We start from the raw sequence: 56198 nt of genomic DNA, 5'->3' as shown, positions 1-56198 counted from the left end.
TACCTCGCCACCGGCGATGTCATGGATGCCCGCTACGCCGGGAGTCTGAGCGCCGTCTTCCGCCAGGGCAGGTTGGCGACATTGCACGACTTCACTTCACCGCTGCCGTCGGACAAGTCGGTGGTGTTCGTGGCCAATCACGACACCGTGCACAACGGTTCCACTCTCAGCTATGCCGATCCCCGCCGCTACACGCTGGCGCACGCATTCATGCTGGCCTGGCCCTACGGCCGGCCGAAGGTGCTCAGCGACTACGCGTTCACCGGCTACGACGAGCCGCCACCCAGCGATGCGCTGGGCCGGACCGAGGATTCCATCTGCGGTTCCGGGCCCTGGCAGTGCGAACACTCCTGGCCGGGCATCGCCGGCATGGTCGGATTCCATGCTGCCGTGCACGACCTGCCCGTAGCGGATTGGTTCGACGACGGCGACAACCTGATCGCCTTCGGCCGCGGCCGCACGGGATACCTCATCATCAACGGTGCCCGGACCGCGGTCACCGATCACGCCTTCCACACCTCGCTGCCGCCGGGCAACTACTGCAATGTGCTGAACGGCCCGCCCCGCGACGGCATCTGCGCCGGACCGACCTATCAGGTCGACAACGCCGGCTGGCTACACGCCGCCCTCGACCCCCTCTCGGGCATCGCACTCCACCTCGGCGCGACCACCCGCTGAGCGCCGGCTGCCGAGCACAATCGGGCCGGATCGTATTCGACGATCCGGCCCGGATTGTCTTCTCGATCCGCTCGTCAGGACGCGGGCGGCGCATCCGGCGCGTTGAGGCGGTTGAACAGGCCGATGCCGACCGCGATCGCGGCAGGCCCACCGGCCAGCACCAGACCCGCGGCAGCACCGATCGGGATACCGATGCCGGCGCCCATCAGACAGCCGCCGATCCAACCGGGCAGCAGTACCGGGGTGCCCAGCACGGCGCCGATCGCACAGCCGCCGACGCCGCCGACCAGCGTGCCGATCAGGGTGCCGACCGAGCTGGCCAGACCGAGCTGGTTGACCGCGTTGCCGAAGGCCGCATCCTGGTCGGCCTGGCTGGCGACGTAGTGCAGCGCGGGCGCCGGGGTGGCCACCGCCGGGTCCATATTCGGGGTCAGGGTGGCGGTATTGCCGTCGATCTGGGCGTCGACCGGATGGGACATACCGTCCATCACGAAATTCAGCGGGAACGCGGTGACGAGCGCGCCCTGGCTGTCGCGCACCTGGAACTGGTCGCCGTCGGTGGTGAGCGACCCGAGATCGGTATTCACCAGGACCGAATTGCCCTCGATCTTGTCATTCCAGTGAATCGCCTGGTCACCGGCCGGAGCCGGGGCATCGGCATAGGCCGTGCCGGTGGCGATGCCGAGCGCTGCAATGGCCAGGGCCGAGGTCGCGGCGAACTTCTTGAACTGCATATGAATCCGTACTTTCTTCCGCAGGCGCAACCCTCATTTGGGATAGAGGACCTCATCTAGCACTCGTCAACAAGAATCGCCAGCAAATGTAGCCGGGACGTTGCTTGCTTGCGCCGAGACCGAATCGTAAGACCCGTTTTGCAGCGGATACAACGTTTTCCGAACATATATATAGTTCTTCCGCAAATCTCTGGATACGCAGCGTACTCACAAAAACGGCACATGAACGCAGCAAATCCGTTTATTGCGAACTGTCGGCTACCAATTACTGTGAGGAACGCAGAATGTCCTGCACAACAACATGATTCGTCGTTCGAGGTTAGGGTTACGCCATGTCTGGTCGCACCACACCCTCCGAGGACAACCGCCGACAGCTCGCACTGACCCCGGTCCAGGAAACCCTGGTGATCCCGCTGCACGGCCGGGCGGTGGAGTCACGCAAACCGCGGGGCCTGCTGCACGACGAACAAGCCGTGCGCATCGTCGACAGCATCGACTACGACTTCACCAAGTTCGACGGTGGGGCGAGCATTCTCATAACCGCCTTGCGCGCCTGCGTATTCGACGCCTGGACTCGCGAATTCCTGTCCGCGCACCCCGGCGGCACCGTGGTCGAACTGGGTGCGGGATTGAGCAGCCGGTTCGACCGTCTCGACAATGGCACGTGCCGCTGGTTCGATCTGGATCTCCCCGAGGTGATCGAGCTACGCGGGCGGTTCTTCGCCGATACCGAGCGGCGGCGGATGATCACCGCGTCCATCCTCGATTCCGGATGGCTCGACGAAGTGGCGGAGGCGCCGGGGCCGTATCTGTTCATCGCCGAGGGCGTGCTGCCCTACTTCGACGAGAGCGAGGCCCGGAAAGTACTAACCACCATGGTCGAACGCTTCCCCGGCAGCCTGATCGCCTTCGACACCTGCGGCCGCAAGGCGGTCGCGGCCCAGGATCGGCTGGATGCGATCAGCTCCATGCGGGCCCGAATGCGTTGGGCCTGCGACACTCCCCGCGCGCTCGCGGATATCGGGCTCACCCTCCGCGAGTCCCGCAATCTCGCCCGGACGCAGCCGTCCATCCGCAGGACACTCCCCCGCAAGCAGCAACTGGCGCTGCGGTTCACCGCGCTGCTCAATGTCAACGATTTCGCCAACTACCGCATGAATCTGTTCGCGGCAGGCTTGCAACGTTGACACATATCGGTCGCGCTGATACCCCGGAGGATATGACCACACCGAGTGAGTTCACATTCGAAAGCACTTACAAGGGTGAGGGCGGACCCCTGCAGCCGGGGACGAAACCACCGTGGAGTATCGGCGCACCGCAGCCGGAATTGCAGTCACTCATCGATCAGGGCAAGTTTCACGGCGACGTTCTCGATGTCGGATGCGGGGAAGGTGCGATCTCGCTGTATCTGGCCGAAAACGGCCACACCACAGTGGGTTTGGACAGCGCGCCGACCGCTATCGGACTAGCGAAGGCCGAGGCGGCGCGGCGTGGGCTGATCAAGGCCTCGTTCGAGGTCGCGGACATTTCGGCGTTCACCGGCTATGACGGACGCTTCGGCACCATCGTGGACAGCACGTTGTTCCACTCGATTCCGGTGGAACTGCGGGAGGGGTACCAGGAGTCCATCGTGCGGGCCGCCGCACCGGGCGCCTCGTATTTCGTGCTCGTATTCGACCGCACCGCGCTGCCGGAGAATCTCGATTTCGGCCCCAACCCCGTGACCTCGGACGAGCTGCGCGAGATCGTGTCCAAACACTGGGTGGTCGACGACATCTCGCCCGCCCGTATCCATGGCAACAACCTGCCCCGAGAATCCCAGGGGCCCATTCGATTCAACGATGTTCGCGACGAGCCCAGCGGCCTGACTTCGGTACCCGCCTGGCTGCTGCAGGCGCACCTGGGCTGATCGTCGAGGCTCAGCCGGCGGGCCGCTCACCCAAGTCCTGAGCGGCCTTGCGCAATGCCGTCGTGGCGCGGGCGAAGTAGTCGAACAGCACCTCGAGCTGGTCCGGGGTGTAGTCGACGAATACTTCCGCCATGCGGGTGCGATGCGGCTCCAGCACTGCCTGGACTCGACCCGAGGGGTCCGGCGCCTCCTCGACGACCACCTTGCGCCGGTCGGCCGGATCGGTGGTGCGACGAACGAACCCGGAGCGCTCGAGCCGGTCGATCAGGCGGGTCGCAGCGCCGGTGGTCAGGCCGGTTCGGGTGGCCAGCTCGCCCGCGGTCATGGGCCCGGCCAGTGCGATCAGGTTCAGCCCGAAGAAGTCGGTGCCGCCCAGACCGAGCGCCTGGGCGGCCGCGTGGGCGGTCACGGATTGCGCGGTGAGGTACTCGCGGTACGCGGCGCTGCCCTGCGCGAGCTGGGCCCACTTCTCGGGCGTCACATCCATTGACGCGGGGGCGGGCTCGGGCTTAGATTTATCTGCATTCATGCAGATACTTCCTCCATGCAGAGTCTTGATTCATGCAAGAAAGCATAAACCAGTGGAGGGAAACCCCTCTCGAGGAGAACCGACAATGAGCAACCGGGCCGCGGGCACCTCGGTGGTGCCGATGATGATCGCCGCCGTCGAAACCCTGCAACCACCCGAAACACGCTTGCTCACAGACGATCTGGCACTCGGGGTACTCCCCCGCGCACTCCGGCCGTTCGTCCGGTGGCCCGCCGCGCAACGCTGGGTACAAGGCATGTCGGACAAGCGGTCGCCCGGTATGTGGAACAGCCTCGCCTGCCGCAAGCGCTACCTCGATGACCTCACCACCACCGCGATCGGCACGGGCCTCGACGCGGTGGTCGTCCTGGGCGCCGGATTGGACACCCGGGCCTGCCGCCTGGCCGCGACGGCCGGTATTCCGGCCTTCGAAGTCGATCTGCCGGTCAATATCACCCGCAAACAACACCGAATCACCCTGCCCGAGAGCATTACCGCCGTCCCCATCGACTTCGAAACCGAGGATCTCACCGCCACGCTGATTGCCCACGGCTACGACCCGAAGGCGAAAACGCTGTTCCTCTGGGAGGGCGTAACCCAATACCTGACCGAGAAAGCCGTCCGCACCACCCTCGCCGCCCTCGCCGGCGCAGTGACGGGTAGCACCCTCGGATTCACCTACGTCCAGCAGGACTTCCTCGACGGCACGAACTACTACGGCACCCCATCCACCTACAAGCAGTTCGTCGACGGGGGCCTGTGGCGCTTCGGCCTGCGACCCGCCGACGTCCCCGATCTGCTCGCCGAATACGGCTGGCGCGAGGTAGAACAAGTCGGCGCACACGAATACACGACCCGGTACCTGCAACCCGCCGGCCGCACCGACATCACCGACCTCGAACGCTGCGTACACGCGCAGAAGAGCTGACCCGGCGCGGATTCCGCCGGTAAGGGGGTAAACCGCGTTGACTGACAACCCGAACAGCCAGGCTCCGGACGACGCCGGTCCCGCGGACGAACCCGCCCGAGCCTGGTCGAAGGGCCTCTCCCTGACCGGCGCCGCACTGCTGTTCATGGTGCTGCGACTATTGGCCGTCTCCAATTACGACTGGCGGCGCGCCTCATCGATAGCCGGCACCATCGGACTCGACGACGCCTCCCGCATAGTCCTGGGCACGCTACTGGCCGACCCCACGGTCACCGGAATAATGCTGGCGGTTCTCGTCCCGATCAGCCTCAGCCACCAATACCGCCTCGGCAAACCCTCCGCCGACAATGCCGGCAACCTCGCCATGCTGATAGTCGTATCCCTTTTCGCCGCAGTACTTCTCATCACCTACCACATGTGGTGGATGCTGATAATCGCCGCCGCCTTGGGTGCGGCGCTCCTGGCCCTGCAGATCAAAGGCCACCGAGACGCCCAAGGCCGCCGCTTCGCCCTCTTCGTAGCCCACCGCACCGGCTTACTCATGATCCTCGCGGCCCTCATTGTCGCCGCGATAGTCCACGTCCCATGGATGCCGTTGGAACGCATCGAAACCCGCACCGGCACGGTAATCGGCTACGTAATGGAAAACCCGCCCGGCTTCCTCAAAGTCCTCACCGACAAGGACCGGGAAATCCTCATCATCAATGTCGACGACGTCCGCTCCCGCGAAGAACTCCCGGTAACCCGCTGATCAAACCTGTACGGCGACGGCCGTCTCCGTCGTGGCGAGGTCGGCCGGTGCGAGGCAGGGAATCCCGCTGGGACAGGGCACGAGGTGGACCGATGCGGGTGAGACGCTGACCTCGCGTCGTCTGCCGACCAGGAGTCCGGCGATCGTCACGATGATCAGCACCGCAACACCGGTGGCGTAGGCAAGGCCGGTGACACGAAGTCCGATGTGCCCGGCCGCAATTCCGGCGGCCAGCGCCGGAATACCGAGTCCGAGATACAACGCGACATAGATCACGGCCAGCATGCCGGCCCGCGTGTGCGGCTCGGCCAGCCCGATCAGCGATCCGAACACACCGACAAACGACGGTCCAAGGCCCAGGCCCACCACCGCGGACCCGACAAGAAACAACACCCCACTGGTAGCCGCGATGCCCCACGCGCTCAACCCGACGCCGACAAGCATCACCGGACAGCCCAGCAGCATCATCGTGGCGGGTGCGATGCGGCGCAGCCCGATCGACGGCCCGATACTGAGCCCGGTAACGAGGAAAATCACCACCCCACCCCATAACCGGTTGTGCGAGTTCAGCAATTGCACGATCAACGACGGGGCCAGCGACAAGTACAGACCACTCAACGCCGACAACGCCACCAGACACGGCAACAGCCCCACGAAGGTCCTCCGCGCGCCCGCGGGCACCGTCACCGCCGGCCGCAACGACGCCAGTGCGCCGGGTCGGCGAGCACCCGGCTCGGGCATCATCAGAATCCCGATCGCGGCAACTCCGAACGCCGCCAGCAACACCCAGTAGACCGTGTGGGTCGGCGCAGGCCCGTACTCGACCAGCACGCCCGCACCGAGTCCCCCGATCGCCTGACCCCCGGATTGCGCGGCCGTATTGGTCAGCGGCGCCAACCCCGCCTTACCTGCAGGCTGGGTCTCGATCAATCCCGCCGACAACGCACCACTGACCAGCCCGACCGCAACTCCCTGCAATGCCCTGGCCGCAAACAGCAACCCGACCCCGCCCGCAGCCAGAAACAGCACGGCAGCAACAGCATTGACCGCCAGCGCAGCGGCGATCACCGGTCGACGACCGACATAATCCGACAGTGACCCGGCAATCAGCAACGTAATGAGCAGCGTCGCCGCGTAAACGGCGAAAACCGCAGTCAGCGTAGACGCCGAAAAGTTCCACCGACTCTGATACACCACGTACAGCGGAGACGGAGCACTGGAACTGAAAAGGAACAACGTCACCAGTGCAGCCAGCAACCAGAACGACGCCGTCCTCGACATACCCATCCTCATCCGTGAACCAACCCCATCACCTGATCCCGACCACGATCGGCACCGGCCGCAGCACTGATCGATGGTGCCAATAGCATTGGGCCGCATCAACAGCGATCTTCCCGATAATCGATAACCACCGGTTATCGATCGCCGCAGTCATCTCGTTGGAATCAGTCCGAAATGCGGTGTTGGTGTCCTCGAGGGCAATCGGCATCGACACCCATATGGGATAGGTATCGGTGCTCGTCGAAGCGGTCGAATACGTCCTCGACGTTGCGCCACTCGTCAATGCAGTAGACGACGCGGCAGCCATAGCAATAGAACGGCACCAGGCTGCGACTGATGTTCCACAATTGGTGCGGGTCCGGACCATCCGAGTCGAGCAGACCGCAGACCTGCTCGAACCTCCGCCCATCGCCGATATGACTGCTGGTCCGGAACTCCCGTGCCACAGAATCGGATTGGTGAAACCTTCCGCGAAACATATAGGAGCGATGCCTGCCTGAGTGATGCCGCACCGACGCACTCGTGGTTCCCGCCGGCCGGCCGCACGTGAAGCACCGAAACTCGGCCTGAGACTTGACCTCGATCCGATCCTGCCGAATCGGTGCACGCGGCCGTGACCGGCCGACCTTGCGCCGTTGAGGGCCGATCACATCGCTGACGAACAGATAGCACAGCACCACCGCGGCCAAGCCGAACACGAGCGCAAAACCGAACCGGCCATACCAAGCGACAACAGTCCCACCCGGAGATGAGCCGAATCCGATGAGCAAGAACCCCATCACATCGAGAGCGACAACACCCCAACCCGCCCATAAGTCGAAATCCCGGTAGCCATACCGCCCTCGAAGGAGGAGAACCGGACCAGCAGCGAACCCCAAACTCCCCACAACGATTCCGACCACGAGAATCCGCAGCACAATCCTCCCACACAGCGGCACGCCATCGAAGTACATGACAAGCCCCTCCCGCCGGCCCGGCATTCGATCCCCGTGCCTGTGCACCCATCCTATTCAGCCGGCCGACAGGATCAATCCCGATGATGCCCAGTGTCGGTAGGCCAGCTCAGTTTTCGGTTCGCTGCGGAGGTGGATGAGGGGCATCAGCCGAAGCAACGGACCGGGCTTCGAGTGCTCGGCGAATTAACCGCCGGGCAGCCTCACCGGTCGTCGACTGACCGGCAAGGATATCGAACGTCCGGTGATACAGCTTGATTTCGCGTGGCTGGGTGATCGTCAGCTCTGCGGAGATCGCCTCGACCGTCACACGACGCTCATCGAACATCACGAAGTTCGTCAACTGCATCGGCAGTTCAGCGGTCATCGGCACGATGCCAAACGTGACGCGAGGCAACCCCATCGCAGCGAGCAAACGATCCAGCTGCCCGGCCATCACCGAGTCCCCGCCGACGTTGTTGTAAAGGGCTTGCTCACCCATCAGAATATGAAACCTGCGGTCACCGCGGTACAGGACCTGTTGCCGCTCAATGCGCTTGGCAACACCCGCATCCAAGTCATCCGGAATGCCGTGGAACTTTATCGACCTCCCCAGGATCGCTGTGGCGTACTCGGCGGTTTGGAGCAGTCCGGGTACCAATGAGGGTTGATACACCCGCATCACCGCGGATTGCTGCATCAGGCGCAGGATCTCGTGTTGCTTCTTTTTCGTCCCGCCGTCGAGAGTTCGCCGCCACTCACGGTATGCGACGTCGATGTTTCGGAGCGATGCAACCAAGTCTGGAATCTCGCGCTCAGCGCCGGTGAGCTTGCACCAGACCTGGATGTCGGCAACAGACGGATTGGTCTTGCCATACTCGATCTTGGGTACACGGGTCTGATGCCAGCCCGCCCTACGGGCAAGCTCACTACCGCTGAGACCGGCAGACTGGCGAAGCCCCCGGAGACGTTCCCCGAGAGCTTCGCGTTGTTGCTGTACCGAGTCAGTCACTGGTCACGCTTCACCGGTGTATTCGTCGAACGGGACGGCCGATTGCCAGAGCTTCTCTTTCACACCCCGGCAGTATGCGGCGATCCCAGGATCGGTGGTGATTGCCGCCCCAGCGGGCTTGCCGTCGTTGTCTACCAGGTTGAAACCCACGGTCGAATCATCGAACAGCCACCAGTCATCCGGAGGTACCTCCCCGGCCAGATGCCGGGGAACATACCGAATATCCTCCCCCGCAGCGACATTGCTGCCGGTGATGGAAAGTAGCCAACGCTGATAGTCGCTATGCGGCACCGTCACCACACGGACCCGAATCACCTTCACCCCACGATCGACGGTCTCCCGGACAAGTTCGGTCCAAGGTCGATTGCCGTACGCCGGTACCGGCGGGTCACCGTTCAGGAACCGGCGCAACGGTTCCGACTCGGCAGGCACCGAGTAGGTGTCTCGTACCTCGAGATGGAACGCCTCTCGCTCGGCCGCCCGGAATAGTTCAGACCAAGGGCTAGGCTGCCGCAGTAACACCGTAGAAGGTCCTCTCCGCCTTCGGCACTTCGACGGCGCTCTCGTGGGGTTCCATGCGCATCTCGTCCACCGTCTCAGGATCGGTGATCGGCCGGCCGGACACCAGGAAAGTTCCGCGGCCGGTGTCGCTCATGGCGGCACCGATGAACGTGTCCGGCTCAGCGAATCCGAGTAACAGGTGAGGTATCTCGATCGTTCCGGAGGTCTGCGTCTTCCAGCCCACCACAACGTAGGTATCCGCGTCCGTCGCGTACAGCGTCGGGCACTCGCCGTCGCCTGAACCACCCTTGCCAAGGAATTTCAACAACATGATGAGAGCTCCTCTCTGAACTACGCGCAACTATGCTTATGCATCACAAGCATCCCTCTCACGAGTGTTGTCCGACCTCGTAATTGGCTAATCTGAGCATAGTTCGGCATAGGTATGGCTTGGAGAGCTGGCCGTTTCCTAGCGTCGGCATATGGCGTTCGAAGTTGTAGGGGCAGTATCGCGGACACGGCTGGTCCAGTTCCCCGGCGGCGTGCTGGAACTTCAGAGCACCGGAGACGACTCAGAGGACTACGCAGCGTTCTATCTGGAGATTCAGGGACACATCGCAATCGACGGACACCGAAACCAAGGGGCTGTAATGCGTTGGAAACCAACGTGTTTGGGGTATTTCCGCACCGACGTATCCGGCATGGCGCAGCTGTGGGACCAGAGCCAAATCCGAAAGCTCGCAACACGTCTCGGCTACGACTTCACGGAGATGGTGATCCATGACCCCCGGTTCGGACGACCACCGCTGGCCCGTCTCAGGGCACAAGCAACGCGGTTGGACGCGGAAGCCGTCATAGTCCCGAGCCCCGGGCACTTCGAGGGCGGAGAGGTACCAGGGACGCTGGTGCAGCAACTCGACGTGATCACCGTGAACCCTGAAGAGACCTACGCCCGTAGAGCCATGCCTCCGCTGCCAGACTTACCGCCAGCCGAGGCGGACGATGCCTAGGCCATTTCGGCGCTTTCGATCAGCAGGACGGTTGGAAGGGGAAGCACGGCTGTGGTGGGGAAGTCGGCTGTGCGGGTGCGGCGGTCGAGGGCACTACGACGGTGTTGGAGGGTTTGTCGGTGGATCCCAGGTGGGTGAGGGTGAGCACGATCAGGAGCAGGACCACGCCACCGACGATCACCCCGAGTGCCCACAGGATCGGGGTGGGCGAGGCACTGCGGTAGCCGTGGACGTACATGGACGTGTAGCGCCCGCGCCGGGGTGCGGGGCGGTCGGTGAAGCGGACGTAGCCGCTCACGTAACTACCGCCTATCTTTCCCCGCCGGGAATGTCGCCGTACAGCTTCATACCCCATGAGCGCCAGTATGAACCGAGGGACCGACACGATCGGGCGTTCGGCGAGATGTTCATGTCAGGTCGTCGTCAGCTCGCTGTCAGCCGGTCCAGCGACAGTAGTCACATGAACACGGGCAACGAAGCTCGGTGGGTGACGAGAAATCGACGTAGACAATCCAACCCACTCGTTCATCGGGACTGAAGTCCGTACATCGCATCCTGCGCGTGGGCGGGTCGGGGTGAGACGCCGTACGTCGTGTGACGTAGTCACGTCGTCGATTCCAGGCCGACGTGTCGAGTCCGGTCGCGGGCGCACGCTGAGGGGATGAACTCCGCTGTTCCCGATTCCCATCATGATCGGATTGCCAAGGCCGACATCACGATTGCGGCGGTCATCGCCGCTGAAAGGACGCGCGTACTCGCCGTCGGCGGGCTGGTCGGGCCCGTGGTCTTCGCGCTGACCAGCCTTGTCGGAGGCCTGATCCGGCCGGGCTATTCCCCGGTGCGTCAGGCCATCAGTGATCTGGGTGTGGGTCCGCACGATTGGATGCTCGACGGGTCGCTGATCTTGCTCGCTCCGCTGCTTTTCAGCTGCTGCCTGGCTCTGCGGCGGACGATCGGTGCGCAAGCGGTCGGGTGGGTGGCCCTCATCCTGATCATGTTGCCGGGCTTCGGTTTTGCTTGGGCTGGCCTGTTCACCGAAGCACCGTCGACAGTCACTCTGCATTGGGTGGTCGGCATGCCGTCGATTGCTGTCGGGGCCATTCTCGGGTTTCCATTGATCGGGATACGGCTGCGCCGGATTCCGGGATGGCGTGGCTTCGGCAACTATTCGCTCGCGACGGGAGCCGCCGCGCTGGCGGTCATGTTCGTGATGTTCGGTACCTGGACCATGCATGTCGGCGGCCTGACCGAACGCCTGTTCTTCATTGTCATCCTCGCCTGGTATTGCGTTGCCGCTCTGAGGGTTATGCGGTCACGGGATTGAGGGATCGGGGTTGAGGGCGGCGGTGCGGAGGGCCGCGGCCAGGCGGGCGGCCGGGGGCGGGAGCCGGCCCGGGAGGTGGGCCAGAAGCATGCGGCGTGATTCGGTGGCGCCGCCTCGGATGGGGAGAGCTCGGACTGCCGAGGGAAGGGAAGGAACCAAGAGGGCGGGGATGGTGGTGATGCCGAAACCGGCGGCCACCAACTGGAGTTTGGCCAGCCAATCGCGGGCGGTGTGTGCGATTTCGGGGCGTTCGTCTATGCCGGGCCAGACACCCATGGTGGTGTCACCGGTGGAGCCGGCTATCCAGCGTTGACCGTGCAGGTCGGCCACGTCTATGTAATCGCCTCGGGCCAGAGGGTGGTCGGCGGGGACGGCTACCAGGAGGGTGCGTTCGGTGAGGATATGGAGTTGGAGGGCCGGGGATTCGGTGTCGGGTGGCCGGTAGGGCGGGACGGAGGAGAGCAGGGCCAGGTCGATCGTTCCGGCTCGCAGGGCGCGAACCAGCGCAGGGGTGCTGCCCTCCCTGGTGAGGACGGTGATGCCGGGGTGGGTGCGGCGCAGGTCGGACAGGGCGTGCGGCAGGAGAGAAGCGCCGGCGCTGGCGAACCACCCCAGGCGGACGGTGGCTCGCTCCTCCGGTATGCCTGCTAATTCCTTTGCGGTGGCGTCTATTTGATCGATCACAGTAGCGGCGCGGCGGGCTACCACCTGACCCGCCGGGGTGAGCCGCACGCCGTCATGGCGCCGCTGCAGCAACGGCGTGCCCGCGGCCCGTTCCAATGCCGCGATCTGCCGGGATACCGCCGACTGGGTATAGCCCAGCGCGGTCGCGGCCGCGGTCAGTGTGCCGCGGTCGGCCACCTCCCGGAATACTCGCAATGCAGTCAGCGACACATCACCGAATGACATGAGCTTTACGCATACCACATCTGACAAACTCTCGCTGGCAGCATGGCTTGGCGCTCCAGAGTAGAGACGTTATCGCGGGTATGGACCCGGCTATCCCGGGCAATTCCCTCGCAATGGCACCATCGTGCGGTGGTGACCGTCCGAATTGCAGCGCATCTGAACCGAAACGACTCTCCCCCACTCCTCGGTGGCGTTAACTCGATGAGCAGTACAGCCGAGGACGGGGGTGGCGTTCGCCGTGTTGGTCGGTCGTGAGGTCGAGCGTGACCTGATTACGGCGTTCGTACTCGGGCAGGCAGGCACCCCGGTGCTGGTTTTACGTGGCGAGCCGGGCGTGGGCAAGACCGCGGTATTGGATATGGCCGCCGATCTCGCTGCGGTCCAAGGCATTCGGGTGCTGCGCGCGGCGGCACTCGAATACGAGGCGGATCTGAAGTTCGGTGCGCTCAACCAGCTGCTGCACCCGCTCTCGGACGGCATCGACGAGCTGGGCCCCGCGCATCGGGAAGCCTTGAACGTGATCATGGGACTGGAACCGGGCGCCATGCCCTCCCAGTTGATCGCGGGCGCGGCCACACTGGCGTTGCTGCAAGCCGCCGCGACAGAAGACGCGCTGCTGCTCATCGTCGACGATGTGCAATGGCTCGACCTGCCCAGCGCCATGGCGCTCAGTTACGCGGCCCGCCGCTGGACCGGTACCAATCTCCGCCTCCTTGTAGCGGTACGCGCGGATTCGGATGACGGCTTCACCCGCAGCGGTTTCCGCGTGCGGGACCTGCCGCCGTTGGACGACGGAGACTCCGACGCGCTGCTGCGCGCCGCCTATCCGGCCCTCACTGCGAATGTGCGCCGCCGGCTGCGCGCCGACGCTCGCGGCAACCCGCTGGCACTGCTCGAATTGCCGGTCGCGTTCGAAAAAGGCAGTCCCCCAGCCACTCTGCCCACCGTCCTGCCGCTGACCGACCGGCTGCAGCGCCTGTTCGCGGACCGGCTGGCGAGCCTGCCCGAGGGCACCCGGCGCATGCTGTTGTTCGTCGTCCTCGCCGGCGCCGAGAACAGCGTGACCTTCGACGATTGCGCCCCGACCTCGCAGGGTCTGGACGATCTGCCGCCCGCCGAACGCGCCGGCATCGTCCACGTGAACCCGCGCACGGGCAGAGTGGAATTCCGCCATCCGCTCATCCGCTCGGCGGTCATCGAACTGTCGACCAGCGAGGAGCGCCGTCAGGTGCATCGCATTCTCGCCGAGGCCTTCGCCATGGACCCGCAACGCCGGGCCTGGCATCTCGGGCAGGCCGCGGTCGGCCCGGACGAGGAGATCGCCGCCTCGCTGGAAGCCTTGTCGCTGCAGATGATCCGGCACGGCGACAGCAGGCGCGCGACGGCCGCCATGTTGCGTGCCGCGGAGCTGAGCACGACCGACTCCGATCGCGCCCGGCGCACGGCCCGCGCCGCCTATCTGGGCGCGGCGATCACGGGCGATCTCGCCGAGACCTCCCGCCTGTTGCAACAGGCTCATCGCGCGGAGGCCCGTGAAACCCCTTCTCTGGACGCGGCGGTCGCGGCGGCCAATCAGTTGCTCAATGATGAAGGCGATGCCACGACGGCGGGCAGACTCCTGCTCGCCACCATCCGCGTCCACGATCGGGATATCGGCTCCGGCGCGGAAACCATGAACGAGGCGCTGCACACCCTGCTGTATGTCGGCTTCTTCAGCGGCCGCCCGGAACTCTGGGAGGACATCGGCACGGTCCTCGATCGCGCCGAGGCCAAGCCGGCGGACACATTGTGGTTGCTGCACAACATCTTCGTCGATCCGGCGGGCGCTACCCAGGAAGCCCTGCAACACCTCGGTGAGGCGCTCGACGGATTGCGTTTCTCCGCCGATCCGCTGCGCATCGTCCGCGTCGTGACGGCGGCCGCGTACGTCGACCGCATCGGCGAGGCCCGGGAAGCCTTGTGGCGGGTGATCATCGACGGCCGCCGCGGCGGTGCGCTGGCCAAGGCCATCGAAGCCCTCTTCCTGATCGCGCAGCTCGATTTCTGGGAAGGCAACTGGGACGAGCTGATCGAGCTCGCCGCCGAGGGTCTGCAATGGTGCGCCGATCTCGGCTACTCCATGCTCGCGGGCCCCGGCCGCTTGTTGCGCGCCCTCGTCGACGCGGCCCAGGGCCGGACGCAGGCCGCCGATCTCGCCGCCGAAGAACTGCTGCTGTGGGCGGCGCCACGGCGTCTCGCGACGTATGCCACGTACTCCTCGCATATCCGATGCCTGTCCGCGCTGGGCCGATCGAGTTTCGACGAGGCCTACCGGCATGCGGCTTCGATCAACGCGCCGGGCGGTTTTCCGCGCTACGCACCCCATGCGGTGTGGCTGGTCCTCGATCTCACCGAAGCGGCCGTCCGCAGCGGCCGACTCGCCGAAGCGCGGGCGCACGCCGAAGCGGCCGTCGCGGCGGGCCTGCCCGAGGTGTCGTCGCGGCTGCGACTCCTCACCACCGCTGCGCTCGCCCTCACCGATCCGCACGATTGGCGAAAACTGTTCGAGGAAGCCCTGTCCGCCCCCGGTAGCGATCGGTGGATATTCGAATACGCCCGCACCGCACTGCTTTACGGCGAGCGCCTGCGCCGGGAACGCGAACCTGCCGTGGCCCGAACGCATTTGACCGCCGCCGTGCATACCTTCGAACGGCTGCAAGCCATTCCCTGGCTGGAACGAACCCGCGCGGAGCTGCGCGCCGCCGGTGAGCCCGTGTCCGCCGAGATCCGCGGCTCGGTGCTCACACCGCAGGAGCAAGCGGTCGCGGAGCTGGCGGCCGCGGGGCTGACCAACAAGGAGATCGCCGAACGTCTGGTCCTCTCCGCGCGTACGGTTTCCACCCACCTGCATCGCGTGTTCCCCAAGCTCGGCATCACCACCCGCAGCGCCCTGCGCGATGCAATGAGCAAGCCGCCCGCCTGATGTACGTCATTTGACGGATTCCCCAGCCCCGCCGCGAACCTAGATTCGGTTGTGCCGATCGGCAATTCAGTGCAGAGGAGATCCGCAATGAGCACCCAGAGCAAGACCATCGTCCTGGTTCACGGAGGTTTCGTGGACGGATCCGGTTGGCGCGGAGTCTACGACGAGCTCACCCGGGACGGATTCGACGTCCGCGTCGTCCAGAACGCCACGAAGTCCCTCACCGACGACGCCGCGGCCACCCGCCAGATCCTCGACGGCATCGAGGGCGAGGCCGTCCTGGTAGGCCACTCCTACGGCGGCGCGGTAATCAGCGAGGCAGGCACCCACGACAAGGTCAGCGCCCTCGTCTACATCACCGCCTTCGCCCCCGACAAGGGCGAATCGGTGAACGCCCTGATCGCAGGCTTCCCCCAGGACGGCCCCCAGCCCCCGATCCTCGCCCCGCAACAGGGCTACCTCTTCCTCGACCGCTCCAAGTTCCACGAATCCTTCGCCGGAGACCTCTCCGACGCAGACGCCGCCTTCCTGTCCGACTCCCAGGTCCCGTGGGGCCTGGAAGCCCTCGGCGGCATCATCAGCGAGGCCGCCTGGCGCCTCAAGCCGAGCTGGTACCTGCACGTCACCGACGACAAGATGATCCCGCCCTCCGCCCAGGCCTCCATGGCCGAACGCATCGGCGCAACCGTCGTCGACACCCCCGGCAGCCACGCCATCTACGTCTCCCGCCCCGCAGTCGTCGCAGACATCATCCGCTCCGCCGCCGGCGTCGCCTAGCGGTCTACGCCGATCGGCCACCGTTCCGGTCGACCTTGCCGACCGGAACGGCGGCGGGCGCACGTTCTGCCGCAGCCTGTCTTATCTGCGGGATCTTCGCTACCGGTTGCGGCCGTTCAATGATTTGACCGAGGTCGCCGAGTTCCGTCAGCAGGTTCTCGAACTCACTCGGCGAGGCTGAGCGCCCGATAGATCGCGACTACCGTTGCCGCGCCGACGATCTCGCCTCGATCGATCATGGCGGCCGCCTCGGCCAGCGGGATCCAGCGCACATCCTCGGCCTCGTTGATGTCGGGTGCGGTATCGGTCAGTTCCGCACCCCGCGCGAGATAGATCTCCTGAGGCTGGTCAAGGGTGCCGATCGACGGCTGATACGTCACGAGATGCTCCATCGCGCGCGGACGCCACCCGGTTTCCTCTTCCACCTCGCGTGCCGCCGCCACCGCGACATCCTCGGCGTGGTCGACGTAGCCACCCGGCAGTTCCCACACCCATTGATCGATGATGAACCGATGCCGGTACATCAACAGCGCCTCACGATTCTCGTTGAGTACCAACGTCATCGCGCACCGTGGCATCCGCGCCACATATTGGGTGAACCGGACCCCGTCGGGCAGCTCAACATCGACCGTCGAGAGCCGAATATGCCGATTCTCGTCGACCACACGCTCCCCGAGGATCTTCCACTGCGTCGCACGCTCCACGCTCCAGACCTTACGCGGTCAGCACCTGACCGCAGGTGATCGACGAGGCTACGGACCCCGAGCCACTCTTCTCTCTGCGGTTATCCTGCGCAGTGTCCAAGCCGATCATTTCAGAGCAGTACGTGTATGCCCCTCCTGCCAGCGTGCGGGTAGGTGCGCAGCGAGAGATCGCGGGCACTCGGCCCGGTCGGTATTCTCTGTTCGGTTGGCCAGGAGGGGAAGATGCGGCACCGTACTCCACAAGAGAAGAAGGCGCTCAGCTATGCCCGTGATCGCCGAAATGATTACGGCGAAAACGACAAAAGCTCGCGCAGGAACATTCCGCGTACCAAACGGATGCTGAACCGTAGCGACCGGCGCCGTGGGCAGGCGACCATCGCCGCAGCAACCGGCCCGATCCGATCCGAGGTCGCCGAGAGAGCCGAGTCCGACCTATCGGCACACCGGTCGAAGTGGTGGACCACAAGCTGGCGCAAGCAGCCCGGTGCCCGGCTCGGTGAGATAGTGGCTCGAAAACTGCAGCGGCGCTATCCCGGATAGAACCCAGGATCATCTTGTGACCGGAGGACTACAAACACTCCGAACAGATACTCGCCGAATATCTCTCGCATGTCGGCCGCTCCGAGATGGTGGTGTCCAACCACTCGGTGAGCGTGGCAAAGTCGCTGTGTCGCAGTCCTGTCCGCGGGTCCACCCGATAGAGGAGAGCCCGGCTTCCATAGTTGGTTGCTACCCATTCGCGGTCTCGATCGCTGATCTCGTCGTCGATCCAGATGAAGGGTCGCCCGGCGGCCCATTCGACCAATGTGCGGGTCTTCCAGTGCAGCCCGAACCATTCGTCAACTCGATCGTCGGGTTCGTCAGGCCACACCACGACGGCGAGCGCGGGCAAGCCCAGCAGCGGGCTGATGGACTGATTGGCCTCGTGCGCCCAGGTGGTGGCCCACACCAGCTCACAAGCAAGGGCCGACAACAACGGTCCGACACTGGGATCGAGTCGCGCTGCAAGCGGGTTCCACTGACCGGCACCGTCAGAGGGTGGTGAAGGGAACTCGCTGCCTGTTGGTGCGCCGAACGGTAGCAGTGGTCCGTCGACATCCAGGAATAGCAACGGACGGTGCGGGGTCTTCATCACGTTCAAGGTAGCCCGAGCAGCTGTACCGATGCCTTCGTCGAACGCACGGATGCGGAGGTCACCGTCCAGGGGATTTGGACAAACCGAGTGCTTCCGGTCAAGATCATGACGATTTGTTGGGGAGCAAGATCTTCGGAGGGGATTCTCGATGTCGTTGTTGTGGAAATCTGCTGTGTTCGCCACGGCGGCAGTCACTCTCGCTGTTGCGGGCGGGCCGGTCGCGGCAGCTGAACGTGGGCCCGACGGCAAGTACTACGGGTCGATCGCGTACTCGTACCGGGTGGAAGACCTCGGTGGGTGGGGTGTGGCTTGGAACTATCCGAGCCAGGGCAGCGCCGACGCCGACGCGGTCGGGAAGTGCGGTGGACCGAGCGACTGCAAGGTGGTCGTCTCGTGGACCGACGGATGTGCCTCGCTCGCACAGGCCAACGACACCCATCTCATGACCGGGGTCGGGGTCGGCGCTACCGCCGCGGACGCGGAGCAGGCCGCCCTCGATGAGCTTCACACGCAGACGATCCTTCCTCCCGCCGGAAGCTCGCAGGGATTGCACGATGAAGGCCATATCGTGGCCACCCAGTGCAACGGCTGATCACTCGACGCGACTTTCCGTGAGAGCCTCTCCGGTGCAACGCATTTCCGTTGCACCGGAGTATTCCGGTAGCCGTGTACAACCATGAACCGCACGACTACGACTGCCCGTTCTGCCTTCTTCTCGCCGGCGGCGAGACCCCGCTCGCCAGTCCGCGTGACATAGTGCTGCGTACCGAGTTGGCCACCGCGTTCACCGCATCACGGTGGTGGCCGAACAACCCCGGAAACGTACTCGTCGTGCCGAACGCACACCACGAGAATCTGTACGGCCTACCGCCGGAGTACGGACACGCCGTACATGACGTTGTCCGCGACGTCGCCGTTGCGATGCGTGCAACTTACGGCTGCGCCGGGGTGTCCACACGCCAGCACAACGAACCTGCCGGCAATCAGGAGGTGTGGCACTACCACGTCCACGTCTTCCCGCGGCACCACGGAGACGACCTGTACGGATCTCGTCCCTTACCGGGTGTGGTGGCAGCCGAGAAACGGTGGATCTACACCGATTTGCTCCGCCACTACTTCGAAATCAGATCACGGCGCGCAGACTGGCACCATGCAGATTGGAGGCCAGGGGGTTCGAAGCGAGGACATGACCGCCGACCACCGTAGGTCTATTGACCTTGTACTGCTGCGGACGCACAAGGTGCGTCGCACCCGCCCGTGGCCGTCGTTCGATTCCGGCGATCCCGGGTTCGCCACGAACAGCGAGGACCTGCTGGACGAGGCATACGGCGAGTGAGCTTCTTCATCGCCGACACATCGGCCATAATCACCGCCTTCCTCGGTGAGTCAGGACTGGCTGAACGAATGCCGTTCCACCGCGGCCGGTTCGGTGACATCGAGTTCGGGTTGGTCGACATCGAGCAGCGGAAGCAGCATGAGAGCCTTTGCGAGAACGGCAGATCCTATAGCGAGTAAGAAATCCATGTCCGGCGTCCTCCGGCCGATGCACCCGGCTACGGGGTTGACAAAGTGTTCACAAATCCTGGCGAGGGATGTATGGAGCTTGGCGAGATGCTGCGCGCTGCGCGCAAAGCCGCCGGAATCGGTCTGCGCGAGATGGCAGAGCGCGTCAACTCGACGCCTGCGTATCTCAGCATGATCGAGGAAGGGAAGCGTCCGGCGCTACCGGAGATCGTCGCCGCCTATGAACGGGAACTCGGAGCCGCGGTCATGGTTTCGGGTCGTACCGATGGCGAACTGGCGGCGCTGGAATGGGCGAACCGAGTAAGTGCCTCGGACATCGGCGGCGACAGTCTCGACCGGCTGGAGGCGGCTGTCGACGATCTCGCGTCGGCGTACACCACGCAGCGGCCCGATGAGCTGCTCGCCGAGGTGCAACGGCACCTCACCTACGCGAAACTCATGCTGGACGGCAAAACGACGCTCACCCAGCACCGCCGCCTCGTCGTTGCCGTGGGCTGGTTGTCGCTACTCGCTGGGACGTGTCACGTCGACCTCGGTGAGCTCGAGGCCGCTCGGGTCCGAATCACGGTCGCCGACAGCATTTCAGAGGAGGCCGCGCACCCCGTCATCTCGGCCTGGTGCCTCGAGACCCGCGCTTGGCAGCGACTGATCAGCGGCAATTTCACGGGCGCTGCGGAGGGCGGGCCTATAGTGCTTACCCCGGGGTTGGGCTCCGGTGTGAACTACCGGCCGGTATATGGAACGGACTCGAACGTATGCAGCGTGACGCACTTGCGGTGGTGCCTGAGGCCGCCCCGACGGCCCATCCGGCCGAGAAACTCCGGCGGAGTGGGTTTCGGGCTTTGCGGTCGAAGCCGTTTCGCTGGTATTTCGTGGGGCAGATCGCTTCGGCCAGTGGCAGTTTTGTGCAGCAGACTGCGATCGGCTGGCTGGTACTGCAGACGACCGGGTCGCCAGCGTCGTTGGGGCTGGTGCTGGCGGCGGGTGGGTTGCCGCCGCTGATTGCTGGGCCGTGGGGTGGGGTGATAGCTGATCGGTTCGAGTTGCGGAAGTTGTTGATCGGGACGCAGGTTGCGTCCGGAGTGCTTGCGGGGGTGTTGTTTCTGGCGGCTGTGTCGGGGCATGCGAGTGTGCCGGTCGTCATTGCGATCACGGTGGCGGCCGGGGTGGTGGGGATCGTGGATTCTCCTGCGCGGCAGGCCTTCGTGCCGCAATTGGTGAAATCGGAGGATCTCGGGAGCGCTGCCAGTGTCAATGGGGTGATCGCGAACAGTGCCCGGGTGGTCGGGCCCGCGATGGCCGGGGTGTTGATCACCACCGTCGGCACCACGCCGTGCTTCGCGGTGAATGCTGTTTCCTACCTTGCGGTCATCGCTGTTCTGCTGGTTATCCGCCCGCTCGCCGCGACCCCGCAGCGCAGTGCCGGCGGGGGTCTGCGCGAGGGCCTGCGGTATGCGCGCAGCCGTCAGCAGCTGTGGCTGCCGTTGACCATGATGGCGTTGGTCGGGCTGCTTGCCTTCAATTTCGCGGTGGTGCTTCCGGTGTTCGCTTCCCGGACCTTCCATGGCACCGGCGGCACGTACAGCCTGCTGTCGACGTTCCTGTCCATCGGGTCCGTGATCGGTTCGCTCGCAGTCGGTCTCGTTCCGCATCCGCGTCGCGTGTATCTGGTCGCGGCGGCACTGGCCTTCGCGGTGACGATGACGGCGACCGCGCTGTCGCCGAATCTCGTCACCGCGTGCGTGGCGCTCACCGTCACCGGTATTGCGGCGTTCTGTTTCGTGACCATGGCGTCCACTACCCTGCAGCTGCATGCCGATCCGCAGTATCGGGGCCGGATCATGGCGCTGTGGGTGTTCGTCTATCTCGGCACCACCCCGATCGGCAGCATTCTGTCCGGCTGGTTGTGCGACGCGCACGGCCCGCGTACGGCGCTGATGGTCGGCGCCGCATCGTGTCTGGTCGCCGCCGCGGTGGCCGCGGCCGTCCACACACCTCCACGCATCGACGAACTGCAGCGGGCCGGTGAGCCTACGAGGTGATCACCCTTGTTTGGCGTAGCTGCCGTATTCGAGTTCCTCCAGCAGACTGGGTCCGTGCGGCGCCCACCCGAGGACCGAGCGGGCCTTGGAGGCGGTCGCCTGCTGGTCCAGCAGCAGGGCGTCGGCCAGTGCGCCGAGCCGGGCTCGGGCGGCCTCGTCGGTCTCGCTGACGACGCCCGGCGCTCCGGCCGCATGGGCGGCGGCCTCGGTTGCTTCCCACACGGTCGGATTGTTGCCGCTCGCGGCGATGAAACGGCCGCTGGCCGTGGGGCTTTCGATCACGCGCCGGAAGACATCGGCCAGATCCACGGCGTGGATGCCGGTCCAATGCTGTTCTCCGGAACCGATGGTGGTGAGTCGGCCCGCACTGTCGCGTGGCGCCCCGACGAGCAGATTGGCGAGCCCGCCGCCATCGCCGTACACGGCAGCAGAGTTGATCACCGTGACCCGGGCGCCCGGAATGGCAAGCGCCTGTACGCACACCGCAGGCCGCCAGGCGACCAGCGGGGGCGAGTCGAAGGGCTGATCCTCGACAATGTCGGGGCTCGAACCGTATTCCCACAGTCCGGCGGTGTGCACGTACGGCTTTCCGGTGTCGCGGTAGGCCTGGTCGACCGCACGCACCATGGCGGTGTCGAAGTCGGCGGCCGATCCGGCGCCCGGGGTCGCGGCGTGGATCGCGCCGTCCGCCCGGCGCAAGGCCTCGACGACGAAGGCCTCGTCGGTGACCGCGCCGATGATCGGATTCACCTTGTCGGACTTGACCTTCGCCGCGGACTCCTCGCTGCGGACCAGTGCGGTGACGGTGTGCCCCGCCGTGGTCAACGCGGTCAGGATGTGCGAGCCGACATACCCGGTCGCACCGGTGAGCAGGATTTCCATGAGTTCAGCCTTTCCGCTGGACGATCAATGTTCCAGGGCGCCTTGCAGATTGCCGAGCACGCCGAGCTGCGTGAGGATCACGGTGCCCGACGGGTAGCAGTCGAAGCGCTTGATCTTGCCGTCCGCCAGTTCGAAGACATCGCAGCAGGGCGCGTCCATCCGGTTCCCGGTCGGTGCGAGCGTGCCGTCACCCATGTCGAGTGGGCCCTTGTGGGTGCCCTGCAGCGCCAATTGCACGACCACGATGTCGCCGGTGACGTATACCTGATACAGCTCGCGATGCATGTCGGGGAAGGCTGCCGCGTAGTTCTCCACGGGCCAGCCGCGATCCTTGCCGAGGTAGGTGACGTTGATGGACTTGTCGGTGAAGGTGCCGTCCTCGGTGAAGGCGGCGATCCAGCCCTCGATGTCCTTGTCCTCGGCAATCCGGTACGCGTTCCGGACGATCTGCTCGTTGTTCATTGTCGATCTTCTTTCAGGCGGAGGCTGCCGGCTCGCAGCGACTTCGAGAGTCGCAGGCGAGCAGGTGAGCGGTCGTCACCTGATTCCGGTGAACTCCCGTGGCGGCGCCTCCGGACGCCGAGGTCCTCCCTTTTTACGGTGTGCTGGAACGAGTTTCGGTCCAATCGACCATGAGGCGGCGCTCGGCGAAGAACCATTCGCCATCGAGCTTGACGAACTCGTCGATGTAGCGGATCGACGCGATCATCAGCGTGCGCTGCCCCGCGTCGTCGAAGGACAGGTGATGGGCGAGGCAGTAGCTCTCCCCGGTGCCTCGCCCCTCACCGTCCAGCGCGATGGTGCTCTGACCGTTGAAGTGCGTGGTGGTGGCGTAGGTGTTCAGGTTGTCGAAGACCGGCACGAGGGCGTCGCGGCCGTGCAGATCCTGCGTCGGCACCGAGGAGGTGGCGTCCATGTACACCACGAAGTGCGTGTCGGGGGTGAAGAGCGCGAGTTGCCCCTTGGCATCCCTGCGGTCGGCGCAATGGGCGTAGGCATTGATCAACTCACGAATCGCGAGGTGATCGGCGGCTTCGGCGGGCGAGATCGTCGAACGGGAGCTCATCGGTGTCCCTTTCGTGCCTGATCGAGCACTGTTTGACGGATAGTCAAAAGTAACCCGCAATGCGGCAGAACTGAACGATCGGGTCAGGAGGGGCGTACATGACCGGGATATCCGGACCGGGCCGGAGCGGGCTGATCGAGCGCCGCGAACTGGTATCCGCGCTGGACCGAGCCTCGCGGCAGCGGATCACCATCATTTCGGCGCCGGCCGGCAGCGGTAAAACCTCGTTGTTACAGGCCTGGATAGCGGGGCCGGGACGCTCACGCCGGATCGTGTTCGTCACGGTACGTCCGGGTCGGCACGATGCGCAGCCCTTCTGGCTCGCGGTACTCGGCGCGGTCCGCGCCACCGCGGGCCTGGGCGCCGGGACACTGTCCGCCACACCCGATTTCGATGGTCCCGCCATGGTGGACCGGGTACGGGCCGAGCTCGCCGCCCTCGGCGGGCCGGTGACACTCGTCATCGACGACCTGCACGAGATCGGCGCACCGGACGCCTTCGAGCAGCTCACCGCCCTGCTCACGGACCTGCCCGACGACGTGCACGCGGTCCTGGCCACCCGCCGCGACCCGCCCCTGCGCCTGCATCAGCTGCGTCTGACCGGGGAGCTCACCGAGATCCGCGCGGCGCAACTGCGTTTCACCGAACCCGAGACGCGCGACTTCCTCACGGCCTCGGGTATCGCACTGCCCGAGCACGCCGCCGCACTGCTGTATCAGCGCACCGAGGGCTGGGCGGCCGGGTTGCGGCTGGCGGCGCTCTCGCTGGCCGAGCACCCCGATCCGGAGCATTTCGTGGCCGAGTTCTCCGGCACCGACCGCACGGTCGCGGAATACCTCATCGCCGAGATGCTCGAGCGGCAGCCTCCCGAGGTGCAGCGCCTGCTGCTGCGCACCGCGCTGCTGGACCGGGTCAATGGCGAGCTGGCGGATCTGCTCACCGAATCCTCGGGCTCGGAACGGATGCTGCTGGAGCTCGAGGACGCGAATGCCTTCGTGGTCTCGCTCGATCCGGGCCGTACCTGGTTCCGCTACCACCACTTGTTCCGTGGGCTGCTGCGGCTGGAACTGCGCCGGACCCTGCCCGGCGAGATTCCGGCACTCCATGCGCGTGCCGCCGACTGGTCAGCCGCCCACGGGCAGGTCGCCGATGCGATCCGGCATCGGCAGGGCGCGGGCGAGTGGGATGCGGCCGCCCAGCTGCTCACCGACCACGCGCTGAGCCTGACCCTCGACGGCGAGTCCGGCACCCTGCGGGCGTTGTTGCGCGCCTTCCCGTCCGGGCCGTGCGAGGACTCCCCCGAACTCGCGCTGGTGTACACGGTCGCCGATCTGGACCAGATGCGGCTGGCCGAGGCGGCCGCGCATCTGCGGATCGCGCGGACCTATGCCGCGACCTCGCCGCCGGAGCGGCGGCATCGCCTGCAACTGGCCCTGACCTCCCTCGAATTGCTGCTGGCCCGGTTGCACGGCCACTTCGACGGGGTCTTCGAACAGGTGGGTGCGCTGCCGCCGGTGAGCACCGAACGTTCCAACGCGGATATCGCGCTCGCCAGTGATCTGCGCGCTGTCGCCTTGCTGAATCTCGGTGTGACGGAGGCGTGGTCGCTGCGGATGGCCGACAGCGCACGGCATCTGCTGGAGGGCGCCGAGCTGGCACGCGAAATCGGCCGCCCCTATCTGGAGGTCGCCTGCCGTGCTCAGCTCGCGTTCGCGTCGACCGTCCCCTCGTTCGCGGCGGCGCGGGAACGAGGCAGGGCGGCCGTCGATTCGGCCGCACGGCACGGCTGGGCGGAACAGCCGGTGATCGCGCCCGCGCTGGCGACCTTGGCGGGCATATCGATCTGGACCGGCGAATTCGATGAAGGCGAGCGCTGGCTCGAGCGCGCCCTGCACGCCACCCGGGCCGAGGGCGAGCCGGGAATTCGGTTACTGCTGCACCTGATTGCCGGCATGTTCCAGGCGGCCCGCGGACGGCAGCACCGGGCCCTGGCCGAATTCGAAGCCGCCGAACAGGTCGAGGCCGGCATGCTCGGCGAACATGCACTGGGTGCACGGGTTACAGCGTGCACGATCGCCACGCAGGCCCGCCTCGGGCTGCCCGGTAAAGCGCGTGCCGCGCTCGGCCTGCTCACCGAAAGACGCTCGAAGACGGCCGAAATCCGCAATGCGGTGGCGGTGGTCAGCCTCGCCGAGAACGATCCGGCCGGCGCGCGCCGCGAGCTGCGGGACGTGCTGGCCGGCACCGCGCCCGTCACTCACGACTTCATCCGGGTCGAGGCGCACCTGCTCGACGCGCTCGCCTGCCGCGCCCTCGGCGATGAGCGCGCCGCGCGGGCCGCGGTCGAATACGCGCTGGAGCTGGCCGAACCCGAACGTCTCATCCTGCCCTTCGTTCTGACCGGCGCCCGCGATCTCGTGAAAGCCGTTCCCGCGCACAGCACTTCACACGCCGCGCTGATCGCCGACATCCTCGACGCCGCCGGCGGTAGCGCCGCGCCCGCCACGACCGCAGCGCCGGCCGAGGAACTCAGCCCCACCGAACTGCGCCTGCTGCGCTACCTCCCGACGAACCTGACCCGCCCCGAGATCGCCGGGGAGCTCTCGGTCTCGGTGAACACGGTCAACACCCACATCCGCAATATCTACGCCAAACTCGGTGTCACCGACCGTTCCACGGCCGTGCAGCGCGGCCGCGAACTGCGCCTGTTATCCGCCGGTCGCGGCTGACGATCGCGGTCACCGGATTCCGGTGATGCCGGTTCACCTGCCGCCCACGGACAATTACGCCATGGCCGACGACCCCCTCCACATCCTGATCCGGGTCAACGGCCACCTCGGGCCCACGGCATTGGCCGCCTTCCCCGCCATGCACTGCGCACACGAAGGCCCCGACAGCGTCCTCACCGGTCTGCTCCCCGACCGCTCGGCGCTCTACGGTGTGCTCGCCGAAATCGAGACCCTCGGCCTGGATCTGCTGGAGATGCGCAAGCTGTGCCCCGGGCTCGGGCCGATACCCGGCCCGAGTCCCGAGCCGTCGCCGTGAATCCCCCGTCACTCACCCGTGCACGGAACTACCGTGGAAGCGTGACGATTGCGCGGCATGACGACGACGTCACGGTAGGCCGCTACGTGGCAGCGATCGCCACCCGATTGAATGCGCGGGTGACGGAGGTGAGTGCGGCCATTCGCCTGGCGCTCGAGGAGGATATCGCCGATCTGCGCGGTGATCCCCGCACCGCGGATCTGCTCGGCGCGAGCGTCGAGGCCAATGTCGACACCCTGCTGCACGCACTGCGCCACGATATCCCCGTCGACGGCATCCAGGCCCCGAGCGCCGCCGTCGAGTACGCCAGACGCCTTGCCCAGCAAGGGGTTCCGTCCAATGCGCTGGTGCGCGCCTATCGTCTGGGGCAGCGCCGCATGACCGAGATGGTGTTCGCCGAACTGCACGAGATGGCCATCCCGGCGCAGGACCGGGTCACCGCCATCGAACGGATCAGCGCGATCCTGTTCGACTACATCGACCGCATCACCGAGCAGATCGTCGTCATCTACGACGATGAGCGCGAACGCTGGGTGGAGAACCGGAACAGCCTGCGCACGTTACGCATCCGCGAACTGCTGACCACCCGTAAGCCGGTCGACGCCGATGCGGCCTCCACCGCGATCCGGTATCCGCTGCGCTGGCATCATGTGGCGCTGGTGCTGTGGTACCCGGCGGCCGAGGACGACGAGATCCCGCGCTTGCAGCAGTTCGTCCGCGAACTCGCCCAGGCGCTCGGCACCGAGGCGCCCGCACTGTTCGTCGCCACCGAACCGGCCTGCTGCTGGGCCTGGCTGCCGTACCGCACGGATCCGGCCGATCCGGCGCGGCGCATCCGGGCTTTCGCGGCGGCGAGGTCCGGATCACCCGGTATCGCGATCGGCCCGGCCGGGCCCGGTATCGACGGTTTCCGGACCTCGCATCGGCATGCCGAGCGCGCCCAGGGCGTCGCGCTGGTGCGCGGCCTGCCCGAGCCGATCGTCGCCGCCTCGGATGCGGGCCTGTCCACCGCGGCGCTGCTGGGCGGAGATCTCGCGGAGACCCGCGACTGGGTGCGCGAGGTGCTCGGAAATCTGGCCTCCGACACCGAGAACGACGAGCGCCTGCGCGAGACGCTACGCGTGTTCCTGCGCACCGGATCGAGCTTCAAAGCGGCCGCCGGTGAACTGGATCTGCACTTCAACTCGGTGAAATATCGCGTCGGCCGGGCCATCGCGCGCCGTGGCCGGCCGATCACCGAGGACCGCCTGGATGTCGAACTCGCACTCCTCGTCTGCCATTGGTACGGCCGCGCGGTGCTGCCGGACGGGCCCTGACCATGCACCGGTCCGGCGGCGAACCCCGCCGCCCCGACGCCGTCGGAGACGACGGTCACGGTCCCGCGAACAATGACCGGCCCGTTCTTCGTTCCCGCGAGACAATGGCCGGTGACCGCTTCGGGCCTACCTTTCCGGCCATGAACAACGGCGGAACACGACGCGAGATCGCCACTGTGGTGCGGGCACTGGCGGGCCGCGCCGATCAGCTGGCCGAGGAGCTGACGCGGGCGATCACCAAAGAGGTTGTGCTCTACGGCACTTCGGCGCCGGTGCCGTTGCCTGTCGTGGAGACCGCCGTCGCGCAGCACCTGCGGGCGATCCTCGCCGCCCTGACCGCGAGCGAAGATTTCGACACCGCCCCCGCTACCGCGGTCGGCATCGAGCGGGCCCGCGAGGATGTGCCGCTGGCCGCCGTGATGGAGGCGTACCGGGTCGGTTTCCATCGGCTCTGGGAGGCCGTGCTGGGTGCGGCCTCGTCCGCATCGGCGGAGGCGCAGCAGGAGCTCACCGCGAAAGTCCTTGCCGCCCAGGGTCTCTACACCGACACCATGGCGGCCGGTTACCGCGACGAGCAGACCCGGCGGCTGCAGTCCGAGACCGCCGCCCGCGCCGCCCTCATCGACGCCCTGCTGCACGGGCGGTTGTTCGATCAGTGGAGTGTCTGGGAGGCGGCCGATTACCTGCGGTTGCCCACCGCCGGCCCGTTCGTGGTGATCGCCGCACAAGCCCCCGCGCTCGGGACCGAGGCGCTCCCGGAGATCGAGCCCAAACTCCGCAGCCTCGATGTCTTCTCGGCCTGGTGGCAGTTGCCCGAATTGAGCATCGGCATCGTGAGCTTCCGCACCGAGACCCAATTGACCAATGTGCTCGGTCTGCTCTCGCGCACCGCGACCACCCGCGTCGGAGTCAGCTCCCGATTCGACGATCTGCGCGATACCGCGCAGGCCTTGCGCTATGCCCGCATCGCCCTGCGCGGCCGCGCCGAACCCGACGCCCTGGTCACGGTATTCGACAGCTCGATCCTCGGCACCGCCGCCGCGAGCGCCCCCGAGGTGACCACCAAACTCGTTGCCCCCCTCTTCGATTCCTTCGCCGAGCTCGCCGAGGAGGAACAACAGGTCCTGTTCGAGACCTTCCGCGTCTGGGTGGAGACCGACGGCTCCTTACGCGCCACCGGCGAACTCCTGTTCTGCCACCCCAATACCGTCCGCTACCGCCTGCATCGCATCGAGGAACGCACCGGCAGATCCCTGTCCCGGCCCCGTGATCTGGCCGAGCTCTGCTTCGCCTTCGAGGTCCACCGCCGCCTGTTGTGAGATCAGAGCATGGCTTGCTGGGGTTGGGTGGGAACCACGATGACGGTGGCGGTCCCGGCGGACCGGGCCGCCTCGAACTCGCGTTCGAAATCCTCCACCCTCTTGACATCGACTGCGCGGCAGCCGAATCCGCGGGCCAGGGCGGCGATGGTCGGATTCGCGGTGTGCGCGCGTACACCGTCGGGGCGCCGGGATTGTCCACCGCTACATCGACTTCGATCTTGCGCGGCCGAACCATGGGGAGACCGGCGAAATGCAGTCGAAAGGGGCTCTCCCGTGCCGAATCTCGCCCTCAACCTCACTGCCGGAGCGCAGCGGTGGCCCGATCATGTGGCCACGCTGGTCGACCGGAGCACCCTCACCTATGCCGAATTGGACGCTGCCGCAGCGCGATCGGCGACCTTCCTGACCGAGGCGGGCATCGGGCCCGGCGATCGGGTCGGATTGATGCTGCCGAATACCGCCGCGGTTCCGGTGCTCTACTACGGGATTCTGCGGATGGGCGCGATCGTGGTGCCCATGAACCCGCTCATGCATGCCCGGGAGGTGGAGTTCTATCTGGCCAACAGCGGCGCGCACGCGCTGTTCGGCACTCCGGCCTTCGCCGAGGCGGCCACCACGGCGGCGGAAGCGGCCGGGACGCACTGCTGGATCGTCGACGATGCCGAATTGGCGGCACTCACCGCGGATTCGACGCCGTTCGGCCCGCCGGTCGAGCGCGCGGACACCGATACCGCGGTCATCCTGCACACCTCCGGCACCACCGGACGGCCCAAGGGCGCCGAACTCACGCACGGCAGCCTGAGCAGTAATCAGGAGATCACCGCGCGCACCCTGCTGCATCTGACGCCCGAGGATGTGGTGCTCGGCTGCCTGCCCATGTTCCATGTCTTCGGCATGACCTGCGGTATGAACGCCACGCTCGGCAAGGGCGCGACGCTGGTTCTGCCTCCCCGTTTCGATGCGGCCACCGCGGTCGAGATCATCCGCCGCGACAAGGTCACCGTGTTCGAGGGTGTGCCGACCATGTATTCGGCGCTGCTCGCCGTGGCCGATCGCTTCCCGCCGGAGGCCACCGCCACCCTGCGCACCTGTGTCTCGGGTGGTTCGGCCCTGCCGGTGCAGGTGCTGCACGATTTCGAGAAGGCGTTCGAGGCCGAGATCCTGGAGGGCTACGGCCTGTCCGAGACCTCTCCGGTGGTCTCGTTCAATCACCCCGGCACTCAACGCAAACCGGGATCCATCGGCACCCCGATCGAGGGCGTGCGCATGCGCCTGGTGGGCGAGAACGGGCAGGAGACCCCGCCCGGCGAGTCCGGCGAAGTCCAGGTGCAGGGCCCGAATGTGATGAAGGGCTATTGGAATCTGCCCGAGGCCACCGCGGCCGCGATCAGCGACGGCTGGTTCGCCACCGGCGATATCGCCCGCCGCGATGAGGACGGCTACTACTACATCGTCGACCGCAAGAAGGAACTGATCATTCGCGGCGGTTACAACGTGTATCCGCGCGAAGTGGAAGAGGTGCTGTACCAGCATCCCGCCGTGGCGGGGGCCGCCGTGGTCGGTATTCCGCACGCCGCACTCGGCGAGGAGATCGGCGCGGCCGTGGTCCTCGAGCCGGGCGCGCAGGCGGAGCCGAACGAGTTGCGGCAGTACGTGAAGGAACGCATCGCCGCCTACAAATACCCGCGCCGCGTCTGGTTCGTGGACGCCCTGCCCATGGGACCGACCGGCAAGATCATGCGCCGCGCGGTCGAGGTACCCGATTTCCCCGAGTTCCAGGAGAAGTGAGCACATGGTGACCAATACCGGCCACGACGACACCGAACACGCCGACGAACTGGCCGCCCCGCTGGATCTGCTGCTGACCAGTTCGGCCATCGGCATCGGGCGCCGCATGCTGCCCAATACCTCGTGGAACCGGCTGGCCGTGGAGCTGGCCCGCCGCCCGCGGCTGGTCGGCGAGCGCGTGTCGGCCCTCGGATCGGAACTGGTGGATATCGCGCGCGGCCGCTCGGACCGCGCTCCGGCCAAGGCGGACAAGCGTTTCGCCGATCCCGCCTGGCAGGGCAACCCGCTGCTGAAACGCAGCATGCAGACGTATCTGGCCGCCGGCGATACCGTCGAGACGCTGCTCACCGACGCCCAGCTGGATTGGCGGGACGACGAATGGATGCGCTTCGTCGTCGACAATCTCCTGGAAGGCCTGTCGCCGAGCAATAATCCGCTGCTCAACCCGCTGGGCTGGAAGGCGCTCATCGACACCGGCGGGCGCAGCGCGGTCCGCGGGCTGCGGCATTTCGTGACCGATATGGCCACGGCGCCACGGATTCCCGCCATGGTGGAGACGGATGCGTTCACCCTCGGCGAGAATGTCGCCGCCACACCGGGATCGGTGGTGCTGCGCACCGAGGTGTTCGAACTCATCCAGTACCGGCCGCAGACCGCGCAGGTGCATGCGGTGCCGCTGCTCATGGTGCCGCCCGTGATCAACAAGTACTACGTCATGGATATCGCGCCCGGCCGCAGCATGATCGAATACTTCCTGCAGCAAGGCCAGCAGGTATTCGCGATCTCCTGGCGCAATCCCACGGCCGCACAGCGGGATTGGGGTTTCGACACCTACGGGCAGGCCATTCTCGACGCGCTGAGCGCCGTCGAACGTATCACGGGCAGCGAGCACACCCATCTGCAGGCATCGTGTTCCGGCGGGATTCTCGCGGCCATGACCGCCGCGCATCTCACCGAGATCGGGCAGGATCACCGGCTGGCCGGGCTCACGCTGATGGTGACCGTGCTGGATCAGAGCCATGCCGGATTCGCCGCGGCCGCCATCGACGAGGAGACCGCCAAGATGGCGATCGCCTTGTCCGCGCGCAAGGGCTATCTGGACGGTCGTGCGCTCGCCGAGGTGTTCGCGTGGCTGCGGCCCACCGATCTGGTGTGGCGGTACTGGGTCAACAACTATCTGCAGGGCCGCGCGCCGGCGGCGTTCGACGTGCTGTTCTGGAATGCCGACACCACCCGCATGGCGGCGGCGCTGCACCGGGACATGGTCATGCTGGGCGTGCACAATTCGCTGACCGTGCCGAATTCGGTGAGCATGCTCGGCACTCCCGTCGATCTGTCCCGGCTGACCGTGGACAGTTATGTGGTCGCCGGGCTCACCGACCACATCTCGCCGTGGCAGGCGTGCTATCGCAGCGCCCGGCTGCTGGGCAGTAAGGATCTGCGGTTCGTACTCTCCACCAGCGGGCATATCGCCGCGCTGGTGAACCCGCCGGGAAATCCCAAGGCCGCCTATCGCATCGGGCCCGCCGACAATGCCGATCCGGGCGCGTGGGTGGAAGCCGCGCCGCAGCAAAAGGGTTCGTGGTGGAGCGATTTCGCCGGTTGGCTGGCCGATCGCAGCGGACCGCTGGTGGACGCGCCCGCCACGCTCGGGACTGCCGAGCTGCCGCCGTTGCAGCCCGCGCCCGGAACATACGTGCTCGCTCACTGAAAGGTCAGTCATGACAACGCAACTCGACAGCCCGGCCGACCTCATCGGGCTCACCGGGCAGCAGCTCGGCACCACCGACTGGATCGAGATCACCCAGCAGCAGGTGGACCGGTTCGCCGAGGCCACCGGCGATCATCAGTGGATTCACACCGATCCGCGGCGCGCCGCCAACGGGCCGTTCCGCGGGACCATCGCGCACGGGTATCTCACGCTCTCGCTCGCGCCGGTCATCATCTCCGACGTGCTCGAGATCCGTGAGCTCACCGCGGCGCTGAATTACGGCTTGAACAAGGTGCGCTTTCCCGCGCCGGTGCCGGTGGGGTCGAAGATCCGGGCCGTGGTGACGTTGAATGCGGCGCAGCAGAAGACCTCCGGTGTGGAGGCGGTGTTCGGGCTCACCTACGAGATCGACGGCGGCACGCGTCCGGCCTGTGTCGCCGACGTCGTGGTGCTTTACCCGTGAGCGAGCCTGCGAGCGAGCCATGGACACAGCGCGCGGCGCGCACGGCGGAACCGAGCGCCAGCGAGGTGCAGCCGTGAGCGCCCCGTTGCCCGCCGACGCTGTCGAGCAGCGGCTGATACCCGTACTGGGACAACAGATCCGGGTCGTGGTGCGCTGGGGTACCGGTATTCCGCTGGTGTTGTGCAATGGGATCGGCGCCGCATTGGAGGTGTTCGATCCGCTGCTCGCCGCACTCGATCCGGAGACCACGGTGGTGCGGTTCGACGTGCCCGGCAGTGGCGGCTCACCCAATTCGCCGCTGCCGTACGGGTTTCCGTATCTGGCGGCGGTATTGCGGGCGGTGCTGCGCAAGCTGGGCATCCGCGGGCAGGTCGATATGCTCGGCCTGTCCTGGGGTGGTGCGCTGGCCCAGCAGTTCGCCTTCCAATATCCGCTGCGGTGCCGGCGACTGATCCTGGTCTCCACCGGCACCGGGGTCCTCATGGTGCCCGGGCATCCGCGGGCATTGCTGAAAATGCTGACCCCGCGCCGATTCCTGGACCACCGCTATGCCGCGGGCATCGCCGGTGAACTCTACGGCGGCACCGTCCGCCACGACCCCGCCATAGTCGAGCAGCTGTTCGACCGGCAGCTGATGGCCGGTTCGCGCATCGGCTATCTACATCAACTGCTGGCCGGATCGGTGTGGACGAGCCTGTTCGCGCTGCCGCTCATCCGCCAGCGCACGCTGATCCTGGCCGGCACCGACGACCCGATCATTCCGGTCGCCAATGCCCGCATCATGGGCCGGTTGCTGCCGCATGCGACCGTGCACCTGCATGCGGGCGGCCACGTCGATCTGATCACCAATGCCCGGGAGCTGGCGCCGGTGATCGAAGCCTTCCGCAACGAGAGAAACGAACGGTCATGAGCATTTCCGCCGCCATCGACAGCGCCGACTTCTACGCCCTCGAGGATCTGCTCGACGACGGCGAACTCAAGATCCTGCACCGGGTGCGGGAATTCATGAAATCCGAGGTGGAGCCGATCATCAACAAGCACTGGCAGCGCGGCAGCTTCCCGTTCGAGATCGTGCCCGGCTTCCGGCAACTCGGCATCGCGGGGCTACCGTATCGCGGATTCGGCTGCCCTGGAAGGTCTTTCCTGCTCGACGGTATGGTCGCCATGGAATTGGCGCGCACCGACCCATCCATCGCCACCTTCGCCGGGGTGCACGGCGGATTGTCCATGGGCTCGATCTACCTGTGCGGCGACGACGCCCAGCGCGAGCGCTTCCTGCCGGTAATGGCGCGTTTGGAGAAGATCGGCGCGTTCGGGTTGACCGAACCCGAGGTCGGGTCAGGCGCCTCCGGCGGCCTGCGCACCACCGCCCGCCGCGAGGGCGAAACCTGGATCCTCAACGGCAGCAAGAAGTGGATAGGCAACGCCACCTTCGGCGATCTCACCATCATCTGGGCCAAGGACGAGGCCGACGGCCAGGTCAAAGGTTTCGTCGTAGCCAATGACACTCCCGGTTTCAGCACCGAGAAACTCGAGGACAAGATCGCCCTGCGCGTGGTGCAGAACGCCACCATCACCCTCACCGATGTCCGCGTCCCCGAAGCCGACCGCCTCCAGCAGGCCAACTCCTTCCGCGACACTGCCGCCGTCCTGCGCATGACCCGCGCGGGTGTGGCCTGGATGGCAGTCGGCTGCGCCCGCGGCGCCTACGAGAACGCCCTCCGATACGCCCTGCAACGCGAACAATTCGGCCGCCCCATCGCCGGCTTCCAACTGGTCCAAGACCTCCTGGTCCGCATGCTCGGCAACATCACCTCCTCCTGGGCCCTGTGCGCCCGCCTCTCCCAACTCCAGGACCAGGGCCGCGCCGAAGACCGCCACTCCTCCCTGGCCAAGGCCTGGTGCACGGTCCGCATGCGCGAAACCGTCGGCTGGGCCCGCGAACTCATGGGCGGCAACGGAATCCTGCTGGAACACAATGTCGGCCGCTTCGTCGCCGACGCCGAAGCCATCTACTCCTACGAAGGCACCCGCGAGATGAACACTCTGATCGTCGGCCGAGCCATCACCGGCCTGAGCGCCTTCGTCTGACCAGCCAAAGCGAGGAGAGTGTGAACGGAGGGGGACAGCAGGATTGACAATCCGTGACATACTCTCCCAATCCGGGCATACCGCCACAGTGGCGTGCCCCTGTCGATGCGAGAGTTCATGTACGAAGACCCTGGACGCGCCCAGGCGAAGCAATTCTTGAACGAACTACAGCAATACGCGCAAACGCTCATGCGGCGGCGCCAGCAGCACGGGGCGGGAGACCCCGGGCAGCGGTCGATCGACACCGAGCTAGCCGCCGTAAGCCGTCAGATCGAGCTACTACTACGCCGGGTTCCGAACCTGAATATCCCAGCCGCCGGCTGAAACCGTTGCGACAGCGAGCCCCCGGCCCCACAAGGGCCGGGGGCTCATGCGTTCGTCCCACGGTGTAGCGGTGATCAGGCGCGGTGCGAGCGGCCGAGCCCGCTGCGTCCATACCGGAATCGTTGCGACACAGACACACTCGACACGATCACCACCGACGACTTCACCCTCGTCGGGCCGCTCGGCTTCGTGTTGTCCAAACCCGAATGGCAACGGCGGTGGCGATTCCGTCGCTCGTCTGGATCAGGCGAGGTCGCCGGCGATCAGGTGGTCGGCCGCGTCCAGGACGAGCAGCGCATGCAGATCGAACAGGCGTAGCAGGTCGACGGAGTCGCCGCCGATCTCTTTGGCTATGAACAGTCCGTCCGCGACGGCCATGCCGTAGGTCACCAGTAGGTGCACGCCCTGGTCGTCGAGTTCGGGCGCGAATTCGCGGATGGCTTCGGACATTCGGGTGATTGCCTGGGCGCGCACCTGCAGGAACATGGTGCGCGCGCTGGGCTCCTCGGGGCGGCGTTCCAGGGCCAGCATGAGGCCCAGGCGCAGGAAGTCGGGTGAGTCCAGGAGTGACTTCGCGATCTGCGCGGCCATGGCTCGTACCCGTTCGCGGGTGGAATCGCCGTCCGGGCGCTACTTCGCCGCGGGCCTGGATACCTATCCGGCGTTGATCGCCGATGATGCGGGGATCAACCGCAGCAGTGCGCTCACCTTGTTTCCCAGGCTCGAATCCGTGCCTGCCACACGGGCGGCGAGGTAGCCGTCCGGGCGGATGAGGATCAGCTCACCCGGCTCGGGGGTGTAGAAGCGCTGGAATTCGCTGTTGCCGTCGAGGATTCCGTCACCGGGCACGGTGGTGATCCGGTACGCGTGCAGGTCGGCCGATTCGGCGCCGTCGGTGAGAGCTGTTGTGTCACCGTCGGTGTCGAAGGCGAGCAGGGTCCATTGCGGGCCGCGGGTGAGGTCGAACAGGTCGCCGGTGAAATCGGGGCCGCGCAGGCCGGTGACGTTCGGCGCGCGGTCGCCGGTGATCGGGTGGCCCTCGGTGCGCGGTGCGAATCGGTCGCCGTAGCGGATGCCGAGGCCGGTCGTCAGTTCGGCGTCGGCGAGCTCGTCGAGTGCGGAGGACACCGTGGCGATATCGCCGGTGGCTCCGTCGACGACGCGGTCGAGCCGCTTGGTGCTGAGTTCGAGCACGGTGCGGGCGACGGGCATCCGTTCGGTGGAGTAGGTGTCCAGCAGATCGGGGGATGCGCCTTTGACGACCGCACTCAGCTTCCAGCCGAGGTTGTAGGCGTCCTGGATCCCCGTATTCATGCCCTGCCCGCCGGCGGGTGAGTGCACGTGCGCGGCGTCGCCCGCGAGCAGTACCCGGCCGCGGCGATAGTCGGACACCATGCGGACATTCACGCGATAGATCGACAGCCAGGTCGCGCTGGTCAGGGTGATTCCGGCGTTGCGGTCGTCGAGCAGCTGCTGGTAGAGCTCGAGGGAGGGTGCGGCCGGTTCGGTGTCGGCCGGGATGGGGGTCTGGAACTGCCAGATATCGCTGTTGGGAAGCGGTGTGAGGGCGAGCATTCCGGCGCTGGAGGTCCAGATGTGCATGCGATCGTGCGGCAGTTCGGCGACGGTGACGTCGCCGAGGTACCAGCGCTCCCACTCGCGGGTCTCCCCTTCCAGCGGGCGATCGATCAGTCTGCGGGTCGTGCTCTTGCCGCCGTCGGTGCCCACCGCGTAACGCGCCTCGACCGCGCGCCGGCCGTCAGCGGTCCGCACGGTCACCGTGACGAGGTCCGAATCCTGCACCAGGTCAACAGCTTCCGCGCCGTACTCGATCGATCCGCCCAGTTCGTACAGGCGTTCGCGCAGCGCATGCTCGACATCGAACTGCCCGATCCAGAGCATGTCGGGGTAGGGCGTGCGGAGGCCGGGATCGGCGGGAATCGTGATCGGCGGCCGATCGACGAAGCTGCCGGATGAATCGTAGTATCGCACAGGCAGATCCGCGACACCGTGCCGTAGGACGTAGTCGACGGCGCCGAGATCGTCGAGCACCTCCAGCGAACGCGATTGAATCCCTTTGGCTTTGGAGGCGCGACTGGGTGCGGCCTCCCGCTCGATGACGTGGCAGGCGATGCCGCGACGGGTGAGATCGCACGCCAGGGTGAGACCCACCGGGCCGGCGCCGATGACGAGGACCTCGGTCTGAATCGTGTCGTGTGCGTTCATGACTTCCTCCACGGGCTTTAGATGCAGAGCCGCATCTTATGGAGATGAGCGTACGTCCGCCTGATAAGATGCGCAAGTGCATCCTAAAGAGGCCCAACCGGCTCAACGCCGCCGCGGCGCGGCACTGGAAGAGGCGCTGCTCGCCGCCGCATGGGCCGTCCTGCGCGAGCACGGCTACGCCGGATTCACCCTCGAAGCCGTCGCCGGTCGCGCCGGCACCAGCCGCCCGGTCCTCGCCCGCCGCTGGGCCACCCGCCACGACCTGCTGCACGACACCATCACCCACGCCAGCCGGATGCGACCGGTCACCACACCGCAGACCGGGAGCCTGCGCGGCGACCTCATCGCCCTACTGCGCGAACTCAACAACTCCCGCCGCGACCTCGCGACCGTCATGGGCGTGCAACTCGGCGGCTACTACCAGGAGACCGGCAAAACCATCGCCGACCTGCGCGAAATCTCACTCATCGGCCAGCACACGGTCCTCGACGACATCATGTCGGCGGCCGTCGAACGCGGCGAGATCGACCCCGCCAAACTCACCCCGCTGCTGCGGAGCCTGCCCGTGGACCTGCTACGGCACCATCTCTTCATGACGCTGCAGCCGATGGCGGACGAGGACATCGAGGACATCGTCGACACCATCTTCCTGCCGCTCGTCCGGCCCTAGAAGTCGATGCCCGGATCCTGAATCCGATTCCTTCTCAAGGCCTTTCAGCGCCAGGCTCGCGCGCGGGCAAACCCCGTAGCAAGGCGTCGAGGAACAGCTCGAAACGCGGGGCATTGCCGCTGAAGTGCAGGTTGCCGTCCTGCATCGCCAGCCAGGCGATGACCGACGTGATGAAGATGTAGTAGCTCTGCTCGGCCGGCTCCGGTTCGACACCGGCCGCCTCGAAGGCGCCGGTGATCGCCGCCTGTAGCCGCTCGAAAGCTCCCGCATTGTGGCGGTGCGGGCGTGAGAGATGGGTGGCATAGCCGGGCAGTGCGAGGAACTGGTCGTGCATGGCCCAGCCGAGGCGCGCGAGCCACGGGCGCCAGGACTGCGCGTCCGGGCCGTCCGCGGGCAGAATCCGTTCCACGACAACATCACTGATGAGATCGATCAGTTCCTCGCGGTTCTTCACCCAGCGATAGAGCGCGCCGTGGGTGACCGTGAGCCGCGCCGCCAGTTCGCGCATGGTCAGCGTGTCCAGATTCCCGGACGAGATGGCGGCCTCCAGGATTCGTTCCCGGCTGATCTGCGCGGGACGACCAGGGCCTCGTCGGGTTGCGGCGGCTTCAGACATGGTGACGACTATACGAACACCCCAATTAGTGGCCAATGGTTACTAATAGCGCTACGCTGCCCATGAGCGCAGAACAGCGGAACCCCGAAAGGACGAAGCAATGATCGACAACACACCCCAGGGCACCGTGGCCGCCGGATTCGAGTCCGTACGAGACGTTTTCGCCGCAATCGCGACGAGCGAAGGCGCCGACTACGCGGCACAGATGGTCGCCTATCGGCACGGCGAACGTGTGGTGGATCTCTGGACCGGCCCGGCGATCACCGGCACCTCACTGCTGGGCGCGTACTCCGCGAGCAAGGGGGCCGCACACCTGGTCGTGGCCCGGCTCGCACAAGACGGCGTACTGGATCTGGATCGGCCGGTCGCCTACTACTGGCCGGAGTTCGCCGTGCACGGCAAGCAGGACATCCTGCTGCGCGAGCTGCTGGCGCACCGAGCCGGATTGGTCGGCGCCGACACCGGATTCACCCTCGAGGAACTCGCCGATGACCGAGCCATCGCCGAACGCCTCGGCGCGCAGCGACCGTATTGGCGGCCGGGCAGCGCCTTCGGCTACCACGCGCTGGTCATGGCGGCACTCAGTGGCGAGGTGGTGCGACGCGCCACCGGGCAGAGCATCCAGAGCCTGTTCGCCAAGTTGATAGGCGAACCCTACGGCGTGGACTTCCATTTCGGGTTGGCCGACGATCAGGAATCCCGCTTCGTGCCCACACTTCCGGTGATCATGACCCCCGACATGCAGGCCGTAGCGACAGCGCAGGCAACGGGCCCGAACAGCTTGTCCGGCATCGCCTTCAACCGCAACAATCCACACGGCCCGCAGGTATGGGAGCTACCGAACCTGGAAGTGATCCGCAGGCAGGGGCCAGCATCCCTCGGTGGAGTGGCCTCCGGGGACGGCCTGGCCCGGATGTACGCGGCCGCAATCGATTCGATGAACGGTCTCGCGCCACTGCTCGACCAGGACACCATCGACGCTGTGGGGCAGATCCATTCGATCGGCTACGACCTCGTCAACCGGTCCCAGAAGGCGTTCACACCCGGCTTCCACGCCACCTCGGAGTACTACCCGGTGCTGGGGCAGGGCTCGTTCGGGCACAGCGGCGCGGGCGGCCAGCAGGCATTCGCGGACCCGCGTAATGGGATCGCCTTCGGCTACACCCGGCGCCGCTTCCCGTTCCCCGCCGGACCCGGCCGGGATTGCGAGTTGCTGATCCCCGCCCTCTACGCCGCGATCACGCCTTCGTAGTAGCAGGTTCGACCACCGGCTCCGGGTGGTCGACATCCGCCCAGGTGGCCGGGGTCGGGCCGAAGATGTTGTGCGAGTTGGTGATCACGGAATTGGCCAGGGCCCGGTTGCCGGCGGCGCCGATCACCGCGCCGATACCGGCGGGCAGCGTCTTGCCGAACATGAGAACACCACGCCGGACAATGAATTGGACGATGAAGCGCTTCGCCATGGCATTGTCGATATTGCGGACGATCGGCAGGTGGTCGGCCACCGCGGACGCCCAATCGCGAGCGGACTGACTCGCGTTCTTCCCCAGCATCTCCGCGCCACTCTCACCGAGCACCACACCCACCACCAGGGCGCGGCGACGTTTCGGCGACATCGACTGCATGCCGTGCACGCTGCCGACCGAGACCGCGTACAGCGCGGACGCCTCCAGGAAGACGACGGATTCGACACCGCTGACCGCCAACCCGATCAAGGTACCCACGCCGGGCACCGCGGCACTCAGACCCGCGACAGTGCCACTGAGCGTGACGAAGACCTTGTAGCGCGTCTCCAGGCCCTGCGCGATGTCCTCCGGCGTCCGGTCCGGGTGCAGCCGCCGCAACCGGTTCACATACCGCGAGGCCAATGGCAGTTGCACCCCGGCACCGCCGCGGAGCACCAACTCGGCCGACTTCTGTAAAGCCCGTTCGAACATCCACCGTCCCCTCTCCTCGACCAAAGTGCGACAGTACGGACGAAATCGGCGTCGACGCCGTTACGACACGGCTTTCCGGGTCAACGGGTCGCAAGTCACGAAGGGCCCGACTTCCCGCCCCACCGTCTCGTTCCGGGCACACGGCACCCCCACCCCCTTTTCGGCCATCGGAAGTCTCAGCCTGCACCGTCATCGGAGTGCTGTTCGCGACCGGCCTGGCAGCACTGGCACCCAACGAGCCGCCTATTGCGCGCTGCCGGATCCGAGCCATCCGAAGGGGCCCGAGCCGCTCGAAGAACCGGTGCCTCCACCGCCTTGCAGTGGGACGGTCTTGGACTGCAACCATCTTCGGGCAGCGAAGTCGCGGGCCTTGATAGTCACTGCGGAGTCGCTCACCTCGATCTGCAGGCCTTGGTTGACCTGTGGGCCGACTTCCTGCTCATCGCCGTGACCGTCGGTGGTGTAACCGGTTTGGATGCAGCCGGTGTTGATCGTGGTGAACCCCTTGGCATTGCCGGCGCCCGGCACCACTTTGGTGGCGATCCAGTCCGGCAGGCCCAGGTCCCAGTGCGTGTGGCCGCTGAAGAAGAACAGGTCGGGGTATTTCCCGAGCAGGCCCAGTAGCCGGTCGATCTGGGTGTAGTCCTTGTTGTATCGGTTGGTATTCGAGCCGGATACCGAGTCGGGCAGCGGGTGGTGGCTGATCACCATGATCGGTTTGCGCCTGCCCGACCAGTAGCTCAGCCGGTCGGCCAGCCAGTTGAACTGCGCCTCGCTGATCCACACCTCGTCCCACAGGTTCTTGTCGTAGTAGTGCTGGTAGCGCTCTGTGCCGATGGACAGCACCGGAATACCGCCGAACAGTGTCTCGGCATAGATGGTGTTGCGTCCGGCGAAGTTGTAGAAGCTCCGGAACAACGAGTCTTCGGTGACGCCGTTGGGCCAGGTGTCCTGTGCCAGCGTGTTCTCGTCTTTCCACTTCGGCACATAGAACTCATGATTGCCGATCGCCCAGGCCACCGTGTCCGCGTGCGAGTTGTTCGCGAACACCTTTGCCACCGAGGCATATTCGGAGTCGAAGCCCCGCGGGGTGATATCCCCGGCGATGGCCAGCCCGGCACTGCCGGGATTGATATCGGCCATATCCGCGAACGCACTCTTCAGATCACCCAGGTCGCCCTGGATATCGCTGATCACATTGAACCTGACGATCTCCGATTCCGCCGCCAGCGCCAGCGGCATACGCATCGCCGCGGGCAGCGCGACCGCTGCGGCAGCCGCCGCAGCGCCGGTCAGAAACCTTCTCCGCCCCAAGTGCATTCGTGTCTCTTCCAGTAGAGCGAGGAAGCCCCGGCCCCCTCACCAGCCCACCCGTCCCCGGCACCGGGAACGGCCCGTTCTCACGGTCTAGACCGTTCCATATGGAAGCGTTTCACCACCAGGCCCACCGCACCGAGTTCACACACTGTTCCACCGCATGAACTGCCCCTTACCGCAGCGATACTTACAAGTACCGGCCCGGTACGGGCGGGTAGACACTGGAAGGAATCAGCTCGGCAAACACATAACGAAAAGTCCGATCACGAAGCATCGACTACAGACTTGTTGTTGAGTGGCTCTATGGCCACAGCGGATGCGGTTCGTTCGGTTGCGGAGGAGACGTTCGAGGTCATGCGCCGCTATGGCGTGACGCGTATGTTCGGCAATCCTGGGTCCACGGAGATGGCCTGGTTCCGGTATTGGCCCGACGACATCGACTACGTGCTGGCGTTGCAGGAGGCGAGCGCCGTCGCGATGGCGGAGGGGTTCGGGATCGTCTCGGGGACACCGGGATTCGCCAATCTGCACTCGGCGGCCGGTATCGGCAATGCGATGGCGAGCATTATGACGGCGTGGCGCAATCAGTCGCCGCTGGTGGTGACGGCGGGTAATCAGACCCGTGCGCTGCTGCCGGTCGATCCGTATCTGGGGCAGATCTATCCCACCGAGTTTCCCAAGCCGTACGTGAAATGGGCCGATATGCCCGCGCGCGCCGCGGACGTGCCCGGCGCCATCGCCCGCGCCTGCGCGACCGCCCTGACCGCGCCGTGCGGGCCCGCGCTGGTGACCATCCCCAGCGACGACTGGGAACAGCCCGCGGATCCGGTGCCCGCACACACGGTGGTGACGGGACTGGGCGCGGACCCGGCAAGTATCGCCCGGTTCGCCGAAGTGCTTGCCGCGGCGGAGAATCCGGTCCTGATCCTGGGTCAGGAGGTCGATCGCGACGCTGCGGGCGCGGAGGCGGTGCGACTGGCGGAGAAGTTGAATGCCGGAGTGTTCGAGGCGCCGTGGTCGTCGCGATGCAACTTCCCCGAACGACATCCGCTGTTCCAAGGATTCCTGGCCGCAGCCAAGGACGAGGTGGTCGCCGCGCTGCGTGGTCACGATGTGGCGCTGGTGATCGGCGCGCAGGTCTTCACCTATCACATCTATACCGACGGGCCCTACCTGCCGGAGGGCACCACGGTCCTGCACGTGACGGAGAATCCGGAGCACGCCTTCTCCGCCCCGGTCGGCCAGAGCCTGATCGCCACGGCGGGCAATGCGATTCGCGCACTCCTCGACGCCCTGCCCGCCACCCGCCGTGCGGCCCCGGCGAAACGGGCGGAGCCGGCGCAGGCCACCGCCGGTGGACGTATGGCGGGCACGTACGTCATGAAGGTCATTCGTGAGATGGTGCCGCTGGATTCGCCTGTGTTCGAAGAGGTTCCATCGTTTCGCGCGGCGATCCGCGATCAGTTCCGCGTCGAGTCCCCCGGCCTGTATTTCAACGCCTTCAGCGGCGGCCTGGGCTGGGCGCTCCCCGCGAGTGTCGGTGGCGCGCTGGCGGATACGAGCCGCAAAACGGTCGCCCTGATGGGCGACGGATCGATGATGTACTCCATCCAGGCCCTCTGGACAGCGGCACAGCAGCAAGCGCCATTGACCGTGATCGTCATGAACAACGGCGAGTACGGCGCGATGAAATCCTTCGCCAACTTGTTCGGGATCCCCCGATTCCCCGACGCCATCCAGCGCAGCCTGGACCTCCCCCGCATCGACTTCCCAGCTCTGGCAGCCGGTTTGGGCGTCCCCGCGCTGACCGCGGATGACCCGAAGGTGCTCGGCGACATGCTGCAGGACGCCATGGCCGACCCCGGCCCATTCCTGCTGGACGTTCATGTCGAGGCGCTACGCGGCGTCGGACCTCTGTAAGGCGGGGGGAACGCTAGCGATACAGTGCGTCGATGGTCGCCGCGTAGTCGGTGGCGATCGGTTTGCGCTTGAGTTTGCCGGTGGGAGTGAGGTGGGGGCTGCCGAGTTCCCAGGCTTCGGTGAGGATCGCGAACTTCTTGATCTGTTCCACGCGTGAGAGTTTCGCGTTGGCGGCGTCGATGCCGGACTGGATCGCCTCGACGATTCGGGAATTGCGGGACAGGGCGGCGAGGGTGGCGTCGGGGAGGGCGTGTTTCGACGCGAAGGCTGCGGCGGCGTCGGGGTCCAGGCATATCAGCGCGACGTTGTAGGGGCGCTGGTCGCCGATGACGATGGCGGTGCCGACCAGGGGGCTGTTGGCGGCCACGGCGTTTTCGATATTGGTCGGCGACATGTTCTTACCGGCCGCGTTGATGATGATTTCCTTCTTGCGGTCGACGATCTTCAGGTAGCCCTCGGCGTCGATCTCGCCGATATCGCCGGTATGCAGCCAGCCGTCGGAATCGATTGTCTCCGCGGTCTTCTCGGGATCATTGCGGTAGCCGCGCATGACCATCGGGCCGCGGGCCAGCACCTCGCCGTCGTCGGCGATGCGGATTTCGGCGCCGGGCACCGGGGTGCCGACGGTACCGAGCTTGATGCGTGCGGGCCGGGCGATGGTGATGGCGGCGGTGCATTCGCTCATGCCCCAGCCCTCACACAGCGGAAGGCCCAGTCCCAGTACGAATTCGTGCACTTCCGGTGGGATCGGGGCGGCGCCGGTGACACCGACGCGCAGGCGATCCAGGCCCAGCTTCGCGCGGATCCGCGACAGCACCAACCGGTCGGCGACGGCGTACCGCACCGAATCCAGTGTTCCGGACGGATTGCCCGCGGACTGCGCGCGGGCCCGCGCCCGTCCTACCCCGATCGCCCACCACACCAGTCGCTTTCGGAGCACGCTGGGCTCCGCGTCGAGGGCGGTTTCGATGGCGGCTTTCAGCTTCACCCAGACTCGCGGCACGCCGAGGAAGAAGGTCGGGCGGACCTCGGTCAGCGCATCCAGGATCGTTTTCGTATCCGCGACCGTGGTGATCTGTACACCGAACAGCATGCCGCCGTAGTGGGCGAACCAGCGGTTGGCGGCGTGTGCGTCGGGCAGGTACGAGATGGCCCGGTCATCGGTTCCGATACCGCCGAATTCGGCTACGATGCGGGCATTTTCGATGAAGTTGCGGTGGGTGAGCTCGACCCCTTTCGGCGGGCCGGTGGTTCCGGAGGTGTAGACGATGGTCAGCAGGTCGTCCGGGCCGACCGCCTGCCAGGCCGCGTCGAAGTCGAATTCTTCGGCGGGCGCTGCCACCACCTCGTCGAGCCCGAGCGCCCCCTCGGTCGGGCCGTCGACGCACACCACATGCTCGACCTTGCCGCCCAGCTCGCGGGCGGCCAGTATCACGGGCAGAAACTGCCGTTCACAGATCACCACCCGATTGCCCGCGTTCTCGAAGAGATAGGCGAGCATTTCGGCGGGGTTGGTGTTGTACATCGAGAACGGGGTCGCCCCGAGATGCAGGATCGCGGTGTCGCACAGGTGGAATTCGGGCCGATTGGTGAGCATGATCGCCACCGTGTCGCCGCGGCTCACGCCGAGTCCGGCCAGGGCCGCGGCGAGGGACCGCACCCTATCCGAGTACTGACGCCAGGTGACGGTGATCGCGTCATCGCTGGTGCGCAACGCCACCTTGTCCGGGTGGCGGCGCACCGTTTCCTGGAATGCCGCGCACATGGTGGCGGGCTGAGCGACTGTGGACCGATTCGTCATTCCTGGCGTCCTCGTCTTCGAACGGTGTTCTTGTGCAGGGTGATTCAGTTGCCGAGGCCGCGGGCGCGGTTTTCGTAGGCGCGACGCCGGACGGGATCGACGTCGTCGGTGAAGACGTGCTCACCGCCCAGGAGCCGGGTCAGCGTCTCGCCGATCACGCGCGGCATGAATTTCTGTGCCGCGACGAGGGTTCCGACCACCCGGCTGACCCGCAGCTTGGGTCGCGGATTCAGGATGAGTGAGACGATGCCGGCGGCGATGTCCTCGGGCTCGACATTGCGGAAACCCTTGATGCCCTTGGTGCCCGCGGTCAGTTCGGTGTTCACGAACGATGGCATCATGAGGGAGAAGTCCAGACCGGCGGCGCGATGTTCGACCCGCACGGCCTCGGTGAAGCCGACCACCGCGTACTTGCTGGCGCAGTAGGTGGCCAGGCCCGGAGTGTAGGTCTCCCCCGCCAGCGAGGACACATTGATGACGTGGCCGCGTCCGCGCGGCAGCATGCGCTGTACCGCCAGTTTCGTGCCGACGATGACGCCGTAGGTGTTGATGTCGAGGATGCGGCGCGTGACGGCATCCGGTTCATCGGCGATCCGGCCTACCGGCATGATCCCGGCATTGTTCACCAGTACATCGATCGGCCCGAGCCGCGTCTCCACCTCCTCCAGGAAGGACTCGAACGACTTCGGGTCGGTCACATCGAGTTTCGCGCATACCTCGAGCCCGAGGGACTTCCCGGCGTCCCGCACCGCCTGCTCGTCGATATCGCCGATGGCGACCCGCGCGCCGAGACCGTGCAGTGTGGTCGCGGTCGCCAGCCCGATGCCGCGAGCCGCACCGGTGATCGCGATGATCTTGCCGCGCACCGCGGCCGCACTCTCTGTCATTGCCCAACTCTCGCTAGCCGCGGCGCCGATTCGGGCTCCGCTGGATTCTGTTGTTCTTCACGCTGTTTCGTGATGCCCGACCGCTATCCCCCGCGCGAGTTGCCGGGCCAGCGCCGTGATCCGATCGGGTACCTCGAGTTGCGGACAGTGGCCGATACCCTCCAGCACCACCAGCCGGCTGCCCGGCACCGCCGCGGCGAGGTTGCGGCTGCCCGCGACGGTGACAAGGCGATCGCGCGTGCCGTGCACCACGATCGTGGGGCAGCCGATATTGCGCACCGTGGCCACCGCCGCCACCTCGGAGGCGTATCGCCCGCCGGTCGAGACCAATTCGCGGCGGTGCTGCGGCGACCCGAACTGCTCGAGCAGCAGGTTCACCATCGCCAGATCGGCCATCCGCGGCCGCCCGTAGAGAAGTTTGCCCGCCGCCCGAGCCGCGGTGCGGCGGTGCGCCAGGCGCGGGACGGGCAGCCCGGCCAATGCGGCCAATGGCTTGCCGTGCCCGGCCAATGCAATCTTCACGAGCAATGTCCATTGATCGGTGGCAGTGTCGAGCGCCACCAGGCCACCCACGGGCAGTCCGGTGATGGTGTCGAGCATTCGCACGCAGGTGGCCGCGCCGAGCGAATTCCCCACCAGGACAACCGGGGTGGCCGCCCCCTGCGCGGTCACCACGGCCGCCAGGAACCGCACCAGCTGCGGCAGCTGCGGGCCCGCGGTGAGCGGGTCCGCCTCACCCAGGCCGGGTAGATCGACGGCGACCGCCGGCTGACCGGTCCGTTCGCACTCGGCCAGCACCGGTCCCCAGGAGGGCGCGGGGTGGCCGAAACCGTGCACCAGCACCAGTTTCGGCCCTGTGCCCTCGACGTACAGCTCTCGCGTGCGATATCCGGCGTAGGTCGCACGCCGTTCGCCGATCACTACTCCGCCTTGGCCCAGTGGTCCAGCTGTCCGGGCAGCTTGTCCAGCAGCCAGGGACCGTCGGTCTCGACGGTGTCCTTGGTGGTCCAGCCCCGCAGCAGTGACACCGCGCCACCCTGCACCGCCAGCACCTTGCCGGTGAGCGGGCAGTCCGCACTCGCCAGGTAGGCGACGACGGGGGCGATATTGGCGGGGCTGAAGGCGTCGAACTCACCCTCGGGCACCTCTTCGGCGAAGATCGCGCCCATGCCGGGGGTAGCGAGGGTGAGGCGGGTGCGGGCCACGGGCGCAATGGCATTCACGCGCACGCCGTAGCGCTCCAGTTCGGCCGCGGCGACCTCGGTGAGTGCGGCGATCCCCGCCTTGGCCGCACCGTAGTTGGCCTGTCCCGGGTTCGGCATGAAGGTGCCCGACGCGGACGCGGTATTGATCACCGCGGCATTGACCTGCTTGCCCGCCTTGGTCTGATCCTTCCAATAGGCGGCGGCGTGATGCAGCACCGAGAAGTGACCCTTGAGGTGCACCGCGATGACCGAATCCCATTGCGCCTCATCCATGCTCGCGACGAAGCCGTCGCGCAGGATGCCCGCGTTGTTGACCACGATATCGAGTCCGCCGAATTCCGAGATCGCCTGATCGACAAGGCCCTTCGCGCCCGCCCAGGTGGCGATATTGTCGGTGTTGGCCACGGCCTTGCCACCGGCCGCGCGGATCTCGTTCACGACCTGCTGTGCAGGACCGGCATCCGTGCCTTTGCCCTCATTGCTGCCGCCGAGATCGTTGACGACCACGCTCGCGCCTTCGCGGGCGAACAGCAGCGCGTGCTCCCGGCCGATGCCGCGACCGGCGCCGGTGACGACAGCGACGCGGTTCTCCATTGAACCCATGTGTTCCTCCGTGTACGGGAAAGTGAAGTGACTCAGCCGACGAGCGCGGCGAGCTTGTCCAGCGAGGCGTCGAGCTCCTTGGTGGAGGCGCGCTCGATCGCACCGCCGATGGCCCCGACCATCATCTGGCTGATGAACTCGGCGTCGATGGTGGCCACGGACGCGTCGGCGCCGTGCGCCGCGACGGAGAGGGTGAAGCTGATCTTCGCGCCGGCCATGCCGGTGCCGGAGAACTTGGTGCTGTTCGGAGCGTCGTACTGCTCGACGGTGAAGTCGATGGTGTTGGCCATGCCCATGATCGTCAGCACCTCGGCCATGGTGGCGCCCTGCGACAGCTGGGCCGGCGGCTCCGACTTCCACTTGGTGTGCACGGTCAGCCACTCCTCGAAGCGGCGCGGATCGGAGATCACCGCCCACAGCTTGTCCTGTGAGACGGGGAATTCCTTGGACGCGTTGGCCTTTGCCATGAGATCACTCCTGTTTGTAGGTGCCGAAGGACTGTGTTTCAGCGGTTGGCGGGTCGGTAGGCGGTCACGAACGATGCGCCACCGAGGCCGATGTTGTGTGCCAGTGCGACACCGGATTCAGTCGCCGCCGAGGCCACCTGGCGCTGATCGGCGTCGCCGCGCAGCTGCCAGGTCATCTCGGCGCACTGCGCGAGACCGGTCGCGCCGAGCGGGTGGCCCTTGGAGATGAGGCCGCCGGAGGGGTTGACCACCCAGCGACCGCCGTAGGTGGTGTCGCCGTTGTCGATGAGCTTGTGGCCCTCGCCCTCGGCCGCCAGGCCCAGGGCCTCGTAGGTGAGCAGCTCGTTGGGCGCGAAGCAGTCGTGCAGTTCGATGACGTCGACGTCCTCGGGCCCGATTCCGGCCTGCTCGTACACCATTCGCGCCGCGGCGGCGGTCATGTCGACACCAACCAGCGCGCGGGCGGTCTCGGCGGCGAAGGTGGACTCCAGATCCGTGACCACAGCCTGGCCCACGATCTCGACGGCGCGCTCACCGAGTCCGTGCTCCTCGACGAACCGTTCGCTCGCCAGCACGGCGGCAGCCGAGCCGTCGGAGGTGGGTGAGCACATCAGTCGCGTCAACTGCAGCGGCTCGTACACCATTTTCGCGCTGCGTACCTCGTCAAGGGTGTAGACGTCCTGGAACTGCGCGTACGGGTTGTTCGCCGAGTGCCGGTGGTTCTTCTCGGCGATCTTGGCGTAGTGCTCGGGGGTGGAACCGTACTTCTGCATGTGTTCGACACCCGCTGCGCCGAACATCCACGGTGCCACCGGCATCGCGAACTCCTGCAGCTCGGCCAATGCCTGAATGTGGTTCATGAGCGGCTGTTCCCGGTCGCTCCACTGTGATTCCAGCGAACCGGACTGCATCTTCTCGAAGCCGATGGCCAGCGAGCAGTCGGCGAAGCCGCCGCGGATGGCACGTGCCGCGAGGTAGAGCGCGGTGGAACCGGTGGAACAGTTGTTGTTCACGTTCACGATCGGGATGCCGGTCAGGCCCAGCTCGTAGATCGCACGCTGACCGCTGGTGGAATCGCCGTAGCAGTAGCCCGCGGCAGCCTCCTGCACCGCGCCGTACTCGATACCGGCGTCGGCGAGCGCCTTGGTGCCGGACTCCTTGGCCATGGCCGGGTAGTCCCAGCCTTCGCGGCGGCCCGGCTTCTCGAACTTCGTCATGCCGACGCCGACGACGAACACCCTGTTGGACATGATCACTCCTGAAAGTCTCTGCGGCTCAGACGGTTCCGAATTCGGCCAGGCCGTCGGTGATGAGGAATTTGCCGGGCTTCTCGTCTCCGGCGGTTTCGAAGGCGAAGACCTCCCGGTCGCCGATCAGGCCCCTGCTCCAGGCACTGGTGGTGATGGTCTCCTGCGGCAGACCGGGCTTGGTCAAGCGCACCGCGAGCCGCTTCAGCCGCGCGGGATCCCTCGGGCTGATCCTGGTGAGCAGTGCGTGCGAGGTGAACGCGATCGTGCACAGACCGTGAATGATGATGCCGGGCAACCCCATTGCGCGAGCGAACTCGTCGTCGAGGTGGATCGGCATCGGATCCCCGGCAGGCTCGGCGTAACGGAACGTCTGGTCCGCGTCGAACCGCTGCACGGCGGTGAAATCCGCCTCGCGAGCGCGCAGCGACTCGTCGAAAGCGTGATCCGGGCTGGCGACGCCGGCGGATCCCTCGAACTGCCCGCCCCGGAAGAACCCGATGAAGTACTGCTCGTTGACCAGATCGCCACGGTCGCTGCGGGTCTCCATCAAGGTGGTCACCACGACGCCGGAGGACTTGCCCTCGACGCCGATCGGCTTGGCCCGCACCGTCAGCGTCTCCCCCGGCTCGATCGGCCGGTGCAGCCGGAAGTCGTGCTCGCCGTGCAGGATTCGCAGCATCAGCTCATCCGGCACCACCGACATGGTGGCGTCGGCCATCAGCACCATCGCCGGGACCACCGCGAACACCGGCGGCGCATAGGTGCCGTCCAGATGCTGGGCGATGGGGTCGTTGGTGGCTTCGGCGTACGCGACGGTCCGCTCGGCATCGACCTTGAATTGCTGCTCCTCGCCCCAAACATCGAGACGGTCGAGGTTGTATCCCTCGTTGTCGGCCACGGCTGTGTCTCCTGTGCGCATCGTCGGGCAGTGACTGCTTCGACGGTAGGGAGCACGGCCCGGCCGCGGCGATGACCGAACCTCTCCGCGGATTGACCGAAACGCTCACCGATCCGGCCGCAGGCCGGATTCGGTTGATACGGTCGGGCTCGTGTCCCCGTCCCCTGCCGATGCTCGAAACACCCTGCCCATCGCGCGCGTGCGGGCCTTGGTCGAGCTGGCCGCGCACCGCGGCTGGGATGTGGCAGGCCTGCTGTCGGAGGCGGGCATCTCCCCGGTCCTGCTGCCGGAGGGGCGTTCTCGCGTCACCTGGGAACAGGCCGCCGAGCTGGTGCAGCGACTGTGGCGGACCACCGACGACGAACTGCTGGGACTCGGGCTCGTGCCCGTGCCGCGCGGCACCTTCCGGCTGGTGTGTTTCGGGCTGATCAGCGCGCCGACGCTCGGCGCGGCCATCCGGCGGTTCGAGAGCTTCCAGCGGTCGTTGCCCGGATTCCCGCCCATCGTCCTCACCGAAGCGGCGGGCGAAGCGCGGCTGACCTTCGATATCAGCGGGATCGCGCAGCCGGTCGAGACGCTGATCGACACCATGCTGACCATCAGCCACCGTTTTCTGGACTGGACCATCGGCAGGCGCATACCGCTGCGAGGTGTGGAGCTGCCCCACCCGCAGAACCCCGAATTCGACGACTACGACGTCATATTCGGGGCGCCCGTGACCTTTTCGGCGCCGAGGCCGGCGCTGATCTTCGACGGCGCACAGCTCGACGCGCCGATCGTGCGCACCGAGGACGATCTGATGGTGTTCCTGCGCAGCGCCCCCGCGGGCGTTATCGGCATCCGTGACTACTCGGTATCGCTGGCCGCTCAGGTGCGGCGGATTCTCGAACGCGGGCTCACCGACGGTTGGCCCAGCGTCGACGACATCGCGCGGGAACTTTTGATGAGCCCGCAAACCCTGCGCCGCCGACTCCAGGAAGAGAACACCACACCGCGCGAGATCCGCGAACAGATCCTGCGGGATGCGGCCATCTCGAGCCTGGTTCGTGGCGAGGAGACAGTTGCCGCGCTCTCGCGCCGGCTCGGCTTCTCCGAGCCCAGCGCCTTCTCCCGCGCCTTCCGCCGCTGGACCGGCAGTCCGCCCGGGTCGTATCAGCACCGGCCGGGGGCTCCGGTCACGGATTGAGCGGTCCGGTCAAGCGGGCGAGCGGCCGGGTCATTGGCGCGGCCCGCATGCCGACTTAGCGTCACAGCAGAGCCGATAAGAACAGAGGAGTTCAGTCGTGGCCCTGCACCGATCGCCGTGGATGGACGAGGATCTGGACGCGCTGCGCGATCTCGCGCGCCAGTTCTTCGAGAAGGAATGCGCCCCGAACGAGGAACGCTGGGGCCGGCAACAGTACGTCGACCGCGAAACCTGGCTGCGGGCAGGCGAACTGGGGCTGCTGTGCCTGAGCATCCCGGAGGAATACGGCGGCGGGGGCGGCAGCTTCGCGCACGAGGCGACCGTGGCGATCGAGCAGGTCCGCGCGCTGGCGCCCAGCTTCGGCGGCCTACTGCACAGCGGCATCATCGCCCACTACATCGACTCCTACGGCACCGAGGAGCAGAAGCGAGCCTGGCTGCCGAAAATGGCGTCCGGCGAGGTCATTTCGGCGATCGCCATGACCGAGCCGGGGACCGGGTCCGATCTGCAGTCGATCAAGACCAAGGCGATCAAGGAGGGCGACGAGTACGTTGTCAGCGGCGCGAAGACCTTCATCTCCAACGGGCACAATGCCGACCTTGTGATCGTCGCTGCCAAGACCGACCCGAACGGCCGTGGCGCCGACAGTGTTTCGCTGATCGCGGTCGAAACCGATCGGGCCGGATTCCGCCGCGGCCGGAACCTGGCGAAGATCGGTCAGCACGGGCAGGACACGTGTGAACTGTTCTTCGACGAGGTGAGAGTGCCGCACACCAACCTGATCGGCGCCGTCGAAGGACTCGGCTTCCTGCAGCTCATGCAGCAACTGCCGCAGGAACGGCTGTTCCTCGCGATCAGCGCCGCGGCGGCCATCGAGAAGACCGTCGAAGTCACCCTCGCCTATACCAAGGAGCGCGAAGCCTTCGGCCGGGCCATCTTCAAATTCCAGAACACCCAATTCGTGCTCGCCGAGGCCGACACGGTCAAGTCGATCGCGTGGAGCTTCCTCGACGACTGCATCGCCAAGCACCTGCGCGGCGAACTCGATGTCCCCACCGCCGCCAAGGCCAAATGGTGGCTCACCGAACAGCAGTGCAAGGTGGCCGACGAATGCCTGCAACTGTTCGGCGGCTACGGCTACATGCAGGAGTATCCGATCTCGCGGATCTACACCGACGCCCGCATCCAGAAGGTGTACGGCGGCACCAACGAGATCATGAAGACCATCATCGCGAAGAGCCTGTAGGAGAAGCGGAATGGGACCACTGCAGGGCGTCAAGGTCGTCGAGATGGCCGGGCTCGCACCCGCCCCTTTCGGCTGCATGATCCTCGCCGACCTCGGCGCACAGGTATTGCGCGTCGATCGCGGCGGCGCACCCGGGCCGGGCCTCACCCCGCCCGACGGCCCACTGGACCGCGGCAAATACACCGTCGCATTGAACGTCAAAGACCCCGCCGACCGCGAAACCCTTTACGCGCTCATCGAACAGGCCGATGTCTTCGTCGAAGGCTATCGGCCCGGTGTCGCCGAGCGTCTCGGCATCGGCCCGCAGGAGCTGGCCGCCCGTAATCCGCGCCTGATCTACGGCCGCATGACCGGCTGGGGCCAGGACGGCCCCCTCGCACCCCGCGCCGGGCACGACATCAACTACATCGCCCTGTCCGGCGCCCTCGACCTCATCGGCCGCGCCGGGGAACGCCCCGTGCCCCCGGGCAATATCATCGGCGACTTCGCCGGTGGCGGAATGCTTTTGGCGCTCGGCGTGATCTCCGCACTGTACGAACGGGCACAGTCCGGCCGGGGCCAGGTGGTGGACGCGGCCATGGTCGACGGCTCCGCCCTGTTCACCGCCTTCATGCACGGCATGCATCAGGTCGGCCTGTGGAATGCCCCGCGCGGAGAGAACGCGCTCGACGGCGGGGCCGCCTTCTACGACACCTACGAATGCGCCGACGGCAGGTACGTCGCTGTCGGCTGCGTCGAAATGCAGTTCTACGCCGAGCTTCTCGCCATCCTCGAGATCGACGACCCGGAGCTGCCCTTCCAACTCGACCCCACCGGCTGGCCTCGCTTGAAGGAAGTTCTCGCCGCGAAGTTCAAGGAACGCCCCCGCGATGAATGGGCCACCCTTTTCGCCGACTCCGACGCCTGCGTGAGCCCCGTCCTCAGCCCCTGGGAGGCCCACGAACATCCCCACAATCGGGCCCGCAACGCCTTCATAGAAATCGACGGCATCCGCCAGCCCGCCCCCGCACCCCGCTTCACCCGCACTCCGGCCGCCACCCCGGCGCCCTTGGAGAAAGATTCCGGGCAGATCCGAAAACTGCTCTCCGCCTGGGGAGTGCAAAACGAAGCGATCTCACGCATCAGCAGCTGAAGGTCGCTGCCGTCAGGTGTTCAACCGCGCGGCGGTGTCGAGGTGCAGGGCGGTGAGTTCGGCTGTCGGACAGCTACGGCGAACCGTCAAAACCCACGGCCACCACCAGGTTCACCCACCTCGTTCGTGGCCGCCAAATCAGGCAACCCCGCATGACCGCCGCCGAGAATACGCAGCCACCCTCGGTCCACCACAGCACCCGATCCTCCCAGAAGCCGCGGCCGAGTGGCACCTGGTCGTGACAAACACCGAGAGGATTTCACGCTGAGGTACCACTGGGCTCGAGAAACGGGCAGGCGCGCGGGACGGCGTGGATGATTCAACTGGCGGATCGCTATCAGCACCACGATCCCGATCCCGATCACGGTCGCGAGCGCGAGAATCTCCTCCGCCGGGCGGTAGGCGAAGGTCCGGAACTTGTTCATTCGCGTATGCGCGACGACCTCGACGACGACGGTCTGCACACGCGGCAGGATCGGGCGTGGCCGGAACCGATCCGGTTGGCCTGTGCGAAGGATACGAATCATCCGGGTCAGCCCGGTGAAGAGCAATCCCCAGCAGAGCACTGTCCTGATTCGGTGCTCATGGCCGGCATACGGCGGAGTGGGCGTTGCCGCCGATCTGATCGAACAGACCCCGCGGCAAGAGAACACCGTACAGGGAGACGTCGAGGCTGCACAGATACCCGTTGGCGTAGGCGCCATTCTGGGTGAACTTACCCACGTCGGCGAGGATGCCGGGCAGGTCGACGGCGGCCTGGTCCAGCTTGGAACCGTTCGCGATCAGCAGGGTCAACGCATCACGCGTCGAGTTCTGCGCCACCGACAGTTTCGGCTGGATCTGCGCGAGCATGCTCACCAGCGAATCGGTGGCAGTAGCGATCTGGACCGTGGACGCCTGCAACGACTGGCCCTGATCGTAGAGCCCGCCGATCAACGCACGAGTCTGCGTCACCAGCGTCTCCAGCTCGTCACCACGCTTGGCCAGCCCACTCATCACCCCCGACAGATTCGTGATGACATCGGAGATGATCCCGTCACGGCGCTGGAAGTCGTTGGCCAGCGCGGCGGCCTGGGTGATGAACGCGCTCAGCGACACATTATCGCCCTGCAACGCCTCGATGAACGTGCTCGACAGGTTGTTCACCTGCTCCGGAGACAACACCTGGAACAACGGCTGGAAACCGT

At 66.3% G+C, this 56198-nt stretch carries 56 protein-coding genes and 1 pseudogene (1 of these 57 running past the window's edge); 29 read left to right on the top strand and 28 right to left on the bottom strand.

The genetic code is table 11. The annotated features are described in order from the left end of the window. Positions 1 to 678: the 3' end of an alpha-amylase family protein gene (locus ACIP5Y_RS18170; protein WP_400351380.1), read on the top strand. It extends 771 nt beyond the left edge of the window; the window shows 678 of its 1449 coding nt (coding positions 772-1449); its start codon lies off the left edge, out of view; the stop codon is at positions 676 to 678. Between the two features lie 74 nt (positions 679 to 752). Here the strand turns inward: ACIP5Y_RS18170 and ACIP5Y_RS18165 are convergent, their stop codons facing one another. Beyond that, a complete protein-coding gene (locus ACIP5Y_RS18165) occupies positions 753 to 1412 on the bottom strand; it encodes a hypothetical protein (protein WP_400351378.1) in 660 nt (219 codons plus the stop codon). 332 nt (positions 1413 to 1744) lie between these two features. On the opposite strand from ACIP5Y_RS18165, the gene ACIP5Y_RS18160 reads away from it, so the two are divergent. Together ACIP5Y_RS18160 and ACIP5Y_RS18155 are read left to right on the top strand one after the other, a co-directional pair. Continuing rightward, positions 1745 to 2599 (top strand): class I SAM-dependent methyltransferase, encoded by an 855-nt coding sequence (locus ACIP5Y_RS18160; protein WP_400351376.1) that lies wholly within the window; start codon positions 1745 to 1747, stop codon positions 2597 to 2599. A gap of 32 nt (positions 2600 to 2631) precedes the next feature. After that, the gene (locus tag ACIP5Y_RS18155; RefSeq protein ID WP_400351375.1) at positions 2632 to 3321 is read left to right on the top strand and encodes a class I SAM-dependent methyltransferase; all 690 of its coding nucleotides are present in this window, start codon (positions 2632 to 2634) and stop codon (positions 3319 to 3321) included. 10 nt (positions 3322 to 3331) lie between these two features. Here the strand turns inward: ACIP5Y_RS18155 and ACIP5Y_RS18150 are convergent, their stop codons facing one another. Continuing rightward, positions 3332 to 3850, bottom strand: coding sequence for a MarR family winged helix-turn-helix transcriptional regulator (locus ACIP5Y_RS18150; protein WP_400351374.1), 519 nt, complete (start codon positions 3848 to 3850; stop codon positions 3332 to 3334). Positions 3851 to 3935: 85 nt separating this feature from the next. On the opposite strand from ACIP5Y_RS18150, the gene ACIP5Y_RS18145 reads away from it, so the two are divergent. Together ACIP5Y_RS18145 and ACIP5Y_RS18140 are read left to right on the top strand one after the other, a co-directional pair. Then, positions 3936 to 4778, top strand: a complete 843-nt coding sequence (locus ACIP5Y_RS18145) for an SAM-dependent methyltransferase (RefSeq protein ID WP_400351372.1) — start codon at positions 3936 to 3938, stop codon at positions 4776 to 4778. A gap of 37 nt (positions 4779 to 4815) precedes the next feature. Continuing rightward, positions 4816 to 5529, top strand: coding sequence for a hypothetical protein (locus ACIP5Y_RS18140; protein WP_400351371.1), 714 nt, complete (start codon positions 4816 to 4818; stop codon positions 5527 to 5529). On the opposite strand, the gene ACIP5Y_RS18135 is transcribed toward ACIP5Y_RS18140, so the two are convergent. The 5 genes from ACIP5Y_RS18135 to ACIP5Y_RS18115 form a co-directional block, all read right to left on the bottom strand. Next, positions 5530 to 6909 (bottom strand): MFS transporter, encoded by a 1380-nt coding sequence (locus ACIP5Y_RS18135; protein WP_400351369.1) that lies wholly within the window; start codon positions 6907 to 6909, stop codon positions 5530 to 5532. It lies immediately after the preceding gene. Between the two features lie 65 nt (positions 6910 to 6974). Beyond that, positions 6975 to 7763 carry a hypothetical protein gene (locus tag ACIP5Y_RS18130; RefSeq protein WP_400351367.1) on the bottom strand — a complete coding sequence of 263 codons (789 nt, stop codon included), beginning with the start codon at positions 7761 to 7763 and terminating at the stop codon, positions 6975 to 6977. Between the two features lie 109 nt (positions 7764 to 7872). Further along, on the bottom strand, positions 7873 to 8754 hold the full coding sequence (locus tag ACIP5Y_RS18125; protein WP_400351366.1) for a helix-turn-helix domain-containing protein: 882 nt from the start codon (positions 8752 to 8754) through the stop codon (positions 7873 to 7875). A 3-nt stretch (positions 8755 to 8757) separates the two neighbouring features. After that, positions 8758 to 9276: a DUF6879 family protein gene (locus tag ACIP5Y_RS18120; RefSeq protein WP_400351365.1), complete on the bottom strand. Its 519-nt coding sequence runs from the start codon at positions 9274 to 9276 to the stop codon at positions 8758 to 8760. Then, positions 9257 to 9586, bottom strand: coding sequence for a hypothetical protein (locus ACIP5Y_RS18115; protein WP_400351364.1), 330 nt, complete (start codon positions 9584 to 9586; stop codon positions 9257 to 9259). Before ACIP5Y_RS18115 ends, ACIP5Y_RS18120 begins: the two co-directional genes overlap by 20 nt. Positions 9587 to 9737: 151 nt before the next feature. On the opposite strand from ACIP5Y_RS18115, the gene ACIP5Y_RS18110 reads away from it, so the two are divergent. Continuing rightward, the gene (locus ACIP5Y_RS18110) at positions 9738 to 10265 is read left to right on the top strand and encodes a hypothetical protein (protein WP_400351363.1); all 528 of its coding nucleotides are present in this window, start codon (positions 9738 to 9740) and stop codon (positions 10263 to 10265) included. Between the two features lie 19 nt (positions 10266 to 10284). Here ACIP5Y_RS18110 and ACIP5Y_RS18105 read toward each other — a convergent pair whose 3' ends face one another. Then, positions 10285 to 10563: a hypothetical protein gene (locus ACIP5Y_RS18105; protein WP_400351362.1), complete on the bottom strand. Its 279-nt coding sequence runs from the start codon at positions 10561 to 10563 to the stop codon at positions 10285 to 10287. A gap of 483 nt (positions 10564 to 11046) precedes the next feature. On the opposite strand from ACIP5Y_RS18105, the gene ACIP5Y_RS18100 reads away from it, so the two are divergent. After that, complete coding sequence (locus tag ACIP5Y_RS18100; RefSeq protein ID WP_400351361.1) at positions 11047 to 11589, top strand: DUF998 domain-containing protein; 543 nt, start codon at positions 11047 to 11049, stop codon at positions 11587 to 11589. Here ACIP5Y_RS18100 and ACIP5Y_RS18095 read toward each other — a convergent pair. Then, entirely contained in the window at positions 11578 to 12498 is a 921-nt protein-coding gene (locus tag ACIP5Y_RS18095; protein WP_400351359.1) for a LysR family transcriptional regulator, read from the bottom strand. The genes ACIP5Y_RS18100 and ACIP5Y_RS18095 overlap by 12 nt on opposite strands. A 226-nt stretch (positions 12499 to 12724) precedes the next feature. Here ACIP5Y_RS18095 and ACIP5Y_RS18090 point away from each other — a divergent pair, with 226 nt between their 5' ends. Then, positions 12725 to 15460, top strand: a complete 2736-nt coding sequence (locus ACIP5Y_RS18090; protein WP_400351357.1) for an AAA family ATPase — start codon at positions 12725 to 12727, stop codon at positions 15458 to 15460. Between the two features lie 87 nt (positions 15461 to 15547). Beyond that, positions 15548 to 16237 carry an alpha/beta fold hydrolase gene (locus ACIP5Y_RS18085; protein ID WP_400351355.1) on the top strand — a complete coding sequence of 230 codons (690 nt, stop codon included), beginning with the start codon at positions 15548 to 15550 and terminating at the stop codon, positions 16235 to 16237. Between the two features lie 164 nt (positions 16238 to 16401). Here ACIP5Y_RS18085 and ACIP5Y_RS18080 read toward each other — a convergent pair whose 3' ends face one another. Both ACIP5Y_RS18080 and ACIP5Y_RS18075 read right to left on the bottom strand, forming a co-directional pair. After that, entirely contained in the window at positions 16402 to 16941 is a 540-nt protein-coding gene (locus ACIP5Y_RS18080) for an NUDIX hydrolase (protein ID WP_400351354.1), read from the bottom strand. 568 nt (positions 16942 to 17509) lie between these two features. Next, complete coding sequence (locus tag ACIP5Y_RS18075; RefSeq protein WP_400351353.1) at positions 17510 to 18073, bottom strand: HAD domain-containing protein; 564 nt, start codon at positions 18071 to 18073, stop codon at positions 17510 to 17512. Positions 18074 to 18224: 151 nt separating this feature from the next. Between ACIP5Y_RS18075 and ACIP5Y_RS18070 the strand changes: the two genes are divergently transcribed. The 5 genes and pseudogenes from ACIP5Y_RS18070 to ACIP5Y_RS18050 all read left to right on the top strand — a co-directional run. Next, on the top strand, positions 18225 to 18668 hold the full coding sequence (locus ACIP5Y_RS18070; RefSeq protein ID WP_400351352.1) for a DUF4189 domain-containing protein: 444 nt from the start codon (positions 18225 to 18227) through the stop codon (positions 18666 to 18668). A 74-nt stretch (positions 18669 to 18742) separates the two neighbouring features. Continuing rightward, the gene (locus tag ACIP5Y_RS18065) at positions 18743 to 19282 is read left to right on the top strand and encodes an HIT family protein (protein ID WP_400351351.1); all 540 of its coding nucleotides are present in this window, start codon (positions 18743 to 18745) and stop codon (positions 19280 to 19282) included. After that, the gene (locus ACIP5Y_RS18060) at positions 19227 to 19412 is read left to right on the top strand and encodes a hypothetical protein (protein WP_400353906.1); all 186 of its coding nucleotides are present in this window, start codon (positions 19227 to 19229) and stop codon (positions 19410 to 19412) included. The genes ACIP5Y_RS18065 and ACIP5Y_RS18060 overlap by 56 nt, the downstream gene beginning before the upstream one ends. A gap of 260 nt (positions 19413 to 19672) precedes the next feature. Further along, positions 19673 to 20602 carry a helix-turn-helix domain-containing protein gene (locus ACIP5Y_RS18055; protein ID WP_400351349.1) on the top strand — a complete coding sequence of 310 codons (930 nt, stop codon included), beginning with the start codon at positions 19673 to 19675 and terminating at the stop codon, positions 20600 to 20602. Continuing rightward, positions 20488 to 21642 (top strand): annotated as a pseudogene (locus ACIP5Y_RS18050) (MFS transporter); the annotation flags it as partial. The gene ACIP5Y_RS18055 and the pseudogene ACIP5Y_RS18050, both read left to right, overlap by 115 nt. Here the strand turns inward: ACIP5Y_RS18050 and ACIP5Y_RS18045 are convergent. The 3 genes from ACIP5Y_RS18045 to ACIP5Y_RS18035 all read right to left on the bottom strand — a co-directional run bounded on the left by ACIP5Y_RS18045 (position 21643) and on the right by ACIP5Y_RS18035 (position 23590). Further along, on the bottom strand, positions 21643 to 22524 hold the full coding sequence (locus ACIP5Y_RS18045; protein ID WP_400351348.1) for an NAD-dependent epimerase/dehydratase family protein: 882 nt from the start codon (positions 22522 to 22524) through the stop codon (positions 21643 to 21645). It lies immediately after the preceding pseudogene. 24 nt (positions 22525 to 22548) lie between these two features. Next, on the bottom strand, positions 22549 to 22986 hold the full coding sequence (locus ACIP5Y_RS18040; RefSeq protein WP_400351347.1) for a nuclear transport factor 2 family protein: 438 nt from the start codon (positions 22984 to 22986) through the stop codon (positions 22549 to 22551). A 133-nt stretch (positions 22987 to 23119) separates the two neighbouring features. Continuing rightward, on the bottom strand, positions 23120 to 23590 hold the full coding sequence (locus ACIP5Y_RS18035; RefSeq protein ID WP_400351345.1) for a nuclear transport factor 2 family protein: 471 nt from the start codon (positions 23588 to 23590) through the stop codon (positions 23120 to 23122). 98 nt (positions 23591 to 23688) lie between these two features. Here ACIP5Y_RS18035 and ACIP5Y_RS18030 point away from each other — a divergent pair, with 98 nt between their 5' ends. The 9 genes from ACIP5Y_RS18030 to ACIP5Y_RS17990 all read left to right on the top strand — a co-directional run bounded on the left by ACIP5Y_RS18030 (position 23689) and on the right by ACIP5Y_RS17990 (position 35326). Further along, entirely contained in the window at positions 23689 to 26319 is a 2631-nt protein-coding gene (locus tag ACIP5Y_RS18030) for a LuxR C-terminal-related transcriptional regulator (RefSeq protein ID WP_400351343.1), read from the top strand. A gap of 61 nt (positions 26320 to 26380) precedes the next feature. Next, positions 26381 to 26635 (top strand): hypothetical protein, encoded by a 255-nt coding sequence (locus tag ACIP5Y_RS18025; protein ID WP_400351342.1) that lies wholly within the window; start codon positions 26381 to 26383, stop codon positions 26633 to 26635. Positions 26636 to 26676: 41 nt separating this feature from the next. After that, the gene (locus ACIP5Y_RS18020) at positions 26677 to 27951 is read left to right on the top strand and encodes a PucR family transcriptional regulator (protein ID WP_400351340.1); all 1275 of its coding nucleotides are present in this window, start codon (positions 26677 to 26679) and stop codon (positions 27949 to 27951) included. Between the two features lie 140 nt (positions 27952 to 28091). Continuing rightward, entirely contained in the window at positions 28092 to 29270 is a 1179-nt protein-coding gene (locus tag ACIP5Y_RS18015) for a PucR family transcriptional regulator (protein WP_400351339.1), read from the top strand. A gap of 276 nt (positions 29271 to 29546) precedes the next feature. Further along, positions 29547 to 31061, top strand: a complete 1515-nt coding sequence (locus tag ACIP5Y_RS18010; RefSeq protein ID WP_400351338.1) for a long-chain fatty acid--CoA ligase — start codon at positions 29547 to 29549, stop codon at positions 31059 to 31061. A 4-nt stretch (positions 31062 to 31065) separates the two neighbouring features. After that, on the top strand, positions 31066 to 32772 hold the full coding sequence (locus ACIP5Y_RS18005) for a PHA/PHB synthase family protein (protein ID WP_400351337.1): 1707 nt from the start codon (positions 31066 to 31068) through the stop codon (positions 32770 to 32772). A gap of 10 nt (positions 32773 to 32782) precedes the next feature. After that, entirely contained in the window at positions 32783 to 33235 is a 453-nt protein-coding gene (locus ACIP5Y_RS18000) for a MaoC family dehydratase (protein ID WP_400351336.1), read from the top strand. Between the two features lie 73 nt (positions 33236 to 33308). Continuing rightward, complete coding sequence (locus tag ACIP5Y_RS17995) at positions 33309 to 34145, top strand: alpha/beta fold hydrolase (RefSeq protein ID WP_400351335.1); 837 nt, start codon at positions 33309 to 33311, stop codon at positions 34143 to 34145. Continuing rightward, positions 34142 to 35326, top strand: coding sequence for an acyl-CoA dehydrogenase family protein (locus tag ACIP5Y_RS17990; protein WP_400351334.1), 1185 nt, complete (start codon positions 34142 to 34144; stop codon positions 35324 to 35326). Before ACIP5Y_RS17995 ends, ACIP5Y_RS17990 begins: the two co-directional genes overlap by 4 nt. A 567-nt stretch (positions 35327 to 35893) precedes the next feature. Here the strand turns inward: ACIP5Y_RS17990 and ACIP5Y_RS17985 are convergent. Both ACIP5Y_RS17985 and ACIP5Y_RS17980 read right to left on the bottom strand, forming a co-directional pair. Beyond that, positions 35894 to 36241 carry a hypothetical protein gene (locus ACIP5Y_RS17985; RefSeq protein ID WP_400351333.1) on the bottom strand — a complete coding sequence of 116 codons (348 nt, stop codon included), beginning with the start codon at positions 36239 to 36241 and terminating at the stop codon, positions 35894 to 35896. Between the two features lie 63 nt (positions 36242 to 36304). Further along, complete coding sequence (locus ACIP5Y_RS17980; protein ID WP_400351332.1) at positions 36305 to 37876, bottom strand: FAD-dependent monooxygenase; 1572 nt, start codon at positions 37874 to 37876, stop codon at positions 36305 to 36307. 76 nt (positions 37877 to 37952) lie between these two features. On the opposite strand from ACIP5Y_RS17980, the gene ACIP5Y_RS17975 reads away from it, so the two are divergent. After that, the gene (locus ACIP5Y_RS17975; RefSeq protein WP_400351331.1) at positions 37953 to 38546 is read left to right on the top strand and encodes a TetR/AcrR family transcriptional regulator C-terminal ligand-binding domain-containing protein; all 594 of its coding nucleotides are present in this window, start codon (positions 37953 to 37955) and stop codon (positions 38544 to 38546) included. A gap of 34 nt (positions 38547 to 38580) precedes the next feature. Here ACIP5Y_RS17975 and ACIP5Y_RS17970 read toward each other — a convergent pair whose 3' ends face one another. Then, positions 38581 to 39162: a TetR/AcrR family transcriptional regulator gene (locus ACIP5Y_RS17970; RefSeq protein ID WP_400351330.1), complete on the bottom strand. Its 582-nt coding sequence runs from the start codon at positions 39160 to 39162 to the stop codon at positions 38581 to 38583. Between the two features lie 100 nt (positions 39163 to 39262). Between ACIP5Y_RS17970 and ACIP5Y_RS17965 the strand changes: the two genes are divergently transcribed. Then, complete coding sequence (locus ACIP5Y_RS17965; protein WP_400351329.1) at positions 39263 to 40414, top strand: serine hydrolase domain-containing protein; 1152 nt, start codon at positions 39263 to 39265, stop codon at positions 40412 to 40414. Here ACIP5Y_RS17965 and ACIP5Y_RS17960 read toward each other — a convergent pair. Further along, positions 40401 to 41099: a hypothetical protein gene (locus ACIP5Y_RS17960; RefSeq protein WP_400351328.1), complete on the bottom strand. Its 699-nt coding sequence runs from the start codon at positions 41097 to 41099 to the stop codon at positions 40401 to 40403. The genes ACIP5Y_RS17965 and ACIP5Y_RS17960 overlap by 14 nt on opposite strands. Positions 41100 to 41342: 243 nt before the next feature. After that, positions 41343 to 42419, bottom strand: coding sequence for a DUF4073 domain-containing protein (locus tag ACIP5Y_RS17955; protein WP_400351327.1), 1077 nt, complete (start codon positions 42417 to 42419; stop codon positions 41343 to 41345). A gap of 300 nt (positions 42420 to 42719) precedes the next feature. On the opposite strand from ACIP5Y_RS17955, the gene mdlC reads away from it, so the two are divergent. Continuing rightward, positions 42720 to 44336 carry a benzoylformate decarboxylase gene (mdlC, locus tag ACIP5Y_RS17950; RefSeq protein ID WP_400351326.1) on the top strand — a complete coding sequence of 539 codons (1617 nt, stop codon included), beginning with the start codon at positions 42720 to 42722 and terminating at the stop codon, positions 44334 to 44336. Positions 44337 to 44349: 13 nt separating this feature from the next. Here mdlC and ACIP5Y_RS17945 read toward each other — a convergent pair whose 3' ends face one another. The 7 genes from ACIP5Y_RS17945 to ACIP5Y_RS17915 are packed head-to-tail and all read right to left on the bottom strand — an operon-like array spanning position 44350 to position 51468. Next, positions 44350 to 46137, bottom strand: coding sequence for an AMP-dependent synthetase/ligase (locus ACIP5Y_RS17945; RefSeq protein WP_400351325.1), 1788 nt, complete (start codon positions 46135 to 46137; stop codon positions 44350 to 44352). A 44-nt stretch (positions 46138 to 46181) separates the two neighbouring features. Further along, complete coding sequence (locus tag ACIP5Y_RS17940) at positions 46182 to 47024, bottom strand: SDR family oxidoreductase (RefSeq protein ID WP_400351324.1); 843 nt, start codon at positions 47022 to 47024, stop codon at positions 46182 to 46184. Between the two features lie 57 nt (positions 47025 to 47081). Next, positions 47082 to 47945, bottom strand: a complete 864-nt coding sequence (locus ACIP5Y_RS17935) for an alpha/beta fold hydrolase (protein ID WP_400351323.1) — start codon at positions 47943 to 47945, stop codon at positions 47082 to 47084. Then, on the bottom strand, positions 47945 to 48832 hold the full coding sequence (locus ACIP5Y_RS17930; RefSeq protein ID WP_400351322.1) for an SDR family oxidoreductase: 888 nt from the start codon (positions 48830 to 48832) through the stop codon (positions 47945 to 47947). The genes ACIP5Y_RS17935 and ACIP5Y_RS17930 overlap by 1 nt, the downstream gene beginning before the upstream one ends. A gap of 32 nt (positions 48833 to 48864) precedes the next feature. Beyond that, a complete protein-coding gene (locus ACIP5Y_RS17925; RefSeq protein ID WP_400351321.1) occupies positions 48865 to 49299 on the bottom strand; it encodes an SRPBCC family protein in 435 nt (144 codons plus the stop codon). A gap of 38 nt (positions 49300 to 49337) precedes the next feature. Continuing rightward, positions 49338 to 50549: a lipid-transfer protein gene (locus tag ACIP5Y_RS17920; protein WP_400351320.1), complete on the bottom strand. Its 1212-nt coding sequence runs from the start codon at positions 50547 to 50549 to the stop codon at positions 49338 to 49340. A gap of 25 nt (positions 50550 to 50574) precedes the next feature. Next, on the bottom strand, positions 50575 to 51468 hold the full coding sequence (locus ACIP5Y_RS17915) for a MaoC/PaaZ C-terminal domain-containing protein (RefSeq protein ID WP_400351319.1): 894 nt from the start codon (positions 51466 to 51468) through the stop codon (positions 50575 to 50577). 130 nt (positions 51469 to 51598) lie between these two features. On the opposite strand from ACIP5Y_RS17915, the gene ACIP5Y_RS17910 reads away from it, so the two are divergent. From ACIP5Y_RS17910 to ACIP5Y_RS17900, 3 genes are all read left to right on the top strand, one after another. After that, complete coding sequence (locus ACIP5Y_RS17910) at positions 51599 to 52633, top strand: AraC family transcriptional regulator (RefSeq protein WP_400351318.1); 1035 nt, start codon at positions 51599 to 51601, stop codon at positions 52631 to 52633. Between the two features lie 121 nt (positions 52634 to 52754). Further along, positions 52755 to 53879, top strand: a complete 1125-nt coding sequence (locus tag ACIP5Y_RS17905) for an acyl-CoA dehydrogenase family protein (RefSeq protein ID WP_400353792.1) — start codon at positions 52755 to 52757, stop codon at positions 53877 to 53879. A gap of 10 nt (positions 53880 to 53889) precedes the next feature. Beyond that, complete coding sequence (locus tag ACIP5Y_RS17900) at positions 53890 to 55011, top strand: CaiB/BaiF CoA transferase family protein (protein WP_400351317.1); 1122 nt, start codon at positions 53890 to 53892, stop codon at positions 55009 to 55011. Positions 55012 to 55097: 86 nt separating this feature from the next. On the opposite strand, the gene ACIP5Y_RS17895 is transcribed toward ACIP5Y_RS17900, so the two are convergent. Both ACIP5Y_RS17895 and ACIP5Y_RS17890 read right to left on the bottom strand, forming a co-directional pair. After that, complete coding sequence (locus ACIP5Y_RS17895) at positions 55098 to 55475, bottom strand: hypothetical protein (RefSeq protein ID WP_400351316.1); 378 nt, start codon at positions 55473 to 55475, stop codon at positions 55098 to 55100. A 118-nt stretch (positions 55476 to 55593) separates the two neighbouring features. After that, positions 55594 to 56198 (bottom strand): MCE family protein (locus tag ACIP5Y_RS17890; protein ID WP_400351315.1); only part of this gene is annotated, 605 nt, incomplete at its 5' end.

The sequence above is a fragment of the Nocardia sp. NPDC088792 genome (genome assembly GCF_044750615.1).
Classification (GTDB): domain Bacteria; phylum Actinomycetota; class Actinomycetes; order Mycobacteriales; family Mycobacteriaceae; genus Nocardia.
Note: the sequence above shows the minus strand (reverse complement) of the source record. Positions and strands in the feature narration are given on the sequence as shown.

Coding starts and splice junctions, on each gene's coding strand:
- ACIP5Y_RS18165 (WP_400351378.1), bottom strand. CDS start 1,412: ATGCAGTTCAAGAAGTTCGCCGCGACCTCGGCCCTGGCCATTGCAGCG.
- ACIP5Y_RS18160 (WP_400351376.1), top strand. CDS start 1,745: ATGTCTGGTCGCACCACACCCTCCGAGGACAACCGCCGACAGCTCGCA.
- ACIP5Y_RS18155 (WP_400351375.1), top strand. CDS start 2,632: ATGACCACACCGAGTGAGTTCACATTCGAAAGCACTTACAAGGGTGAG.
- ACIP5Y_RS18150 (WP_400351374.1), bottom strand. CDS start 3,850: ATGAATGCAGATAAATCTAAGCCCGAGCCCGCCCCCGCGTCAATGGAT.
- ACIP5Y_RS18145 (WP_400351372.1), top strand. CDS start 3,936: ATGAGCAACCGGGCCGCGGGCACCTCGGTGGTGCCGATGATGATCGCC.
- ACIP5Y_RS18135 (WP_400351369.1), bottom strand. CDS start 6,909: ATGCGGCCCAATGCTATTGGCACCATCGATCAGTGCTGCGGCCGGTGC.
- ACIP5Y_RS18130 (WP_400351367.1), bottom strand. CDS start 7,763: ATGTACTTCGATGGCGTGCCGCTGTGTGGGAGGATTGTGCTGCGGATT.
- ACIP5Y_RS18115 (WP_400351364.1), bottom strand. CDS start 9,586: ATGTTGTTGAAATTCCTTGGCAAGGGTGGTTCAGGCGACGGCGAGTGC.
- ACIP5Y_RS18110 (WP_400351363.1), top strand. CDS start 9,738: ATGGCGTTCGAAGTTGTAGGGGCAGTATCGCGGACACGGCTGGTCCAG.
- ACIP5Y_RS18095 (WP_400351359.1), bottom strand. CDS start 12,498: ATGTCATTCGGTGATGTGTCGCTGACTGCATTGCGAGTATTCCGGGAG.
- ACIP5Y_RS18085 (WP_400351355.1), top strand. CDS start 15,548: ATGAGCACCCAGAGCAAGACCATCGTCCTGGTTCACGGAGGTTTCGTG.
- ACIP5Y_RS18075 (WP_400351353.1), bottom strand. CDS start 18,073: ATGAAGACCCCGCACCGTCCGTTGCTATTCCTGGATGTCGACGGACCA.
- ACIP5Y_RS18070 (WP_400351352.1), top strand. CDS start 18,225: ATGTCGTTGTTGTGGAAATCTGCTGTGTTCGCCACGGCGGCAGTCACT.
- ACIP5Y_RS18060 (WP_400353906.1), top strand. CDS start 19,227: ATGCAGATTGGAGGCCAGGGGGTTCGAAGCGAGGACATGACCGCCGAC.
- ACIP5Y_RS18055 (WP_400351349.1), top strand. CDS start 19,673: ATGGAGCTTGGCGAGATGCTGCGCGCTGCGCGCAAAGCCGCCGGAATC.
- ACIP5Y_RS18045 (WP_400351348.1), bottom strand. CDS start 22,524: ATGGAAATCCTGCTCACCGGTGCGACCGGGTATGTCGGCTCGCACATC.
- ACIP5Y_RS18040 (WP_400351347.1), bottom strand. CDS start 22,986: ATGAACAACGAGCAGATCGTCCGGAACGCGTACCGGATTGCCGAGGAC.
- ACIP5Y_RS18035 (WP_400351345.1), bottom strand. CDS start 23,590: ATGAGCTCCCGTTCGACGATCTCGCCCGCCGAAGCCGCCGATCACCTC.
- ACIP5Y_RS18030 (WP_400351343.1), top strand. CDS start 23,689: ATGACCGGGATATCCGGACCGGGCCGGAGCGGGCTGATCGAGCGCCGC.
- ACIP5Y_RS18025 (WP_400351342.1), top strand. CDS start 26,381: ATGGCCGACGACCCCCTCCACATCCTGATCCGGGTCAACGGCCACCTC.
- ACIP5Y_RS18015 (WP_400351339.1), top strand. CDS start 28,092: ATGAACAACGGCGGAACACGACGCGAGATCGCCACTGTGGTGCGGGCA.
- ACIP5Y_RS18005 (WP_400351337.1), top strand. CDS start 31,066: ATGGTGACCAATACCGGCCACGACGACACCGAACACGCCGACGAACTG.
- ACIP5Y_RS18000 (WP_400351336.1), top strand. CDS start 32,783: ATGACAACGCAACTCGACAGCCCGGCCGACCTCATCGGGCTCACCGGG.
- ACIP5Y_RS17990 (WP_400351334.1), top strand. CDS start 34,142: ATGAGCATTTCCGCCGCCATCGACAGCGCCGACTTCTACGCCCTCGAG.
- ACIP5Y_RS17985 (WP_400351333.1), bottom strand. CDS start 36,241: ATGGCCGCGCAGATCGCGAAGTCACTCCTGGACTCACCCGACTTCCTG.
- ACIP5Y_RS17980 (WP_400351332.1), bottom strand. CDS start 37,876: ATGAACGCACACGACACGATTCAGACCGAGGTCCTCGTCATCGGCGCC.
- ACIP5Y_RS17970 (WP_400351330.1), bottom strand. CDS start 39,162: ATGTCTGAAGCCGCCGCAACCCGACGAGGCCCTGGTCGTCCCGCGCAG.
- ACIP5Y_RS17965 (WP_400351329.1), top strand. CDS start 39,263: ATGATCGACAACACACCCCAGGGCACCGTGGCCGCCGGATTCGAGTCC.
- ACIP5Y_RS17960 (WP_400351328.1), bottom strand. CDS start 41,099: ATGTTCGAACGGGCTTTACAGAAGTCGGCCGAGTTGGTGCTCCGCGGC.
- ACIP5Y_RS17955 (WP_400351327.1), bottom strand. CDS start 42,419: ATGCACTTGGGGCGGAGAAGGTTTCTGACCGGCGCTGCGGCGGCTGCC.
- mdlC (WP_400351326.1), top strand. CDS start 42,720: ATGGCCACAGCGGATGCGGTTCGTTCGGTTGCGGAGGAGACGTTCGAG.
- ACIP5Y_RS17945 (WP_400351325.1), bottom strand. CDS start 46,137: ATGACGAATCGGTCCACAGTCGCTCAGCCCGCCACCATGTGCGCGGCA.
- ACIP5Y_RS17940 (WP_400351324.1), bottom strand. CDS start 47,024: ATGACAGAGAGTGCGGCCGCGGTGCGCGGCAAGATCATCGCGATCACC.
- ACIP5Y_RS17930 (WP_400351322.1), bottom strand. CDS start 48,832: ATGGGTTCAATGGAGAACCGCGTCGCTGTCGTCACCGGCGCCGGTCGC.
- ACIP5Y_RS17925 (WP_400351321.1), bottom strand. CDS start 49,299: ATGGCAAAGGCCAACGCGTCCAAGGAATTCCCCGTCTCACAGGACAAG.
- ACIP5Y_RS17920 (WP_400351320.1), bottom strand. CDS start 50,549: ATGTCCAACAGGGTGTTCGTCGTCGGCGTCGGCATGACGAAGTTCGAG.
- ACIP5Y_RS17915 (WP_400351319.1), bottom strand. CDS start 51,468: ATGCGCACAGGAGACACAGCCGTGGCCGACAACGAGGGATACAACCTC.
- ACIP5Y_RS17905 (WP_400353792.1), top strand. CDS start 52,755: ATGGACGAGGATCTGGACGCGCTGCGCGATCTCGCGCGCCAGTTCTTC.
- ACIP5Y_RS17900 (WP_400351317.1), top strand. CDS start 53,890: ATGGGACCACTGCAGGGCGTCAAGGTCGTCGAGATGGCCGGGCTCGCA.